Genomic DNA, 55,746 nt, shown 5'->3' with positions numbered 1-55,746 from the left:
GGCGCGCCGGGAGATCGCCCGCGCAGCCAGCGCTTGCGATAGATCGAGAACAAAGTCTCGAATATGGGGTAGATGCACAACAACAACGGAAACCACGCAGAGACTTCGGGGTGGCGCGCCAGCAGCAGAACCGACAGCTCACCTATCATGAAACCCAGGAAGTACGCCCCGCCATCGCCCAGAAAGACGTGGCCGCGCGGATAGTTCCAGATCAGGAAGCCCACGACGCCGCCCAGCATGCCCAGGGCCACGATCAGCAGCATGCGGTCGCCCACGTAGAAACAAACGTAGGCGAAGCCAGCAAAAATCATGGCCGACACCACGGCCGCCAGGCCGTTGTAGCCATCGATGATGTTCAATGCATTCGCGGCACCACTGATGGCGACCAGCGTAAAGACAAATGACACGACGCCAAACTGCAACAGCCAGTCGACCCCGATGATGTCGACACGGGTAACGGCGGCGCCGAGCAGGAAATACGCCAGCGCGCCGCTTGCCATGGCCAGCAGCAGGCGGGTGAGGACGCGGACGCTCTTGGTCAGGTCTTCGGCCAGCCCGCCGAGAAAGGCAGGCGAAGCGGCCAGCATCAAAAGAAGCAGCTCTGACAGCTCTTGCGGTTCGCGAAAGGCCGCCACCACACAGGTGACGCCCATGGCGACGACCAGCGAGACGCCGCCGATGCGGGGCACAGGCGTAGCGTGGTATTTCTGCACCCCCACCAATTGATGGTCGGTGAGCATGCCGTTGCGCCAGAAGCGGCACCGGATGATCAGGGCCGTGAATACCAGCGAAGTCAGGAACGCGGTCAACAGATATTGCATAAGGTGGCTGTGTAATGAACCGGCTCAGCCGATCCCGGGCGAATTGTATGAGTTGCCGCCGCGGCGGGTTGTTTCCGGATACTTGAATAGTCCGCAGATGTTAGTGACATGTGTCCTGTGGATTGAATACGGCCCTATTTGTCGGTAAATGACGTTAACTCGGTTATACTGCCAAGGCGAAACGCCCCAAGGAGACGTCCGCGTCTCCGCTTGGTACGTCCGGATTCAAGCCGCTTGATGTCCCGCGCCGTCCATGACATATGTCTAAAGCCGGGAATTTGACAGATTTTATTTCATTTGCATTATCTTGTAGTATTTGCTGCAGTAGATAGTGCCCCACTACGCTGCAGGCGGCCCGGACGGCCAGTGCCATGATGTACTCCACTCTACGCCACGCCACCCCGCTGGTCACCATCCTGGTGGGCCTGTTGCCCGTGCTCACGCTTTCCGCGGGCGGCGGCAGCGGTCTGTTCTACGTGTTGTCGCTGGCCTGCCTGATCGTCATCATGTCAGCGCCCGGGCCTCAGCGCGGGGCGGTCCTGCGGCCTTATGGCGGATTGATCGCCCTGTTGTGCCTGCCCCTGGGGGCCGCGCTGCTCAGCCAGTCCATCAATGGTGAGTGGGGCGGTGCCGAGATCGAACGCGGCCTGCGGATCGCCCTGGGCTTTCCCTGCCTGACGGCGGGTTTCCTGCTGCTGGATCGCGAGCGGCTGCGCCAGTTCGCGTGGGGCCCCATGGCCGCTGGCCTGCTGGCCACGGCCATCGTGGTCTACCTGACGGGGCCGACGCTCGAGCGCCCCATCACGCCTCAATTCAATGCCGTCGGCTATGGGAACCTGATGCTGCTGATGGCCGTGCTCGCGACCTACAGCGTACTCTGGCCCCTGACGCGCCATCCCCGTCTGGAACGCGCCATCAAGATCGGTGTCGCGGCGCTCACGTTTGCAGGCTTCGTGCTGACCCAGACCCGCACCGGGTGGATGGCCATCCCGGTGTTCGCCCTGATCGGCGTGGGGCTGGCCGGATGGCTGCACCGGCCGCTCCGGGCCCTGGCGGGGCTGGTCGGCATCGGGCTGGTGGCGCTTGCCGTCGGCGCAAGCAGCCCCGCCCTGCGCGATCGCGTGCTGGAGGGTGCCCACGAGGTCGAGCAATGCCTCACCGTCGACCCGGTGGCCGACACGTCCATGTGTATACGCCTGCAGCTCTGGAAGGCGTCCTGGACAATGTTCAAGGCGGCCCCCTGGTCCGGCATCGGCGGCGGCTCCCGCTTCAACGATGCGCTTCAGCAGCACGCTGCGCAAGGGGCCGTCTCGCCCTACGTGGCACGAAATTTTGGCGAGCCGCACAACGACGTGATGATGGCGCTGGTCACCTACGGGCTGCCGGGCGGGCTGGCGTTACTGGTCCTGTACATCGCGCCGGCGTGCCTGTTTGCGCGGCGGATGCGCCAGGGCGTGCCTCGGGCCGAACGTGCCGCGGCCGCCATGGGCCTGGCGGTGTGCCTGGGCTTTGCCGTGTTCGGCATCACGGAACTGATGTTCCGAGGCATGCGTTCCGTCAGTCTGTATGTCACCCTGATTGCGTTGTTCACGGCATTGTCTGCCCCAGGCGCTGGTCAAACCCGCCGATAAGGGCCAGAATAGGTTCAAAGCCGTTGACAATCAGGTCCCCGGGCCTGCAAGGAGACCGCCATGCGCATTGCCGATGCTCAATGGATTCCCTCCACCCCACACCAGACGTGGGATGCCCTGATGGACCCGGAAGTCCTGCAGAAGTGCCTGCCGGGCTGCGTCCGGATCGAGCGGCGTACCGCCACCGAATACGCCCTGTCGCTGCATACCAGCGTCGGCGGTCAAGACGCCCATTACGAATGCGACGTGCTGCTATCGGAACTGAATCCGCCGCATGGCTGCGCACTGGCGTTCGACGCCAAGAGCCAGGCCGCCAGCTTGGCCATCGGCACTGCCCAGATCACGCTGACCCCTAAAGACGAAGGCACGCGGCTGGGCTATACCGTGGCCGCCATGGCCGGCGGATCGCTGGGCAAAGTGGGCGAGCCGATGCTGATGAAAGCCGGCGGCAAGCTGGTCAACAAGTTCTTCGCCGCGTTCATCGACCACATGGCCAAGCTACCGCGTACGGCGCCGCCCCCCGAGCCGGCCGAACCCGAACGGGGGCTCACCTCATCGCGCTGGTCGTGGCTGGCCGTGGCGGCGGTGGTGCTCGTAATACTGGGATACCACGCGCTATTCAAATAGGTGAAATCCCTAAACCGACGGTGATATCCTTGGGGGCATGACGACGCCTGCCGCGCCCGCACCCACGCCTGCCCCTCCTGCGCCGCCCATCCGCTCGCGCAGCGATCTGCTCAAGGCCATGCTGGGTGTCTCGGCCACGGTGGTGCTGGCGGCGTTCGATTCCACCATCGTCAGCACCACGCTGCCGCGCGTGGCCGAAGCCTTGAACGGCATGGCCCTGTACGCCTGGGTGGGCACGGGCTACCTGCTGGCCACCGCCGCTTCCATCCTCATCTTCGGGCGCCTGGGCGACCTGTACGGGCGCAAGGCGCTGATGCTGTTGTCGGTGTCCATCATTGCGCTGGGTTCCATCGCCTGCGGGCTGGCGCAGTCCATGCAGCAGCTGATCGCATTTCGCACCCTGCAGGGCATCGGCGGCGGCATGATGATCGCGACTGCCTTCGCGGCGCCCGCCGACCTGTTCCCCGACGCCAGGGAGCGCGTACGCTGGTTGGCACTGGTGTCCGCGGCCTTTGCCATGGCCAGCGGCGTGGGGCCGCTGCTGGGCGGCGCCGTGACCCAGGCGCTGGGCTGGCGTGCGGCATTTTTTGTTGCGCCGATCGCGGCAGTGCTGGCGCTGTTCCTGCTGGCGCGCTACTTCCCGCGCATCCGTCCGGTGCATCCCGGGCCGGGCCGGCCGCGCATCGACTGGCTGGGCAGCCTGCTGCTGGTCATCGCCGTCAGCGCCCCGCTGGCGGCCATGGAACTGGCTTTCGCCTCGGGCGAGCATGCCCACCCCACAGTGGCGCTTGCACTCGCGCTGGCGGGCGTGGCCGCCGTTGCCCTGCTGCTGCCCTACGAACGGCGGGTCACGTCTCCCATCTTCCCCTTGCGCGTCATCGCGCCACGCGAGCCCCAGCTGCTCAACCTGGCGGCGCTGGCCGTGGGCGCCGTGATGTTCGTGCTGATTTTCTACAGCCCCCTGTTGCTCCAGGTCGAAATGGGCTACACGCCCAGCCAGGCCGGGCTTCTACTGACGCCGCTGGTGGCGGCCATCCCGGTGGGCAGCATTGTCAACGGCATGCTGTTTCCCAAACAGAACGAACCCCAGCGCCTGATGGTGTTCGGCGGCTGCCTGCTGTCCGTCGGCTCGCTGATGGTCCTGGGCTTCGGGCCCGGCACTTCCACCCTCTGGATCCTGGCTGCCTTCTTCGTCAACGGCTGTGCCCTGGGCTTCCTGCTGCCCAACCTGACGCTGTTCATGCAGATGCTGAGCGAGCGGCGCGATGTGGGCGTGGCTTCGGCCCTGGTGCAGACCACGCGCGCCATCGGCAGCGCCGCCGGCACTGCGCTGGTCGGCATACTGATAGGGCGCACCTCCGTGCTCGACGGGGTGCGCATCGGCCTGGTGATGTGCGCATTGCTGGCGTTGGGCAGCGCCATACTGGCCCATCGGGTCAAGATGAAGAACGTGCTTACCCGCGCCAGCCGGCGCAAGTCCTGACGGGGTGTTCCGAACTCATGCGCTACCGCGACTTGCGAGACCTCGTGCTGCTGGCGGCGGTATGGGGCGGATCGTTCCTGTTCATGCGCGTGGCGGTGCCCGAGTTCGGCCCGGGACCCCTGATGGAACTGCGCGTCGGGCTGGCGGCCCTGAGCCTTTTGCCCCTGGCCGCGTTGCGCGGCAAGCTGCCGCTGCTGGCGCGCCGCTGGAAAGCGATCCTGATGGTAGGCGTACTGAATGGGGCCATTCCATTCCTGCTGTATGCCTACGCCGCCCAGTCCTTGGGCGCCGGTTTCATGTCCGTGGCCAATGCCGTCACCCCCGTCTGGGGCGCGGTGATAGGCTGGCTGTGGCTGAACGACCGCTTGCCCCGTATCCGCATGCTGGGCCTGGCCATCGCGCTGCTGGGCATCGTGGTACTGGTTTGGGACAAGCTGGATTTCGGTACAGGCGGCCACGGGCCGGCCGTGCTTGCGGCCGTGTCCGCCCCGTTCTTCTACGGTGTCGCGGCCAATTGGGCGAAACGCTTCCTGGGTGATGTCGACGCCCTGTCGAATGCCACGGGCAGCATGATCGCGGCCTCGCTCGTGCTCGCGCCGCTGGCCATCGCTACCTGGCCCGAACATCCCGTATCGGCGCAAGCCTGGCTGTCGACGATCGCATTGGCACTGGTGTGCACGGGAGCCGCGTATATCGTCTTCTTCCGCCTGATCGCCAACGTGGGGCCGACGGCCGCCGTCAGCGTGACTTTCCTGGTGCCGGTGTTCGGGGTGTTGTGGGGCGTGTGGTTCCTGGACGAAGTCGTCACCACGCAGATCCTGGCGGGTGCCGTGGTCATTCTGGTGGGCACCGCATTGTCGCTTGGCCTGGTGCGCCGGCCCCGCCGCTCGCCCCGGCGCTGACACAGGCCCGCTCGGCCTGCCGCGCACATCACCGCGGTGGCCCCCAGAGAGTGGGCGGAATCGGCCTGCTCTCGCCGTAGGCAGCAAAGCAGCGACTAGTGTCGATATGAAACAAACGCGACAAAGCTTGATGTTTCCGTTTCGCCGCGCGCAATCGTTGTTAGGATTCCGCTGCCCCGGCGCGGTTTCGCCAGGCCCGCACCCGTGGGCAGGCCCGGGCAGCGCTGTATCGGTTTCCACCGCACAACGACATGCCCCATGGACGTCAGATCCCTTGAAAGATCCGGAGACGTCGCCGCCCTGCGAGGGGGAGGCGAACTCTTGCTCATCGGCCCCTGGACGGTGTTCGGGGGCGTCGCGCCTTCGCTGATCATCCGCGATCCGGCGCGCCTGCGCGCCCTGCTGTATCCGCACCTGCGCGACGACTCATCGCTGGCCAAGCTCACGGCGCTTTACCGCCGGCTGGTTTGCACGGGATCGGTGGGTGGACATTACACGCCTGAGCAAACCGCCGAACAGATGATGGCGCTGATGCGCGTGGGCCAGATCGTCGCGGTGTCGCTGCCCGACACTTCCGGACAGGACGGCCATGGTAACGTGCAGCCGGCCATGATCTCCCCCGCCCCGGTGGGCCCCGTGAGCCAGTGGTCGCTCGCCGACCGTTACGCCCATGTGCTGGGCGGCGCGCCGAAGTACATGCCCAGTGCGGTCGCCAGCGAACTGAGCGCTGCGCTCAGCGGCGGCAATCTGGCGATCATCGTGGGCATGCTGGTGGTGTGGGCGGGCTCGCACGCCGTGGGCGTGGGCTTCGTGGCCGACGCCGCCCTGCTGGCCATCGGATTTGCTTTGGTGGGTTGGGCCATCTTCGATGGCATTCAGCATCTGGTGCAGTTCTTTACCCTGACACAGAATGCGTCCACCGCTCGCGAACTGGACCAGGCCTCGGAACAATTCGCCAAGGGCGCCATGGCCATGGGAGTGGGCGCCCTGATCGCGTTGCTCACGCGGGGCGCGAATCGGCTGGCGCCACGTCCGGTCGGCAGGTCGACCCCCCGGCCCGCGGCCGAAACGCCGCAAACGCCTGCGCAAGCAGCCCGCTCGCCCGCTCCCGCCGCGGCCGCCCGTGCACCGGACGAACTGCGATTTGGCGAAAACGGCCGCAAGATCGACTTTCTGTTCAACCGTAATATCGATCCCAGCAATGCCTACAACGCCCAGCGCGCCGCAGGCAACGCCAGCCGTATCGGCATCGCCGATACGCCGGCCAACCGTGCGGAAGTGATCCGGCGCTTCAACCAGGCCTACAACGACCCGTCCACGATCATCGGCGCCGGCCGTATTCCGGGTAGTAACATCCGTCAATTCTTCCTGCCGGGCACGACGGGCACCGGCTCGACCATCGAGTTCGTCGAGCAGGCAGGCAACGTGATCACCATCATCGCCAAATGAGCCAGACTTCCACCGATACCGCACGCTGGGTACCCTGCGATTCGCGTTCCGACATGCAGGCACGCACTGCCGGCCTGGACGTGATCGGCATGCTGGAAACCTCGGATGCCAATACGTGGGGATATCTGCAATGGCATGACAGCCGCTGCCTGCACGTGGGCTATGCGAACATCGGCCTCGTTCCGCAAACTGCGGTCAGCAATGGCGACCTGGTGGTCGGCATCAACGAATGCGTGGCCGCCTATCGCCGGGCAGATGGCTCGCGGCGCTTTGCATACCGGATGCCTTTCGTCTTTCACGAATTCCTGCGCACAGGCAATCCGTTGATCGCGCGGGATGAACTGGGCTTCGTCGGCCTGATGCCCGATGGCGCCGAGGCATGGTCGTTCTTCACCAGTGGCCCCATCGCCCGCTGCGAGCTGACGTCCACGCACATTGTCGGCGAAACAATCGAGGGCGAAGCGTTCTCTTTCGTGCTGCCCGACGGAGCCGCATGAGGGCGCCGGCCGGCGCGCCCGTACGAGCGCCTGCACAGCAGCCCTCGCGGCCGCACCCCTTTCAGGCAATCTTCCGCACCACCGATACGTTCCGACCATGCATACATGGCAATATCCAGAGGCCGTGCAGGCGGTGGAGCAAGCCTGCCAGGCCTACCTGACGCGGCAAGCCGGCATCGAACACTTGCAGGCCGTGTTGCGCGAAGCCGAACAGGAAATCGTGGCCCTCGACGAAGCATGGTTGCGAGCTGCATTGTTTGACGCCGAGAACAAACTCGAGGCCATCCTGTTCACGGTTCCGATCGAACAACGGGCCGCCGCGGGCGATGCCGTGGCGCACCATGTATTGCAAACCATCCAGGCCCGGTCCGGGTAAATGCAGAGACCGCACGCCCCGCCACTCGCGTGAGTCTGCAGCACCCCGGCGCGGCCTTACCGAGGTTCAGTACTCCCCCGAACGCCCCGTCAGCGCCACGCCGACCCGCAGTAGGGTATAAGACGCCGCATCGATACACCGCCGCAGCCAGCCGCGCCGATGGTAGTCCAGCGGGCGCACGAAGCGGCCGCCGTTGGCAATGGCGTCTTCGAGCCGATGCTGCAGGTCCCAGGCAAACGGCTGGTCGTCGACCACGACATTGGCTTCGCGGGCCAGCAGCAGACTGAACGGGTCGAGGTTCGACGAGCCCACCATGGCCATATTGTCGATGACCGCGACCTTGGCATGCAGGTAGCCGGGCATGTACTCGTAGATCTCGATGCCGCCGCGCAGCAGCGAGTCGTACAGCGAACGCGTGGCGTAGTACTGCATGTGGTATTCGACCTTGCCCTGCAGCAGCAGGCGAACCCGCACTCCGCGAGCGGCGGCGCGCAGCAACGCCTTGCGGAACTGCCGGCCCGGGAAGAAATACGCGTTGGCGACGAGAATATCGCGGCGCGCATGCTGGATGCCATACAGATACGCGCGCTCGAAGGTCTGGCGAAACCGAAGGTTGTCGCGCAGCACCAGCGCCGCACGTTGGCTGCCGGCGCCTTCGGCGGGCGGCGTGGGTGGCCGGCGCAGCCGCAGGCGTGCCCATTCGCGCGGATGACGGCGCAGCCGCGCCCAGTTCAGGCGCACCCACAGCAGTTCTTGCGCGTGCACGGCGTGAGCCACCAAGGGCCCGCGCACGCGCACCGCGAAATCAAAGCGCGCGCCGTCTATGTTGTCGGTGGGATCCAGGTCGTCATAGTCGTCGACGATGTTGATGCCCCCGACGAAGGCCGTGTCACCATCAACGACCGCTACCTTGCGATGCAGGCGCCGCAAGCGGCTGCGCGAGGGCACCAGCCGGCGATACCACGGCGGTTCCGGCCGATAGATCCTGCAGTTTCCGCCGGCCTGCGTCAACCGCGCGGCGATGCCCACGCCCGTGTCGGCGCTGCCAAACCCGTCGAGCACCAGGCGCACCTTCACACCGCGACGCGCCGCCTGTTCCAGGCATTGCAGCACCTGCTCGCCGGTACGGTCGAGTATGAAGATATACGTTTCCAGATGCACGCTCACGCGCGCTTGATCGATGGCCCGGCAGAGCGCAGGAAAGAAATCGGCGCCATTCTGCAGAAGGTCGATGGCATTGTCGTCGGTCCATTCCAGCCTGACGATATCGCCCTTCACGGCAATTCAAGCTCCGCCAGCAGGGGCGCGTGATCGGAAAGGCGCGCCCATTCACGGCCCCGCAATACCCGGGCACTGCGCACCGCAAAGCCGCGCTGGTAGATGCGGTCGAGGCGAAACCACGGAAACACGGCAGGGAAAGTGCGCGGCGGCGGCAGTGGGCAGTAGGCCCCGCCCACGCCCAGCTGGTTGCCGCGTTCGATCACGGCCACGCTGTTGGGTACGCCACGCAGCACATTGCTCAGGCGGCGTACCGAATCGCGCAGGCGCGGCAGCTCGCCGCCGTGACTGCGGGGCGCGTTGGCGAACACTTCGTACAGGCCAAGCTGCTGCACGAACAACGGCGCCAGCCGGTCACCCCAGTCGTTGAAATCGCCCGCCACCAGGATGGGATCGCCTTCAGGCACCAGGCGGCTGATGCGGTCGGTCAGCGCCTGTATCTGCCGAGTGCGGCTGCCGGCGAACAGGCCCAGGTGCACCACGAAGCAATGAACGTCGCGTCCGTCGATCTCGATGCGGGCATGCAGCAGTCCGCGCTGTTCGAGCCGATGGTCGGAAATGTCCTGGTTCTCGTGCTCGAGTATGGAAAACCGCGACAACAGCGCGTTGCCATGCTCGGAACGATTGCGGATGGCATTGCAGCCATACGCCACGTCAAGACGCAGTGCCGCCGCCAGCGATTCGTGCTGCGCATCCAGGATGGAGGCATGCTGGTTGCGCCCCTGCACTTCCTGCAGAAACACCAGGTCTGGCCGCAGGTTGTACAGCCCCAGCCGCAAATCGTTCAGGGATTCGCGCGTACCCAGGGACGACCGCCCCTTGTGGATGTTGTAGCTGACGACGCGGATGAGCGACATGAACCGAATGGCGTCTCTTGGTGTGAGAAGGGCAGCGCGGCAGGCCGCGCGCCCCCGGAAGCAGGGTAGGCGCCGCCGGCTGGCCGCACCCTCTGTCCGCAGATTACTTCATTTCACTTCGACGTTGCGCAGGCGGATATGCAGTTCACGCAATTGCTTCTCGTCGACCTCGGACGGCGCCTGGGTGAGCAGGCACTGAGCGCGCTGGGTCTTGGGGAAAGCGATAACGTCGCGTATGGATTCAGCGCCGGTCATCATGGTGACGATGCGGTCCAGGCCGAACGCAATACCGCCATGCGGAGGCGCGCCGTATTGCAAGGCGTCGAGCAGGAAGCCGAACTTCTCGCGCGCCTCTTCCGCACCTATCTTGAGGGCACGGAACACCTTGCTCTGGACTTCTTCGCGATGGATGCGCACCGACCCGCCACCGATCTCCCAGCCATTGAGCACCATGTCGTAGGCTTTGGCGTAGGCTTTGCTGGGATCGGTTTCCAGGAAGTCTTCGTGGCCGTCTTTGGGACTGGTGAACGGATGGTGCGCGGCCGTATAGCGGCCGGCTTCTTCGTCGTACTCGAACATGGGGAAGTCGACCACCCACAGCGGCTTCCAGTCGCTCGACGCCAGGCCCGACTTCTTGCCGAATTCGCTGTGGCCGATCTTGACGCGCAGCGCGCCGATCGCATCGTTGACCACCTTGGCGCGGTCGGCGCCAAAGAAGATGATGTCGCCGCTTTGCGCACCGCTGCGCTTGACCAGCTCGGCCAGCGCGGCATCGTGCAGGTTCTTCACGATGGGCGACTGCATGCCCTCGCGGCCCTTGGCCACGTCGTTGATCTTGATGTAGGCCAGCCCCTTGGCGCCATAGATGCCCACGAACTGCGTGTAGGCGTCGATTTCGCTGCGCGACAGCTCGGCGCCGCCCGGCACGCGCAGGGCCACCACGCGGCTACCCGGCGCCGTGGCCGCGGCTGCAAACACCTTGAACTCGACATCGCGCATCACGTCGGTGACGTCGGTGAATTCCAGGTTCACGCGCAGGTCGGGTTTGTCGGAACCGTAGCGCTGCATGGCTTCGGTCCAGGTCATCTGCGGGAACGGCGCGGGCAGGTCGACGTTCTGCACGGTCTTGAAGACATGGCGGATCATGTCTTCGAAGATTTCGCGGATCTCGAATTCGTCCAGGAACGAGGACTCGCAATCGATCTGGGTGAATTCAGGCTGGCGATCGGCGCGCAGGTCTTCGTCGCGGAAGCACTTGGTGATCTGGTAGTAGCGGTCGAAGCCCGACACCATCAGCATCTGCTTGAACAACTGCGGTGATTGCGGCAGGGCGAAGAAGTGCCCCGCGTTCACCCGAGACGGTACCAGGTAGTCGCGCGCGCCTTCGGGCGTGCTCTTGGTGAGCATGGGCGTTTCGATATCGATGAACCCCAGCTGGTCGAGGAACTTGCGCACTTCGATCGACACGCGGTAGCGCAGCATGAGGTTGCGCTGCATCTGCGGACGGCGCAGGTCGAGCACTCGGTGCGTCAGGCGGGTGGTCTCGGACAGGTTGTCGTCATCGAGCTGGAACGGCGGCGTGATCGAGGCGTTGAGAATCTCGACTTCTTTGCACAGCACTTCGATTTCGCCCGAGGCCAGCTCGGGATTGGCCGTTCCTTCGGGACGCAGGCGCACCAGGCCGGTGACGCGCACGCAGAACTCATTGCGCAGGCGCTCGGCCGTGGCGAAGGCGGCGTTGTCGGGATCGAACACGATCTGCGCCAGGCCTGCGCGATCGCGCAGGTCGATGAAGATGACCCCGCCGTGGTCGCGGCGGCGGTTCACCCAGCCATACAGGGTGACAGTCTGGCCGAGATGGTCGCGGCAAACCTCGCCGGTGTAGCAGGTACGCATTGCGGGATGACTCCTAGGTGCTTGGATCAGCGTAAAAATTCACGAATCGACGGCCGGGGCCATCGGGATGGGGGCGGCGGCCGCGGCCGGTTGAGCCGGCGGCGCCACGACGCCCATGGAAACGACATACTTCAAGGCGGCGTCGACGCTCATTTGCAGTTCGACGACGTGGTCGCGCGGCATCATCAGGAAGAACCCCGATGTGGGATTCGGCGTGGTGGGAACATAGACGCTGACGTGTTCGCCCGGCAGGTGGCCGGCGACTTCGCCGCCGGGCGTGCCCGTGAGGAACGCGATCGTCCAGCTGCCGGCGCGCGGGTACTGCACCAGCACGGCCTGGCGGAACGCCTGGCCATTGGGCGCCAGCACCGTGTCGCTGACCTGCTTGACCGAATTGTAGATGGATCGCACCAGCGGAATGCGCCCGAGCAGCGCTTCCCATTGCTCGACCAGGCTACGGCCCAGCAGGTTGGCGGCGAACACGCCGGTCAGCAGCACCACGACGATCACCAGCGCGAAACGAAAGCCGGGAATATCGATGCCGATGAGCGACTGCGGCGACAAGAAGCCGGGCACGAAGCCTTCGAGGGTGGCGATGAGCAGGCCCAACACCCATAAGGTGATGGCCAGCGGCACCCAGATCAGCAGCCCCGTGACGAAATACTTCTTGAAGATGCGCATGTCGAGTGCCCGGCGGGCGGTCAGGTCGATGCCGCGGGCGTCGAGGCCGGCGCGGCAGGCGCGGGCGAGACGGCGTCGCTCTTGGCCGGCGCCTCGGACTTGGCTGGCGTATCGGCCTTGCCGGCCGAGTCCGCCCCGGCCTTGGCGCCGCCCTGGCCGCCGGAACCGTTGCGGAAGTCAGTGACGTACCAACCCGAACCCTTGAGCTGGAAGCCGGCGGCCGTTACCTGCTTGGTAAACGTGGATTGGCCGCATTCCGGGCAAACCGACAGAGGGGCGTCAGAGAATTTCTGCAGCACGTCTTTGGCGTGGCCGCAGGCGCTGCACTTGTAAGCGTAGATAGGCATGATGAAACTTCCAGGCGCACCGGCGCATCAGAAAACCGCCGTTCCACCGCCCGCGGCAAGCGGACAGCGACCAGGCGGTACCGGATCTATACGGGAAAGTGTTGAATTTTAGCGGTTTTTGCCGAAAAGGCCCTACCCGCTGGCTGGGGGCAGGCAGGCCAGCGGAACCGCGGGCGCCCGGGCACGGCACAGAGCCTGCCGCGATAAGCGGGAGCCTGCCGCTTTCGGCAAGAAACCCATGGCGGCCCGGGGGTCGCCCGGGTACCGGGCGGCGGCCTTGCCCGGGTCTATACACGGACCGGGCGGCCGGCCCGCGTTCCGGACTGAACCGCCCGTTGCGCCGTGCGGGCCGGCGCGAATGGCGGATGCTTCCGGCTCTCGAGCAAGTCGAGCTGCCCCGGGAGTCGCCATCATCGCGGACGCCTGCGGGCGGCGTGACCGCCGGTTCGCAAAGGCGCCGGCCGGGCGCGCCCGGCCCAGCCCTGCAACGACCGCTTATTCCGGCTGGATGCCGGCGTCTTTCATGACCTTGATCCAGCGTTCGCTTTCGGCCAGGTTGAATGCCTCGGCCTCCTGGTAGGTCATCTGGCTGGGCAAGGTGCCCTGCGCTTTCAGTGCCTCGACGACCTTGGGCGAGCGAGAGGCCTCAATCATGGTCTGGTTCAGCTTGGCGATGATGGGTTCGGGCGTATCCTTGGGCACCCACATTCCGTACCAGGTCACGATGTCGAAGCCGGGCAGCACCGATTCGTCGATGGTGGGCACTTCGGGAAGCTCAGCCAGGCGGGCCTTGGTCGTCACGGCAAGCGGACGCACCTTGCCGCTCTGGATCAGCGGCAGCGCCGGTGCCAGGGGGGCATACATCAGGTCGACGTGGCCGCCCGCCACGTCGGTCAGTGCCGGGCTGCTGCCTCGATAACCCACGTGCGCGATCTTGAGCTGGGCCGTCGTGTTCAGCAGCTCACCGGCCAGGTGCGGCAGCGTGGCGACGCCGGGCGAGGCAAACGACAGTTCGTTGGGGTTTTTCTTGGCATGCTCGACCAGTTCGGCAAAGGTGCTGAAACGGGAATTCGGCGGCACCACGGCCACCATGGGCACCGTGCCGAGCACGCCGACCATGCGGAAATCCTTGATGGGGTCGAATGACAGGCTCTTGAACTGCGCGGGGTAGATTCCTTGCACCGAGGGGTTCATCAGCACCGTATAGCCGTCGGGGGCCGACCGGGCCACCTGTGCGGTGCCGATGGTGCCGCTGGCGCCGGGCCGGCTCTCGATGACCAGGGGCTGGCCGAGAATCTCGCCCATCTGCACGGCTACGGTGCGGCCCACCACGTCGGTGGGACCACCAGGCGCCCATGGCATGACGACACGGATCGGCTTGCTGGGATAGTCGGCCGCTGCCACCGCTGGGGCGGAGAACACGGTTGCCAGTGCTACCGCACCTGCCGTTGCCAGGAAACTACGCTTGTTCATCTACTGCTCCCTTCCACAAAAGTTAAATTGGCAGAGGGCAGAGCGGCTTGCAGCAGCTCTTTGACCTCTTCCAGTTGCTTGCCTATGGCTTTCTCGTTTTTCAACATGCGGCTCGACGGGCCGGCCACCACGATGGCAAAAGGTTGTTCGAACGCCCGGAACCCGAGCGATATCGACATGACATCTTCGACGTTCTCGCCCACCGAGCGCTGCCAGCCGCGCTCGACACCGGCACGCATATCGGCTTCCAGCGCCGCGCGCTTGGTCAGCGTGCGGTCGGTATAGGCCGTCAGTTTTCCGTACGACTTCAACCACTTTTCGCGCTCGTCTTTTGACAGCATGCAAAGCAGTGCCTTGCCCGAACTGGTGGCGTGCACGGCCTTGAAGCCCCCCGGCTGGTGGCTGAAGCGGATCGTCTGCCGCGACTCGGCCACGATCAGGTAGACCACCTGGTCTTCGGCGAGCTTGGCCAGGATGGCCGTTTCGCGAGTGAGGTTGCGCACCTGCTCGAGCACGGGCTCGAGCAGCGCGTTCAGCGGATCGCTGCGACAGATCAGCGTGGCGACATGCATGAGCTTCTGGGTCGGGTAATACCCCAGCTTCTTGCCGATTTCATACAGGTAGCCCCTGGCCACCATGGTCTTGAGCAAGCCATGGCAGCTCGACAGCGGAATCTGCATCTGCGCAGCAATCTCACTGTAAAGCAGGGGTTTCTGCTCTTCGGCAAAGAGGTTCAGTACGTCGAGCACACGCCCGGCAGTTTTCACATCCATGATAAAATTATCCTACTCGTGATACGTTTAGTCAAATGCGCTGCGACGCCAAGGAGCCATGAACATGCGATGGAAGCAACGTCCTGAGGGATCCAACTGGGGGGATTTCGGGCCTGACGATCAGCGGGGCTGCCTGAATTACATCACCCCGGAAAACGTGCTGAAGGGCATACGCGAAGTGCGCGAGGGGCTGTCTTTCTGCCTGTCGCTGCCGCTGGACTATCCCGGCGGCAATGGCGTGAACGTGCGGCGCCACCCGCCCAAGCTGCGCCCCACCGAGCGCGACGGCGACTTCTACATGAACTTCCCGCTGGGCCGGTTGCGGCCCGGCTGCGTCGACGTGCTGTCGGACGACATCGTCGAAATGAGCCTGCAGTACTCGACACAATGGGATTCGCTGGCGCACGTGGGCGCGCTGTTCGACGCCAATGGCGACGGCCTGCCCGAGCGGGTGTACTACAACGGCTTTCGGCCGAACGACGACATCGTGGGTCCGGTCGATTACGACGTGGAACGCGAATTCGCGAAAACCGACCTGAACCGCGGCGTGACCTCTCAGGCGCGCAAGCTGGACATTACGCACCTTGCCGAATCCTGCCTGCAGACGCGCGGCGTGATGGTGGACCTGGCGCGCCATTTCGGCCGCGAGCAGAAATCCGTGGGCTACGACGACCTGATGCGCATCCTTGACCAGGACGCCGTCGAGATCGAGCCCGGCGATATCGTGCTGTTCCACACCGAGTTCGGCGACGCGCTGCTGGAAAAGAACCGCGAGCCCGACGAACATACGCTGCACGAAATCTGCGCCGGCCTGGACGGCAGCGATGAAAAGCTGCTGCAGTGGATCACCGACAGCAAGGTGGCAGCCATGGCCTCAGACAATCACGCGCTGGAGATCTACCCGGTCAAGAAGCCCAACGCCTGCTGCGCCGCCCTGCCGCTGCATCACCACTGCATCTTCAAGCTGGGCATGCCCATCGGCGAGATGTGGTACTTGGGCAAGCTCGCGCGCTGGCTCGCGCAGCACGGGCGCAACCGCTTCCTGCTTACGGCGCCCCCGCTGAATCTGCCAGGCGCCGTCGGGTCGCCTGCCACGCCGGTGGCAACGGTCTAGCAAGCCGGGGCGCATCGCGTGCGGAGCCCGGCTGGTTCCGGCCGCACGCACCGCCGCCACCGATCTAGCGTCCCAGCGGCAGCAGGAACATGCCCGCGGCCACCAGCGTGGGCGCCAGCGCCGAAAGAAACAGGTGCCCCGCCGAAATGGCTTCGTTGGGAAAGTATGGGCGCAAAATCGCATAGCCTGCCGGGTTGGGGGCATTGGCGATCACGGTCAGCCCTCCGCCAGTGACCGCACCGGCTACCAGCATGTAGCGCCACATCTCGCTCGACCCGTCCACCAGCGAACCGAGGTAGGTCAGGGCCGCATTGTCGGTAATGGCGGTCAGCGCCGTGGCGCCCCAGAACAGCACAGTCGGCTCGAGGCCGCCCAGCAGATCCTGCAGCCACCATTTCTGCAGGCCGCCCAATATGACCAGGCCAGCCAGGAAAAAGCCCACCATCAGCCCCTCGCGGATCAACAGGCGGCTCTGGTAGCGGCGATAGGCGTGCACGAAGCCGATGAACATCATCATCAGGCCCAGGAAGACGGCAGGATGATGCGCCGTCAGCACGACGCCCACCAGGAACACGAGATGGACGGCGATGACCAGCGGCGGCACCGTGTCGCGGCTGGGCTGCGCGTCGTCGGTCGCGTTGACCCCGCTGCCCGTGCCTATGGCGTGCGCAGTGAGTGCATCCCGGCAGACCCAGGTCAGCACGGCCGCGTTCACAAAGACAGCGAGAATGGCGCGCCAGCCGAAATGGGTGGCCATGAAGGCCGAGTCCCAGCCAAAGGTGGACGCCACCATCAGCACAGGCGGCGCCGCATAGGCGGTAAGCACGCCGCCGATCGAGACATTGACGAACAGTACGCCGAGGGTCAGGTACTTGAACCTCGTATGCCCGGCCACGCGGAAGTAGCCGTCACGCAACAGGATCGCCGCGAGGGTCATGGCGGCAGGCTCGGTGATGAACGAGCCGCCCAGCGGCACCACCGACATCACCACGAAGAACGTGGCCACTTCGCGCTGCATGGGCAGCGCGCGTGCGAGCGCACGCACGCCCAGCCCCACCAGTTCGAGAATCGGGCGGCTGGCCGCCACCACCATGATCGCGAAGACGAACAGCGGCTCGGTAAAGTTGCGCGTGTCCATGTACCGGATGGCCGTGCCGCTGCCACTCAGCAGGGCCATGCACACGATCAGCACGAACGCCCAGACGCCGAACACCGCTTCGACTTCGGAAAGCAGATGCCACACCCCGGCATTCGGGCCGTTGCGATGCGCCAACCGCGCGAAGAGTGGGACAGAAAACGTATGAATGACCGCCACCGCGAAAAGTACGGTGGCGACCAGCTCGATAGTGTCAGGCATCAGAGAAATCCAGGAACGGCAGCGCGCCAGGGGACGGCGGCCCCGGCCGGCGCGCGAAAACTTTCGGACTATAACGCAGGGCTTTTGCGACGCAGCAGCTCGGCGCCCTTTTCGGCAATCATCACGGTAGGGGCGTTGGTGTTGCCTGAAGTAATGGTCGGCATGACCGACGCATCAATGACGCGCAGCCCCTGCAGGCCATATACGCGCAGCTCGGGGTCGACCACGGCACGCTCGTCCACGCCCATCTTGCACGTGCCCACCGGATGGAAGATCGTGGTGCCGATGTCGCCGGCCGCGCGCGCCAGTTCTTCGTCGGTCTGGCAGCCCTCGCCGGGCCGGTATTCCTGCGGCGCGTAGCGGGCGAGCGCCTGCTGCGCCACGATGCGGCGCGTCAGCCGCAGACTGTCCGCCGCCACGCGCCTATCGGCCTCGGTGGCCAGGTAATTGCAGAAAATTTCAGGATGGTCGTCCGGCTGCGGGCTCGCGACGCGCACATGCCCGCGGCTGGTCGGCCGCAGGTTGCACACCGACGCAGTAAAGGCGGGAAACGCGTGCAGCGGGTCGCCGAATTTTTCCAGCGACAGGGGTTGCACGTGATATTGGACGTTGGCCCGTTCCTGTTCGGGGCCCGACCTTGCGAAGGCGCCCAGCTGCGACGGCGCCATGCTGAGCGGGCCGCGCCGCCACAAGGCATACTGCGCGCCCATCATGGCCTTGCCCCACAAGGTGCCGGCGATCGCGTTCAGGGTCTTGGCGCCGGTCACCCGGAAGATCATGCGCAGTTGCAGATGGTCCTGCAGGTTCTCGCCCACCCCGGGCAAGTCATGCACCACGGGCAGCGCGCGCGCCTGCAGGAGCGCGGCGGGCCCCACGCCGGACAGCTGCAGCAGCTGCGGCGAGCCGATGGCCCCGGCGGCCAGGACCACCTCGGCGCGTGCCCGGGCAATCTGCTCGCCGCCATCGTCGAGCCGGAAGGCCACGCCGTCGGCGCGACGATTCTGGAATATGACGCGCGAGACGCGCGCGCCCGTCATGACGCGCAGGTTCGGCCGCCCCGCCACGGGTTTCAGGAAGGCGCTCGCCGCGCTCCAGCGCAAGCCGCGCCGCTGGTTGACTTCGAAGTAGTCGCAGCCTTCGTTGTCACCCTGGTTGAAGTCGGATATCGAACGAATTCCTGCCTGCGCGGCCGCGGCCCGGAATGCATCGAGCAAGTCCCAGGACAGGCGCTGGCGTTCGACGCGCCATTCTCCGTCGGCTCCGTGAAAATCGCTGGCGCCCCCATGGTGGCCTTCGCTGCGCTTGAAGTACGGCAGAACGTCGTCCCATCCCCAACCGGGATTGCCCTGCGCGGCCCACCCGTCATAGTCGGCGCGCTGGCCGCGCATGTAGATCATGCCGTTGATCGACGAACTGCCCCCCAGCACCCGCCCGCGCGGATACCCCAGGCTGCGGCCGTTCAGGCCGGGCTCGGGCTGCGTGCGAAAACACCAGTCACTGCGCGGATTGCCTATGCAATACAGATAGCCAACCGGAATATGGATCCAGTGCCAGTTGTCGCGGCCCCCCGCTTCCAGCAGCAACACCCGCGTGGCGGGATCGGCCGACAGGCGGTTGGCGAGCAGGCAGCCTGCCGAGCCTGCGCCCACCACGATATAGTCGAATACCAGGTCATTACCGCCGTCGCTGGCCATGTCGCGCGTCCCTCTTGTTGGATGACTGGCGCCGGCGGGGCCGACGGCCTGGTGCAGGGTTGTAGATCACAAGCGTGGCGTTGCCTACCCGGGGCGGCCCTAATGCGCTGCTGGCCGCTCTGGAGCGGCCCAGCAGCGACGAAATGTAACAAGGGTTGAACGAAGGCACGGTAGCACCGATGATTTCGTTCAGTTTTTTGTCAGCCCCGTGCCGGACTGTCTCATGCAGGCCGGCCCTCTAACGGAGACCTGCGTGCCTTCGATTGTTCCTGCTCTGCCTGCCCGCACCCGCTCGCGACGCAATGCCCTGGCCGCCCTGGCCGCTTCGTTGTCCTTTGTCATGTTGCCGCTCAATGCCGCGCAGTTCGTCGAGCTCGATGTGCCCTATGTGCCCACGCCCGATGAAGCCGTGGCCAAGATGCTCGAAATGGCCGACGTAGGCCCGCAAGACGTTGTGTTCGACCTCGGTTCGGGGGACGGCCGCATCGCCGTGGCCGCCGTGCGCGACCGCAAGGCAGCCCGCGCCACCGGCGTCGACATCGACCCGCAACGGGTAGAGGAAGCGCGCGCCAACGCCAAGCGGGCAGGCGTCGAAGATCGCGTGGAATTCCACGTTCAAGACCTGTTCCACACCGACTTCTCTAAAGCCACCGTGTTGACGATGTACCTGCTGCCCGACGTCAACATCAAGCTGCGTCCGCGCATACTGGACGAGCTGGCGCCCGGCACGCGCGTGGTGTCGCACGCCTTCACCATGGGCGACTGGGGCAGCGACCAATATGAATCGGTCAACGGCCGCTCGCTGTATATGTGGATCGTGCCGGCGAAAATGGCGGGGACCTGGCGCATCGAGCATGCCGGCGGTCCGATCACGCTGCAGATCGCGCAGCATTACCAGAAGCTGACGGTCACCGCCCGCCGCCAGGACGCCGCCCTCGACGTCACGCGCGCAACGCTCAACGGCAACCGGCTGGAACTGGTGTTCGATGATGGCGGCACGCCGCGGCGGTTCCTGGGTCTGGTGCGCGGCGATACCATTGCCGCCATGGCGCTCGACGGCGCCGAATCGGGCTGGCAGGCCACCAGGCAGTCGCAATGAGCGGCGTCTCGGTCGAACCGGGGCGGCCGCCCGGACTTTCGGTATTCGACGCCGTCGCGGTGCTGGTGGGCGTAGTCGTCGGCATCGGCATATTCGGTTTTCCACCGCTGGTGGCCCAGCACGCCAGTTCGCCCACGATGTATATCCTGCTGTGGCTGGCGGGCGGCGTCGTGATGCTGCTGGGCGCGCTGTGCTACGCCGAGCTGGGTTCAACGTATCCCGATTCCGGCGGCGAATACCGCTACCTGAGCCTGGCGTGGGGGCCGCGCACCGGACTGATGTTTGCCTGGGCGCGTTGCACTGTCATCCAGACCGGCGCCATTGCTGCCGTGGCTTTCATCTATGGCGATTACGCGCAGCAGCTGCTCGACCTGGGCACCTACGGTCCCGCTGTGCACGCCGCCCTGGCCGTGGTGGCGCTGACCATCCTGAATGTGGCCGGTACGCAGCCGTCCAAGCGCATCCAGATCGTCTTCACGTCGCTGACCGTGGTCGCGCTCGTGGCGGTGGTCGTGGCCGGCATGCTGGTGGGCGACGCGCCTTCCCAGGCCATGGCCGCGGAAAGCCTGCCGATGCAGGAAAGCCTGCCGGGCATGCTGGGACTGGGCATGGTGTATGTGCTGCTGACCTACGGCGGCTGGAACGAATCCGCCTACCTGTCGGGCGAACTGCGCGACCCTGCGCGCAACGTCAGCCGGGTGCTGCTGATCGGCACGGCTGTCGTCACCGGCATCTATCTGCTGGCCAACCTGGCGCTGCTCGATATGTTCGGCCTGCAGGGCTTGCGCCAGGCCAGCGCCGTGGGCGCCGACGTCATGCGCATCGCCGCCGGACCGCATGCAGCCATATTACTGAGCCTGCTCGTGTGCTGCACGGCACTGAGCACCATCAACGGCACCATCCTGACCGGTGCCCGCGTCTACGTGGCGCTGGGCGCCGACGTGCCGGCTCTGCGCCGGCTCGGCGCCTGGTCCCCGCGCGGCCAGGCGCCGGTCGCGGCCTTGCTTGCGCAGGGTGCGATCACGCTGGCGCTGGTGGCCTTCGGCGCGATGACCGAGAACGGCGTGCAGGCCATGGTGGCTTATACCGCGCCGGTATTCTGGTTCTTCATGCTCCTGGTCGCGGTATCGGTGTGGCGCTTGCGGCAGCTGCATCCCGACCGCGTGCGGCCCTTCAGTGTGCCGCTGTATCCGCTGCCGCCGCTGCTGTTTGCCCTGAGCTGCGCCGGGCTGGTGTGGTCCAGCGCCCGCTATGCCGGTATGGGCGCGCTGCTGGGCATCGTGGTGCTGGCCGCCGGGCTGCCGCTGCTGCGCATGACCCGTCCCGCGGTCGCGCCGGCGCGGTAAGGCGGCGCGGCTTGTTGCCAGCCCGGGCGGCGCCAGCGGCCCGCGGCTTGCATGCGACCGGAACGGCGCCTCGGCGTCCGCCCGCGCGCGTCACAGGCCGGCATCGGCCTGCGGGAGCCGGCTTTCGGCTTCGGCTTTCATCTGCATCAGCAGGCTGTGCAACATCTCGGTAGACAAGCCGTGCAGCACCAGCCGGTAGCCGGCCCGCAGCGTCGACATCGGCACCAAGGGGTGCTTGTTGTTCACCAGGATCAGGTGTTGCGGCGCACCCAAGATCTGCGCCGCATAGATGCCCACGGTTTCGTCGAGCTGCAACGAGTTGGCGGCGCGCCAGAAATCGTTGTCGGTCAGCAGCAACTGGTACAGCGGCGTGAACAGCTCGATGGCGCTTTGCAGGTCCAGGAAGTTGCGGCGTCGGCGCGGCATGTCCGCCAGCTTCAACGGGGGCTCTCGCACCATCGAAAAATCGACGCGCGCCGGCGGGTGCATCTCTACGTCGGCCTCGCGCAGCGCACCGTTCAGCCGTATGACGAAGTTGAACAGGTTCAGGTCGTGCTTGACGAACATCTCGTCTTTGAGGTCGGCGATACCGCGCGGCTCGAGCGGCGAGGTCACGACCGGTGCCGGCGCGTTGCGTCCGATGAAAGCCAGAATCTGCGAACCCAGGTGAAAGTGCCGCAGGATGAGCCAGTTGGCCTCGGGCGACACGAAGTGCTCCAGGCCCCACGCCAGAATGCGATGCAACAGCTTCGAATGCGACCACCTGCGCGGCAGGAACGTTTTGACTGCCTGGATCAGGATGATGAACGCGCGCGCCAGCGGGCGCAGGAAAGGCAGCAGGTATTGCCGGGAGCCGCAGCTGGAATCCGCCAGCCAGGCCTCTTTGACGGGGTCGGGCAAGGGCGTGCTGCGGTCCAGGTAGAGCGCCAGCCAGGGGCTGGGATCGGCGGGATCGTGCTCGCGGCTCAGGAACTCGGGGGTGCGGGGGTTCATGCGGACTCGGCCTCCATCACATGATGGAACTGCATCAGGTAAAGCGCCGCGGTGCGGCGCGCGGTATCGACGATACGGCGTTCAGCCTGCCCGTGCTCGTCCGCGTCCAGCGCGAGCTCTACAGCCATGAGCCAGCGGGCCAGATGGTTTTCATCGTTGTGGCCGTGGTATTCGAGAAAGCGGAAGTGATCGGGCGGCAGGTCCAGGCTGACCTTCAGCAAAGGCAGCAGCGCGGGCACGATGCGCTGCCCGGTGCCTTCGATGATGTAGATGGCGCCCAGCAGGCCTATCGGATCGTGCGTGGCGGCCAGCGCGTGCAGGTAAGCGTTCAGCGCCTCGCCACCCGGGTTCCGGCGCAGCGCATTGATATCGGTCTCGGTGCCGCCGGCTTTGCGATAGTCGTCGAACAAGATCTGGAAGTCGTTCTGTTCTTCGCCCGCGTGCACGCCGATCAAGTCGGCCAGGGGCCGATACGCATCGCCCAGAGACGCTGCCCCTTCGCGCATCCATTTGCTGCCTTCGCGAACTTGCGGAATCCAGTGGGCCATCCAGTTCACGTAGTCGGCGGCGGCAAAGCGGCCTTCGCGCAGACGCCGCACCACGGGAGTGCGCCACACGCGCGAACGGTAATCGTGCCAGATCGAGGCCAGTTCGGTCAGCAGCGGGCCCAGGCCCTGGGGTGCGCGGGCCGGGTCATGCGGCGCGGCGATCGAATCGGCGTCGACGCTGTCCGGCGTGGCGGGCGCGGCAGCCGTCCGGCCTGCCGACGCAGGAACGCTTGCCCTGGCGTTCTCGACTTCGAACAGCATGTAAGCCGTCATGAAACGCCCGGATTCTGGGATATAGCAGAACACCTGCTGGCCCGGTTCCAGGGTACGGGTTTCCAGGAATTCGGCCAGCATGATCAGGATCGATGCCGCGCCCGTATTGCCGCGCCATGCCAGGTTGCTGTACCAACGTTCGCGCGGTATCGACAGCCCGGCCTTCTCCATCAGGCCCTCGACGACCGGAATGAATTTCTCGGACGAGTAATGGCACAGGAAATGATCGACGCGTTGCGGATCCACCCAGCCATCGCGCACAAGCGCCGCGTACTCATGGATGCCGATGTCGAACAGGTGCGGCAGCAAGCGGATGTTCTGGCGCAGCGACAGCGCGCCTGCGGCCTCGGCTTCGGCCCAGGACGGGTAATCCAGGTGGCCCTGCCCACCGTCGGCAGGCTGTCCCAGCTGCATGCATACGGGGTAGTCGCCCGAGAAAGCGCGCTGGTGCACCCATTTCAGCCGCAAGCGCACGCCGGAGGCCGCGCCGGGCAAGGGGCCGCCCCCGCTACCCAACAGCACCGCGCCGGCCCCATCCGACAGCATCCATCGCAGGAAGTGCGCATCGAAGTCGGCATCGTAGCCACGCGCCGCAAAGCGCGAGCGCTTGAACAGCCGCGACGGCATTTCGCTGGCCACCGCCAGCGCATGGCGGTGCGCCCCCAGTTCGATGCCCTGGGCGGCTGCCTGGATGGCCGATACGCCGGCCGCGCAAATACCGTGCACCGAGACCAGCTCCATGGGCGGCGCCGCCAGTTCGCCCTGGATCATGTTGGCAAAGCCGGGCATCAGCATGTCGCCACCCGATGATCCGCTGGCCAGCATCGACACATCGGCCAGCCCATGCGACTGCCGGCGCAGGCAGTCCTGTATGGCCCATGCCGCCTGGCTCGCATTGGTGCAACGCGAATTGCCGGCCTCGTCGATGGCGTAGTAACGCTGCCTGATGCCGTTCTCGGCCAGGATGCGCTGCTTGATCCTGCCGGACATGCGGTTGAGCGGTGCGATGTAGCGATCCATGTCCTGGTTGGAGACCGGTTCGCCCGGCATGAAATAGCCGGCACTTTCCAGATAGACGCGATTGAAGGCAACGGGCATGTAATAAGAAACTCCTATTCCTGAACCATGGAATCGGCGCGCATCAAAGATCGGCTGCGGCAGCTTGGCCACACCAGGCCCAATACGAACACGCGCAGCATGTAGGGAAGCAGCCCCGGCTCGCACAGAGCCGGGTCGACGCGATGGCGGTAGTGCCGCGCATGCAGCTGTGCCAGCTTCGACCAGTGCGCGCGCGAGTGCTCATGATGGGCGGTGTGCAGGCCTATGTTGAACAACAGCGGATTGACCAGGCCTTCGAAGTTGCGCGCATAACTCAGCCGCGCATGGCGCTGCGCCCCGCCGTCGGCATGGGCATGCTGCAGGTAGTTGGTGGCCAGCAGCCAATGCAGCCCGTGAAGCTGAGGCAGGATCACGAACAGCAAGGCTTTGGCCGGATCGATGGCCAGCAGGCCGCCCCACAGGCTCAGCCACGCCACGTACTGGGCCATGCAATATCGCCAGGGCCCGGGATGGCGGCGGCGCAAGCGGCCCAGCCATTGCCAGAACATGGGATACAGCGCCCATGCCGCCTGGAACGGATGCAGCAGATAGCCGGCCAGGTGATTCGTATCGCCGCCGAACCGGTAGGTGCGCGCCACGTCCCGGGCGCCGTGCTTGTACCGGTGGTGGTTGCCGGCATGCGCGGGAAAGAACACAAAGGTCGGGTGCCCCTGCAGTATCGTCAGCGCGAAGTCGGTAAGGCGGTTGGCGCCGCGCCTGCGCCACATGCGCAGGTGGGTATGGTTGTGATGCACCACGCCGATGCCCAGGGTCAGGAACAGCATCAGCCCGTACAGCAGCCAGTGCAGGCCGTGCACCCACTGCCATGCAGCCAGGGCGGGCAGCGCGGCCATATAGGCCAGGCTCTGGATATCGCGCCAGTGGCGCAACGCGCCGGCCCGGCGCCGCGGCGCGCTACGCTCGGCCAATCGACGTGCCCCGGGACCTGGCCGTCAACTGCGCGGCAGCCGCATCGGCCTGCAGGCGGGTGCCGAACAGGCGATCCATGAAGGTGAACTGGAAACCGTAGTTCCCGTGGTAACACGCATGGTGCAGGTGATGCCGGCGGCTGGCGGCAAACCAGTGCGCGTACGACACGCGTGGGAAGAAATCGTAATTGGCATGCCCGACACAGTTGAAGAACAGACTGAACAGCGGCACCGAAAAAAGCGACCAGAAGCTGAAGTCGTGCAGCATCATGGGCAACAGAATCACATTGCCCAGCATCAACGCTTCGACCGGATGAAAGCTGTAAGTGGAAAATGGCGTGGTGACCACCGACCGGTGATGCGGCAGATGAAAGCGCCGCAGCAGGCGCGTATGCAGCAGCCGGTGGTTGACCCAGAAATGCACGTCGTTCCAGATCAGCAGCGCCAGGATTTCCAGCACGATCTGCCCCGCTCCGGCGTCGGGATCGAGGCGGGCCCAGCCCAGCTGCAGCAGGCCCCAGGGAAAGATCATGCCCAAGCCGAAGATCAGCACCGATACGCCCGACTGCAGCAGTTCACGCCGCAACTGCCCGGGCGCGAGGGGCCGCGGATCGAGCGGGCTGCCGATGCCCAGGGCCGGCAGGACATGGTGCGTCAGCAGCCAGGTCGCCGCGCCGAACAACAGATAGATACCGCCAAAGAACAGCAGCCCCGCCAGCATGACCTGTCCGGCCGACAACGAAAGGAAAACGTGCGCCATATTGCTCCGCCACCCATGCCGGGCTGCCCAGGATGGCGGCAATGATATCAATCTGCCGCCGGACGATCACGCCGCCGCGCTTCCCATGCTGCTCGCGCCCCGTCAGAGGTGGGCGGCGCGTTCGGCCTGCCGATCGGCCTGCGCCGTGGCGGCAGGCATTCCGGCCCACAGCGGGAATGTCTGGTCCAGCACCGCCACGGCGGCATCCAGCCGCGCAGCCAGCGCCTGGCTGGCGCGTGGCATGGGGGCCCGCAGATGGTCCTCCAGCAGGCCTTGCCGAGCGAGCCAGGCCTTCAGCGGTCCCGGGTTGGGCTCGTCGAACACCAGGCGTATGACGGGCGCGAGGGCGTGGAACAGAGTGCGGGCAGCATCCAGCCGCTGCTCGTGCACGGCGCGATGCAAGGCGACAAACAGATCGGGGCGGATGTGCGCGGCAGCCGCGATCATGCCGCTGCCGCCCAGGCACAGAGTAGACAATGCCTGCAGGTCTTCGCCTGCCAGAACCTGAAGGCCGCCGTGCGCGATCAGGGCCGTCGTCTTGTCGAGCGAGCCGCCGCAATCTTTTACAGCGGCGATGTTGCCGTGCGAGGCCAATGCCAGCATCGTATCGAGGTCCAGCGAAGTGCCGGTGCGGTATGGAATGTCGTACAGCACCAGCGGCGCGCGCGAGGCGTCGGCCAGCGTACGGAAGAAGTCCAGGGCGCCTTGCTGGCCGGGCCGCACGTAGTAGGGCGCCGGGGCCAGGATGCCGGCCAGCGGCCGGGTCGAGAAGGCCGCCAGCCGGTGCAGCAGGTGGCCCTGGTGGTTGCCGGCGAGCCCCATTACCACCGGCAGCGCGCCGGCTTCTCCGAGCACGGCGTCCAGTACCGCCAGTTGTTCGGCATCGTCCAGCGCGGCGGCCTCGCCGGTGCTGCCGCACACGACCAGTCCGTCCACGCCGCTTGCGGCATAGTGGCGAACCAGCCTGCGCAATGCAGGCCCGTCGACGCCGGCCTCGGAAAATGGGGTGACCAATGGCACCCATACACCCTGGAACACCGCGGTAGCAGAAAAAATAGACATGACACACTCCGGTCGGACCGCTTGGGGGAACCGTACAGAAGTGCTGGGGATAGGGGTGAAACACAGGGGCGCATGCGCCGCCGGATTGCCGCCGTTCCGTCGCCCATCTGACGGAACAGCCTGCTCCGGTCAGATGAGCCGCTGTTTTTTGGATTTCAGGCCGATACAACGCCCTGCCGCGCAAGCGCGGGCAAAGAGAGCGAGGCAGCTGGCCAGATACATGGAATGTAGTCGCGCAGGCGCGAAAACCTGTAGAGATGAGGAAATCTACCGGCCGCCGCGCGAAGTGTCAACGCGTGGCGGCCCCGGCCAGGCTCTCGATGTATACCGCGCACAACGCTTGCATGCCCTGCCGGTCGTCTTCATCGAATCGGCCCGGTTCGGGGCTGTCGACGTCCCATACGCCGATCAGCCGGTCATCGAGCACCAGCGGCACCACCACTTCGGCGCGCGAAGCCGCATCGCAGGCGATATGACCGGGAAAGGCAAACACATCGGGCACCAGCTGGGTCTGGCGCTGGCTGGCGGCCGCGCCGCACACCCCGCGGTCGAGCGCTATGCGCACGCAGGCCGGCTTGCCCTGGAAAGGCCCCAGAACCAGTTCGCGGCCATCATAGAAGTAAAAACCCGCCCAGTTCACGCGCGGCAGCGCCTGGAAAACCAGCGCCGCGAAATTGGCCGCATTGGCGATGGGGTCGGTTTCGCCGTGAAGCAGGGCGCGCGCCTGCGCCGCCAGCTCGGCGTAAAAGCGGGGTGTGTCGTCGTCAGGCAGTTCAGTGGCGGTAAACATGAATGTAACTGTACAGGCAAATATCGAACCAACTGATTTTAGGGGCACGCCACCCATATGCGGCGCCGGCAGCGCGTTGTGGGACAATGTTCGCTCTTTTTCCCGTTCTTTCGCCAGAAGCCCTTTCCATGGATCAGCCCTTCGAACCCGTGTGCACGTTCTCCGAACGCGCCAAGCAACTCACCAGCTCTGCAATACGCGAAATCCTCAAGGTTACCGAGAGGCCCGAGGTCATTTCGTTCGCAGGCGGCCTGCCCGCCCCCGGCGGCTTTCCGGTAGAGGTAGTACGCGCCGCGTTCGACAAGGTATTGGCCGAGAACGGCCGCGCCGCGCTGCAGTACGGGCCCACCGAAGGTTACGCGCCCCTGCGACGCTGGGTCGCCGACGACCTCAATCGCGCCGGCGCGCAGGTCACGCCCGACCAGATCCTCATCGTCTCGGGTTCCCAGCAGGCGCTCGACCTGCTCGGCAAGGTGCTCATCGACGAAGGCAGCAACATTCTGGTCGAAGACCCCAGCTACCTGGGCGCCCTGCAATCGTTCAGCCTGTACCAGCCGAACTATGTACCCGTGCCCACCGATGACGGCGGCCTCATCCCCGAAGCCATCACGCCGGAACTCGCCGAAGGCGCGCGCTTCCTGTATGCGCTGCCCAATTTTCAGAACCCCACCGGCCGCACCCTGAACCTGGAACGCCGCCAGGCGCTGGTTCAGCGCGCTGCGCAATTGGGGCTGCCCATCATCGAAGACGACCCCTACGGCGAATTGCGCTACGCCGGCGAGCCGCAGCCCGGCCTGCTGGCGCTGGGCAGCGCTTGCGGTGCCAACGTCATACGCCTGGGCACCTTCTCGAAAGTGCTCGCGCCGGGCCTGCGTCTGGGCTTTATCGCGGCCCATCGCAGCATCATCGACAAGCTCGTGCAAGCCAAGCAGGCCACCGACCTGCACACGCCCACCCTCACCCAGATGGCCGTCTACGAAATCGTCAAAGACGGCTTTCTGGAACAGCACCTGCCCACGGTACGCGAAATCTACCGCGCGCAGGGCCGCTGCATGCTTGAGTCCATCGAGCGCGAATTCCCGGCCACGGTCAGCTGGACGCGCCCCGAAGGCGGAATGTTCCTGTGGGTGACGCTGCCCGATCACATCGACAGCGGACAGCTGCTGGCGCAGGCCGTCGAGCAGAATGTGGCGTTCGTGCCCGGCGGGCCGTTCTACGCCGGCAAGCCCCGCACCAACACGTTGCGGCTCAGTTTTGCCACCGTACCCGAAGAGCGCATACGCGCCGGCATTGCCGTGCTCGGCAAGCTCATCAAGCAATACGCCTGACCCCACGGGCGGCGGCTGCGGCCGCCGCCCTGTTTTTCTTCAAGCCCACGCCTACCCGAAGCAGGTCATCATGGTGAGCGCGCCGCGATCCACTTCCCCCGATCTCAACGATATCGTCTTCACCGACTGGGTCGAACGATGGCTTCCGCGCGCTTGGCGCCCCTACGCGCGGCTGTGCCGCCTCGACCGTCCCATCGGCACCTGGCTGACGCTGTTGCCCTGCATCGCGGCGCTGGTCCAGGCCGCCGGCGGCCTGCCCGATCTGCGCCGGCTCATCATATTCTCACTGGGCGCGCTGCTGATGCGGGGCATCGGCTGCACCGTCAACGACATGTGCGACCGCGACATCGACAAGCACGTTGAACGCACCCGGTTCCGGCCCCTGACCAGCGGCCAGCTGAGCATGCGCAACGCCGTCTGGTTTCTGCTGGGCCAGCTGCTGGTGTGCGGATCGCTGCTGTTCTTCATCAACGAGATGAGCCGCTGGCTGGCCGTGGCGGTACTGCCTTTCGTATTTATCTACCCCTTGTGCAAGCGGGTGACCTATTGGCCGCAGGTGGTGCTGGGCATCTGCTTCAACTGGGGCATGCTGATGGCGTGGTCCGACACGCAGAACATGGTGCCGCCGGCCGCCATTGCCATGTGGCTGGGCGCGGTGCTGTGGCAGGTCGGCTACGACAGCATCTACGCCTACGTCGATGTGCGCGACGACCGGCAACTGGGCCTGCGGTCCACCGCCATGCGGTTCGGCGCCCGCGGCAAGCAATGGATCGGCGGCTTCTACGCCGCCACCATCGCCTTGTGGGCCTGGGGCGGCCATGCCATGGGCCTGGGCTGGGGCTATCATGTGGGCATCGTCGTCGTCGCCGCGCACTTGGCCTGGCAGCTGTTTACGTTCGACCTGAAACGCCCCGATCGCAATTTCATGCTGTTCCGCGCCAACCTCTGGACCGGCTTGTTGCTCGTGATCGCAGCCTTGGCCGGCACCCTCGCCTGAACACCGCGGCCCCCGGCCGCCCTACGCAAGGAAAGCCCCATGTTCTCGCCTGCCCGGCATGTCTTCACTCTGGCCGCCGCCCTGTGTGCAGCCCTGGCCCCCGTCGGCGGCGCGCGGGCCGCCCAGGATTGCTCTGCATCGCGCGACTGCGCCGCCAAGTTCTGCCACCTCGAAAACGACATCGCGGCCGCCGGAGCGCAGGGCAATGCCCACCGCGAGGCCGGCCTGCGCCGGGCACTGAGCGAAGCGCGCGGTTCGTGCACCGATGGTTCGCTGCGCGCCGCACGCCAGGACGCATTGGCCGAGCGCCGCGTCGAGCTGACGGAACGCGAAGAAGAACTCGGCGAAGCCCGCCGCAAGGGCGATCAGGACAAGATCGACAAAGCCCTGCGCAAACTGCAAGACGCGCAAGAAAAGCTGGAAGAAGCGCAGGCCGATCTGCTGCGCTGAAGCTTGCGTGCCGTTGGCCATCGGCGGCAGACCCCTGGAAAGCGCGCCGCGGCCAGCCCTCAGTCGTCGGGCTTTTCCGACAAAGCCGATGATTCCCTGCCGATTAGTCGGGAATCTGGAAAATTATTTTCAAAAAACTAGGGTTTATCCTAGTTCATGGAAAGTCCAGAATGTCTTCACCGGGAAACATTCGCCGCTTACCCATAGCCGCGAAGTCCCAACAAGACAACTGGAGAACGACCATGAAGACTTTTGCTACCGCCATTCTGCTGTCGCTGGGCGTTGCCGCCGGCGCCCAAGCCGCCGACACCACCCAGGCCCTCAGCCGCGCTCAAGTACAGGCCGAACTGGCCCAGGCCAAGGCCACCGGCCAATACACCTTCGGCAATCTGGAATATCCGCCCGCCGCGGTGCAGACGTCCAACGTCAGCCGCGCCCAGGTCCAGGAAGAACTGGCGCAGGCGCGCGCAGCCGGCCTGGTGACCTACGGCGAAGAGCAATATCCGCCTCAGGCCGCCGCAGAACAGACCAGCCACCTCACGCGAGCCCAGGTGCGTGCGGAACTCGCGCAGGCCAAGGCCGAAGGCCACTACTCGTTCGGCAACCTGGACTACCCGCCCCAAGGTTGATTGCCCCCCACCTTCGCCGGGGCCTTCTGCACGGGGCCCGGGCGGCGCGGCCGGCGGTATCGGTCAAATCGACGTCATAGCCGTTTATTTGACCGATACCGCCGGCCGTTTCGACATTCTGTCCACTACATTTCGACTCGGTCGCGCGCTAGCATCAAGGTCTCTCGCCATCAGGAGCCTTGTATGAAACGCGAACGATTGCCCATCACCATTCTCGGCGCCGGGAAGATCGGCTTTGCCATGGCCGTGCTGCTGCACCGCACCGGCGACTATGCCGTGTGCGTCGCCGATCAGGATGCGGCTCGACTGGACCGCGTTGCCGCATTGGGATGCGAGATCGCACACGTCGGACGCGACGCCGGCTTGCGCGATGCCCTCGCGGGTCGCTACGCCGTGCTGAACGCCTTGCCGTTTCACCGCGCCGTCAGCGTGGCGCGGCTCTGCGCAGAGCTGGGCGTGCACTATTTCGACCTGACCGAAGATGTGGCCAGTACCGAGGCCGTCCGCGAGCTGGCTCGCGATGCGCCGTGCGTGCTGATGCCGCAATGTGGCCTCGCGCCAGGCTTTATCGGCGTCATCGGCCACGACCTGGCCCAACGTTTCGACAGCCTGCTCGATCTGCGCATGCGCGTGGGCGCGCTGCCCCGGTTTCCTACGAATTCCCTGCGCTACAACCTGACCTGGAGTACCGAAGGGCTGATCAACGAGTACTGCAACCCTTGCGAAGCACTCGTCGACGGGCAACTGACCCAGGTCGCGCCGCTCGAAGGCTACGAGACCTTCACGCTCGATGGTGTCGAATATGAGGCCTTCAACACCTCGGGCGGATTGGGCACGCTGCCGCAGACCTGGGCCGGCAAAGCCCGCAACATTGACTACAAGTCGGTGCGCTATCCGGGCCATTGCGCCATCATGAAACTGCTGCTCAATGATCTGCGCCTGCGAGACCGGCGTGACCTGCTGCGGGAAATTCTGGAAGAGGCCATACCTGCCACCGAGCAGGATGTGATCGTCATTCTGGCGGCCGCTTCGGGCCATCGGCATGGCCAGCTGCTGCAGCACTCATATTCCACGCGAATCTACGGTGGGGTGGTCGAGGGCCATACCCTGAGCGCCATCCAGCGCTCGACCGCCGCGGGCATCTGCGCCGCATTGGATCTGGTGGCACAAGAAGTCCTGCCCCAGCGCGGGTTCGTCGGGCAGGAAAGCATCCCGCTGGACGCCCTGCTTGCCAACCGCCACGGCAAACTCTACGCCGAGCGACAAGACGAAGCGATCGCGGCCTGACGGCCGCCGGGCCATTCGCCCGCTAAGCCCAGCCTTCCAGGCGCAGCGTGGCCCGCACCAGCCGTTGTTCTTCCTGCTCGATCTCGCGCAGGCTCTGGCGCACGCTGTTGACGTGATCGGTGGCTGCGCGCTGGGCCTGTTCGGGCAGGCGCCCGATCACGGCGCTGAACACCGCGGCGTGCTGCCGGTCGATCTGGCCTCGATGCGGGTCGCGGTGGTACAGGTTGTTCACGCAGGCAAACACCGAGCCCAGCATCAGGTCGGTGAGCGACTGAAGCGTATGCGTCAATACCGGGTTATGCGATGCCTCGCACACCGCAAGATGAAACGCGTGGTCCAGATGCGCATGCGTGGCCACGTCGGTGTCCACTTCGTGGGCGGCCATCATGGCCTCGTAGCGCCGCCGTATCATGATGAAGTCGGCTTCAGTGCCGCGAATGGCGGCCAGCCGGGCCGACTCGCCTTCGAGCAGCGCACGCACTTCGAGCAGGTCATACAGGGTGCGCGGCTGGGAATGGAACAGATGCACCAGCGGGCCGGCGTCCACCTGGGAAATCCGCGCCACGAACGAACCTTTGCCCTGTTCGGTGCGTATGATGCCGCGCGCCCTGAGCAGCTTCAGCCCTTCGCGCAGCGCCGTGCGCGAGGCCCCCAGTTTTTCGGTCAGGCGGCGCTCCGAAGGCAGGGCCTGCCCAGCCTTGAGCACGCCATCCATGATGAGCCGTTCGATCTGTTCGGCCACGACGTCGGCCACTTGGCGGCCAGCGCCCCCGCTAGGTGTAGACATGCTGTCCCACTGGTATGACCAGGCGTCGCGGCATTGCGATCGGTCTGGCCGGGTTTGTTCAAGTATCTGAAATCACACCATAAAACTCAGCCTTCGAGCAAACCGCGCGCAAATAAACTGGTATGACCAGTCGTCGCGCATATGGACATGATGCCGCGCTGCACCGATCATGTGGGTTTGCCGCGCCCGGGGCCGGCCCCGATTTCCACACCTTCGAGATCCGCATGACTGAACGTATTCATCAAGACGGCCTGCAAGTGGCGGCCGAACTTCACCGCTTCATCCAGGAAGAAGCGCTGCCCGCCAGCGGCATCGACAGCCAGCGATTCTGGTCCGGATTCGCCGCCCTGGTGCGCGATCTGGCGCCGCGCAACCTCGACCTGCTTGCCGAGCGTGATCGCCTGCAGCAGGAGCTCGACGCCTGGCACCGTGAACACCCGGGCCCGGTGCGCGACCAGGCGGCCTACCGCGCGTTTCTCGAGCAGATCGGCTATCTGCAGCCCCAGCCCGACACGGTGAAGGTGGAAACGGCCGATGTCGACGCCGAGATCGCCGAACAGGCCGGCCCGCAGCTGGTGGTACCCGTGTCGAACGCACGCTATGCCCTGAACGCGGCTAACGCCCGCTGGGGCAGCCTGTATGACGCGTTGTACGGTACGGATGCCATTCCGGCCACGCCTGGCGACACCGGGCGTGGCTACCATCCCGCCCGCGGGCAGGCCGTGATCGCGCGGGCGCGCGCCTTTCTCGACCAGGCCGTGCCGCTGGCCCAAGGCTCGCATGCGCAAGCCACCGGCTACAGCGTCGATAATGGGCAATTGGTTGTCTCGCTCGAGCAAGGCTGCACCGGCTTGGCCGACCCATCGCAACTGGCCGGCTACCAGGGCGATGCCCAGGCGCCCAGCGCCGTCCTGCTCAAGCACCACGGCCTGCACATCGAAATCCAGGTCGACCGCGCCCACCGCATTGGCGCCACTGACGCCGCAGGCATCAAAGATGTGGTGGTCGAGGCCGCACTGACCACCATCATGGACTGCGAAGACTCCGTTGCCGCGGTCGATGCCCAAGACAAGGTCCAGGTCTACCGCAACTGGCTGGGCCTCATGAAAGGCGACCTCACCGAAGAAGTATCCAAGGGCGGGCAGACTTTTACACGACGCCTGAACGCCGACCGCGAGTATCAGCGGCCCGATGGCGGCACGCTGACCCTGCATGGCCGTTCGCTGATGTTCGTACGCAATGTGGGCCACCTGATGACCAGCCCCGCTGTCCTCGACGCCGACGGGCTGGAGATTCCCGAAGGCATTCTCGATGCCGTGGTCACCACGCTGGCCGCGCTGCCCGACCGCGCCAGCCGCCGCAACTCGCGCACCGGTTCCATCTACATCGTCAAGCCCAAGATGCACGGCCCGGCCGAAGTGGCGTTCGCCAACGAACTTTTCGACCGTGTCGAAGACCTGTTCGAATTGCCGCGCCATACCGTGAAAATGGGCATCATGGACGAAGAACGGCGCACCAGCGTCAATCTCAAAGCCTGCATCCAGGCTGCGGCCGGTCGGGTGGCGTTCATCAATACCGGGTTCCTCGACCGCACGGGCGATGAAATGCATACGGCCATGGAGGCCGGCCCGATGCTGCGCAAGGGCGACATGAAGTCCAGCGCCTGGATTGCCGCGTACGAACGCAGCAACGTACTGGTTGGGCTCGACTGCGGCTTGCGGGGGCGCGCCCAGATCGGCAAGGGCATGTGGGCCATGCCCGACCTCATGGCCGCCATGATCGAGCAGAAGATCGCCCATCCGAAAGCCGGCGCCAATACCGCGTGGGTGCCCTCGCCCACCGCGGCCACGCTACACGCGCTGCACTACCACGAGGTCGACGTACAGGCGGTGCAGCAGCAACTCGAAAGCACCCCGCTGGCCAGCGTGCGTGAAGAACTGCTCGCCGGCCTGCTCACTGTGCCGGTGGGCAACCCGGCCGACTGGAGCGCCGACGACATCCGCAACGAGCTCGACAACAATGTCCAGGGCATACTGGGCTACGTCGTGCGCTGGATCGACCAGGGCGTCGGCTGCTCGAAGGTTCCCGACATCAACGACATCGGGCTCATGGAAGACCGCGCCACACTGCGCATTTCCAGCCAGCACATCGCCAACTGGATGCGCCATGGCATCGTCAAGCCGGAACAAGTACGCGAAACCTTCGAGCGCATGGCCAAGGTCGTCGACGCGCAGAACGCAGGCGACCCGCTCTACCGGCCCATGGCGGGCCACTTCAACACCTCCGAGGCCTATCTGGCCGCGTGCGCGCTGGTGTTCGAAGGCCTGGCGCAGCCCAACGGTTATACCGAGCCGCTGCTGCATCAGTACCGCCTGAAGTACAAGGCCCACCGCCAGGCCGCCGGCTGAGATGAGCGCAGGCGCATGTCACTGACCCGAGGGGTGACATGCGCGGCGTGACAGGGCTCCTGCCCGCCGGCGGCCCAGGCCTGCATCCGCGGCGGCGAAAGGCAATGCTGACGCACCGCTCGCGCAGGCGCGATGCCGGGTCTGCAAAGCGCCAAGCGTCAAGGTGCGGCGCGCCATTCGATGGCGGGCTTCAATACCCCTTGGCCGGGTCGTACAGATTCGGCAACGGCTCCCCCGCTTCGCAACGACGGATGAGTTCGGCCACGTAGCGGGCGCGTTCGCGCCGCGTGGGCGTGGCCGCACAGTGCGGGGTGATCATTGCGCCCGGGTGCCGCCAGAGCGGCGAGGCGGCGGGCAACGGCTCGGTGTCGAACACATCGAGCACTGCCTGGGAAAGCTGGCCGCCGTCCAGCGCAGTGATCACGTCCTCTTCGACCATGTGCGAACCGCGGCCCACGCTGATCAAGGCCGCGCCGCGCGGCATCCGTTCGAAGGTTTCCGTGCACAGGATGCCGCGAGTGGCTTCGGTGCCGGGCAACAAACACACCAGGATATCGGTGCGGGCCAGGAAATCCGCCAGTTGCTGCGGTCCGGCGTAGCTTTCCACGCCGGGCAATCGAACCGGCGAGCGCGACCAGCCGGCCGTCGGAAACCCCGTGCGCGCCAGCAGGGCCGCCGTGGCCGAGCCCAGGTATCCCAATCCCATGACGCCCACCCGCATGTCGCGCATCATGCGCGGCACCTCCGGCGTGTCCCACCGACAAATGGCCTGATCGTTGGCGTAACGCTTGAATTCCTTGGTGATGGCGAGTGCGGCCGCCAGCACGAATTCGCTCATTTCGTCAGCGGTTTCCTGCGTGACGAGCCGCGCGACCGGTACCTGGGCAGGGCGTTGCGGATCGGCCAGGATGTAGTCGATGCCGGCGCCCGCGCTGACGATCAGCTTCAGATTCGGAAACGAGGCCAACCAGCCCGGGTCCGGGTCCCATACCAGGGCATAGTGCACCTGCGCCGGATCGTCCAGGCGCTCGTGCGCCCCGCTGACCCGCAATTCAGGGGCGAACTCGGCAAAATGCTCGCGCCACTCGGGCAGGGCTTGCGGCCCTCCCGATTTAATGACCAGCCGCATGACTGTCGATTCCCTTGGACACTCGCCGGCGACGCCTACACCAGCTTCCATTTTTTCAGCAGGGCATCCAGTTCGCCGCTGCGCTTGAGCTCATCGAGCGCGGCCTGCAGTTTCTGCTTCAACGCGTCTTCGCCCTGCCGCAGGCCCAGGCCGATGGAACCCGGCAGCGAGGCCTTGTAGCTCTGCACCAGTCGCGTCTGCGCGAACTGACCCTGGCCCAGATAGTAGGAAAGCGTGGGGTAATCGGCAATGCCCGCCTCGATGCGGCCGGCGTTGACGTCGCGCATCATGTCGGGAATGGTGTCGTAGATCTTCACTTCCTTGAAGATGCCGGCGCTTTTCAGGGCTTCGCCGTAGACGGTGCCCACCTGCGCGCCCACCACGCGACCCTTGAAGGCCTCGTACGAGGAATAATCGGTCTTGTCGCGCGCCGGCACGATCATGCCTTCGCCATACGTGTACACAGGCTCGGTGAAGTCGATCACCTGGCGGCGCTTGTCGGTGATGTACATCGCCGAAGCGATGATGTCGATTCTGCGCGAGGTCAGCGATGAGATCAGCGCCGAAAAGTCCATCGCTTCGACGGCCGGCGTAAAGCCGGCGTGTTTGCCGACTGCCTGGATCAGGTCCACCATGAAGCCCTGCATCTGGTGCGTGGCGGGGTCCAGGAACGAGAACGGCACGCCGTTGGTTTCCGTACCGACCTTCATCACTGTCTGCGCTGCCGCCGGGGTGACGGCCGCCGCCACGGAAACCGCTGCGGCGGCAAGGACATATCGCATGCTTCGAATCATCATCGTGCTCCAGAACTGGGCTTGCGCCGTGGGTGAACGAAGAAAGACACACGCATGGGGGCTGCGCCCCATGCCCTATTTGACCACCGACCACGCCGGACGAACCGCTGCCGCACAAAAATTCCCGCCGTCTCCGCGGAAACGCATCCGCAAGCCGCGGGAACCCGCGGGCCAGCCGCTCGCCGTGCGCGTGGTCGAGCCCCTGAACGATAGCGTCGCCAGGACCGTGCGCACAGGGCTTGACACCCGCTTATGCTCAGTCGTAGCATAACTCTGCGCCTTTTTTTGGCCCACTAATGCTCTAAATGAGCATAAAACTTCCGCCTACGCAGCAGGAGCTTCATGCATGGAAACGCACGCCATCCGGCCGGTTGAATACGATCTGCCCGCGCCCGTCGACGCGCCACATTGCCCCACTTCCGTGGCCCAGGCGTGGGCGCGCGTGCCCCAGCCGCTTCCCTTGGAAAGCAAGGCCGGCACCATCGCCCGCATACGTGACCTGCTCAAACGGCAGGGCGCCGTTCTTGTCGCGCACTACTACGTGGATCCGGACGTGCAGGAACTTGCCGAGACCACCGGGGGCTGCGTCGGCGATTCCCTTGAAATGGCGCGCTTCGGACGCGACCACCCCGCCAGCACCCTGGTGGTGGCGGGCGTGCGGTTCATGGGCGAAACGGCGAAGATCCTGAGCCCTGAAAAGCGCGTACTGATGCCCGACCTGCAAGCCACCTGTTCGCTCGACCTGGGCTGCCCGGCCGAGGCGTTCAGCGCCTGGTGCGACGCGCATCCGGACCGTACCGTGGTCGTGTATGCCAACACCAGTGCCGCGGTCAAGGCGCGCGCGGATTGGGTGGTCACCTCGTCCATTGCGCTGGACGTCGTGACGGAACTGCACGCACGCGGCGAACGCATTCTCTGGGCCCCCGACCGGCACCTGGGCAGCTATGTGCAACGGCAGACCGGGGCAGACATGCTGTTATGGCAGGGCGCCTGCGTCGTGCACGACGAGTTCAAGGGCACCGAACTGGAACTGCTGCGCGCCGAGCAGCCCCAGGCGCGGGTGCTGGCGCATCCGGAATCGCCCCAGGCGGTACTGGCTCAGGCCGATGTAGTGGGCTCGACCACGCAATTGATCGATGCCGCGCGCAACCTCGATGCGCACCACTTCATCGTGGCGACCGACCAGGGCATCCTGCACAAGATGCGGGCCGCGGCGCCCGGCAAATCGTTCGTGGCGGCGCCCACGGCCGGCAACAGCGCCACCTGCAAGAGCTGCGCACACTGCCCCTGGATGGCCATGAACGAGCTGGCAGGGCTGGTCCAGGTACTGGAACATGGCCACCACGAGATCACGCTCGACCCGGAACTGGGGCGGCGCGCCAAGCGACCCATCGACCGCATGCTCGCTTTCGCCGAGCAGCGCCGGCAGCGCGTGCGCGCCAGCGGAGACATGGCACGCGACATGGCCCTGTACGATCAGGTAGGCCCGGCCTGACGAGCGCGATATGGTCGACGTACTGATTGTGGGCGGGGGCCTGGCCGGGCTGTCCGCCGCGCTGGAACTGGCGCCGCACCGCCGCGTGGCCATCCTGGCCAAGGGCGGCGTGGAACAAAGCGCGAGTCATCGCGCGCAGGGCGGCATCGCGGCGGCACTGGATGCGCAGGACAGCATCGAAGAACACGTACAGGACACCCTGGCGGCGGGCGGCGGCCTGTGCGACGCCGACGCAACGCGCCGCATCGCCGCCGATGCCAGCCACGCCATTGCATGGCTGCAACGGCAGGGCGTGGCCTTCACGGCCGAAAGCCATGCGCCCGACGTGCTGCACCTGACTCGCGAGGGCGGGCATGGCCGCCGCCGCATCGTGCATGCCGCGGATGCCACGGGCCGGGCCGTGGTCATGGCGCTGGCCGAACGGGCGCTGCACCATCCCAACATCACCTTTCTGGCGCAGCACTATGCCATTGACCTGCTGTGCCATGACGCCACCGGCGCGCCCGCGCAACGCTGCGGCGGCGCACAGGTACTGGACGCGGCTCGCGGCCGAATCCTGGCGCTGCACGCCCGCCACGTGGTGCTCGCCACGGGCGGCGCGGGCCAGGTCTATGCCCATGCCACCGCACCGTCGGCGGCCACTGGAGACGGCATCGCCATGGCCTGGCGGGCCGGCTGCGCGGTGGCCAACCTGGAATTCACGCAATTCCATCCCACTGCCCTGCATCACCCGGAAGGCGACACCTTTCTGATTTCCGAAGCCGTGCGCGGTGAAGGCGGCCTGCTGCGCCTGCCCGACGGCAGCCGCTTCATGCCCGCCTACGACGAACGTGCCGAACTGGCGCCACGCGACGTCGTCGCACGCGCCATCGACAGTGAAATGAAGCGGCATGGACTGCCGTGCGTGTACCTGGACATCAGCCACCGGCCACGCGCCTTCCTGCAGGAACACTTTCCCACGATCTACGCGCGCTGTCAGGCCTTGGGCATCGACATGGCCAGCCAGCCCATACCCGTCGCGCCCGCCGCCCACTACACCTGCGGCGGCGTGGTGGCGGACACTGCCGGCCGCACCGAGTTGCCCGGCCTGTACGCCATCGGCGAAACGGCTTGCACCGGGTTGCACGGCGCCAATCGGCTGGCCAGCAACTCATTGCTCGAATGCGTCGTCATGGGTCGTGCGGCGGCGCGCGCCATTGTGGCGGAAAGCTGCGCGCAGGCCGGAGGCGCACAAGTATCGGCGCCCACGTTCAGCGTGGCGGGCTCGGCCCGCCCCGGCAGCGCTCCCCGTGGCCTCGCCGCCCGTCGCCAGGCCTTGCGCGAACTCATGCGTGACGACGCCGGCATCGTCCGCAGCAACGCCGGCCTGAATCACGCGGCCGGGCGCATTGCGCAATGGCAGCGCGAAGTCGAACAGCAATGGCGTCACGAAGGGTTGAGCGCCGAGTTGCTCGAACTGCGCAACCTCCTGCAAGTGGCTTCGTTGGTCGTTCGCGCCGCCCGCTCCCGCCGGGAAAGCCGTGGTGCACACTTCAACCAGGACTGTCCGGGCCCGCTGCCGCAGGCGCGTGCCAGCGTATTGCGCCAGCCGCTGACCGCCCAGGCGCTGACAGAGGCGACGCCCGCAAGCGCCGCGTCCGAGGCGGCCGTAGAGACGCCCTGAGTGGCCGCTGGCGCGACGCCCATGATCACCGCGCGCCCGGCCGGCGCTGCGCGACGGCCAGAACGTCGGGCCCCTTAAGCGGACCCGCCACGATCACGGGCGCGCCATGTCGGCGCGTGGCCGCGGGTATGATCTGGACATTCCCGCAGCCCGACCCACCACAACCATGACCGGTTTCGAACACAATCCGTTTCTGCATTCGCTGGGCGCCGTCATCCAGAGCTGGGGCGATGGCCAGATCGTGCTCAGCATGGACCTGCGCCCGCAGCACCTGAACCGCCAGGGGGCGTTGCAGGGCGGCGTCGTATGCTCGCTGCTCGACGCCGCATGCGGTTACTCCGGCCTGGTACCCCAGGCCGACGACAACCAGGGCAATGCGGTCACCATCTCGCTGGCCATCAATTTCATCGGGTCAGTCACGTCGGGCCGCGTCATCGCAACGGGCAACGTCATCGGCCGAGGCCGCAAGATCTATTTCGCGCGGGCCGAAGTGTGCACCGCCGATGGACGCGTACTGGCTTCGGCGCAAGGATCCTTCAAATACGGCGCCCCCCAGGTGCTGGCCGTACCATCCACGGAGACCTCCGCATGAGCGACACGCTGCACGCCGTCGAAGAAGCCATTGTCTCGCGCCAGAGCGTGCGCGGGTTCCTGCCGACGCCGGTACCCCGCGATCTGATTCGCCGCATTCTGCAAGCCGCGGCCCGTGCACCCAGCGGCAGCAATATCCAGCCCTGGAAAGTACACGTGGTTACCGGGGCCAAGCGCGATGCGCTGGCGCGCGCGCTGCTGCAGGCCCATGCCAGCGGAGAGCCCGAGCGTCGCGAATACCAGTATTACCCGGTGAACTGGCGCAGCCCCTATCTGGATCGGCGCCGCGACACTGGATGGGGCCTGTACAGCCTGCTGGGCATCCAGAAGGGCGATCGCGAGGCTTCGTCGCGCCAGCACGCGCGCAACTTCGAATTCTTCGGCGCCCCGTGCGTACTGCTGTTCACCATCGACAACGACCTCGACAAGGGCAGCTGGCTCGACTACGGCATGTTCCTGCAGAACATCATGGTGATGGCGCGCGGGTGCGGGCTGGACACCTGCCCCCAGGCCGCGCTGGCCAACTATCCGGACATCGTCAAGCAGCACCTGGGCATACCCGACGACCAGATCGTGGCCTGCGGCATCTCGATCGGCTATCAGGACCCGGACGAGCCGGCGAATCAATACCGCACCAGCCGCGTGGCCGTCGACGAATTCACCGTCTTTCATGATGCCTGACTGACGCCGACCCGCCCGCCACGCGCGGGCGAGGTGCAAGCGGTACGTCCTGCCAGCGCCAAAGTGGTACTTTGGACCTTGCCCATTCTGCTTGACAATGGGTCGGCGCCCGCATCGCGGCGGGCGATTCTCGCGCCACCCACACGGACCGCCATGAAAGCCTACTACCACCCCGACCAGGCACTGCACCACCCGCAAACCTATTTCTCGCGCGGCAAAATGCGCACGCCACAAGAAGTGCCCGACCGCGCCAGCGCCCTGGTCGGTGCGGTGAAGCAGCTGGGGTTCGACCTGCGCGAGCCGCCCGACGCCGGCATGGGCCCGCTGACGGCAGTACATGCGCTCGATTACCTGCAGTTTCTCAAGGTGGCGCACCAGGAATGGAAGCAGCTGCCCGAAGATTGGGGTGACGAGGTCGTCTCCAACGTGTTCGTGCGCGAGCCCAACGCCTTGCGGGGCGTGCTGGCCAAGGCGGCGCGCTACCTGGCCGATGGCAGTTGCCCGGTAGGGCCTTCCACCTGGCATTCCGCCTACTGGTCGGCCCAGTCGGCCGTGGCCGGCGCCGACGCGCTGCTGGCCGGCGACCGCCGCGCGTATGCACTGTGCCGGCCGCCGGGCCATCATGCACGGCGCGACGCCGCCGGCGGCTTCTGCTATCTCAACAACAGCGCCATCGCCGCGCAGCGGCTGCGAGGCAAGTATCAGCGGGTGGTGGTGCTCGACACCGACATGCATCATGGCCAGGGCGTGCAGGAAATTTTCTACGACCGCGACGATGTGTATTACGTGTCGATCCATGGCGACCCGGAAAATTTCTATCCGGTCGTCACAGGTTTCGACAACGAGAAAGGCGCGGGTCCGGGCTTCGGCTACAACCTCAATCTGCCCATGCCCCACGGTTCGCCCGAATCCGTGTTCTTCGACAAGCTCGCCATCGCGGTCGACGCCATCCAGGTGTTCCAGCCTGACGTCGTGGTGCTCGCATTGGGGTTCGACATTTTCGAGCGCGACCCGCAAGCCAAGGTGGCCGTCAGCAGCGCAGGCTTCCAGCGCATCGGCCAGGCTGTCGCGGGCTTCGGCGTGCCGGTGCTGGTAGTGCAGGAAGGGGGCTATTACATCGAGGGCCTGCAGGAAAACGCCGAAGCTTTCTTCGCCGGGCTGCGCGCCTGATCCGGCCACACGGGCCGAGGCACGGCCTCGGCCTCGCGAACGAGTGCGCCTCCGTTCGCTGCACGCCCATCCGCAGCGGCGGCATGCTCTGGCCTAAGTCCCCGCGAACCGCCGCGCCGACTGCAGTTATCATGTACCGGCCCACGCGCGCACGGTGAAGCGCCGCCACCTTGGTCCGGCGTTCTTTATGCCCCATACATGGTCGACCCCGCCAACCTGCTGGCCATATTGCTGATGGCCAGTGTCACCTACCTGGCCCGCATCGGAGGGTACCTGCTGTTGCGCAAGCGCAGCCTGGGCCCTCGCGCCATGGCCGTGCTGGAAGCCGCCCCGGGCTGCGTACTGATCTCGGTTATTGCGCCGGCTTTCGTGTCGAGCCGGCCCGCCGACCTGATCGCCCTGGCTTGCACCGTACTTGCCGCCACGCGCCTTCCCTTGCTGCCCACCGTGCTGATAGGCGTGGCGAGCGCCGCGCTACTGCGCCAATGGCTGGCATGACATGGCATCCAGACCATCAGGCGGCGACGGCATGAACGCGCGATCTGCGCGAAGCACTCGCACATCGGCGGCGGGCCATGCCGGCGCGTGGGCCCGCTGCTGCGCCGGCGCGGCGGCCAGCCTGCCGGTGCTGTTCGGCATTATTCCGTTTGGCCTGGTGCTGGGCGCGCAGGCCGCGCAAAAAGGCCTGACGCCCGTCGAGGTACCGCTCATGACAGGCCTGAATTTCGCGGGCGGTTCCGAGTTCGCCGCGCTGGGCCTGTGGTCGTCACCGCCGCACTTCCTGCTGATCATGGCGGTGACGTTCCTGGTGAACAGCCGCATGCTGGTCATGAGCGCGGCGCTCACGCCCCATCTTCATCATCTGCCCAAGCGCAAGGTGCTGCCCGCTCTGTTCTTCATGACGGATGCTGGCTGGGCGCTATCGATGGCGGACACGCGGCAGCGTGCCCGTCTGGGCATCGATCCGGCCTTCAGCCTGGCGTTCTACATGGGATCGTCGATGGTGTTCTATGTTGCCTGGATAGGCTGCACGACACTGGGCGCCATCCTGGGTCCCATGCTGGGCAACCCCGAACTGTATGGCCTGGACATGGCGTTTCCGGCCGTTTTCCTGGTGATGCTGCGCGGCATGTGGCGCGGCTGGTCGCGCGCCCGGCCCTGGCTGGCAAGTCTGGTGGTGGCGGCCCTGGCCAGCAGCCTGTTGCCCGGCGCCTGGTATGTCGCGGCTGGCGCCGTGGCGGGCATCGCCGTTGCCATCGCCTGGCCGACGGCGACGCCCGCCGGCAGATCCTGATGCCGGTGCCCCGGGCTTGCCCGGCGGGGCGCCCGGTGGCTCGTCTTGACGTCACCCGGGGTTTGACGACACACGCCTGCGGATACGAGCTTCAAAGTTCCGCCCGGCCTGCCCCACTTCGCTATGATGGGAGTCTCGCTCAGCCTCCGGCCCGGGGCCGGACTGGCATTCTCTGTTGAGCTGCATGACATTCCCGACTGCTTCCGCCCCCCGGACCACGCCGCTGGCCGGCATCGCTTGCGTACTGGCCGGCGTACTGTTCCTGACCTTCAGCGACGCATTGGCCAAATGGCTGGGGGAGTTCTACAGCCCCATCCAGATGCTGTTCCTGCGCGCGGCCATCGCATTTCCGTTCGTGCTCGCGCTGGTCTTGGCGCTGGGCGGCCGTCTGGCGCTGCGCACTCAGCATCTCAAGCTGCACCTGCTGCGCGGCGCGCTCAATGTGATTTCCGCATGTTTTTTCTATATGGGCCTGCAAGCGCTGCCCATGGCCGAGAACACCGCCATCGCCTTTGCGGCGCCGCTGTTCGTCACCGCGCTGTCGGTGCTGGTGCTGAAAGAAAAGGTGGATGGCCTGCGCTGGCTGGCCGTGGGCGTGGGCTTTGCAGGCGTCATGGTCATCGTGCGGCCAGGCGCGTCCAGCTTCCAGCCGGGGGCGCTGTACCCGCTGGCGACCGCCGTGCTGTATGCCTTCATGATGCTGTCCGCCCGCGCCATCGGCAAGGGGGAACGAATGCTCACCATGATGTTCTACATCGTGGCCGGGCAGCTCATCTGCAGCGCTGTCGCCGCCCCCGCGTTCTGGACGCCGGTGCAGGCCGACCACCTGCCACACTTCGCCGGCATTGCGCTGTTCAGCACCCTGGGTCTGACCTTCCTGACTCAGGGGTTCCGCATCGGGCCGGCATCGGTCGTGGCGCCGTTCGACTACAGCGCGCTGCTCTGGGCATCGCTGCTGGGATGGCTGGTGTGGCGCGAGGCGCCCGATCTGTTAGACGGCCTGGGTGCGCTGTTGATCGCAGGCAGCGGGGTGTATATCGCCTGGCGCGCCGCACGGCCCGGCGAAAGCCAGGCGCAACACTGATCTCGCGGCAGTCGCGTGCGCCGTGCCACAGAGGCGTCGCGGGCCGGGAAGGCCTGTGCCCGGCGCCCCCGCCATGGGCAATCCGCGCCTGGAGCTCGGCAGGCGCACCGTCATCCGCCGACGTGGCGTCCGATGCCCTATAAAAAGCCCGCCCGCTCGAAAGCAGGACGGGCTGGGTCCCGATGGGCGAGCCGGCCAGGAAACGATCAGAACGGAATATCGTCGTCCATGTCGGCCAGGTTGGCGGCGCCGCCCGCTGCCGGCGCGGCGGACGGGGCCGGGCGTTGCGCGGGCGGGCGTTGGGCCGGAGCGCGCTGCTGGCGAGGAGCGTCGTCGTAGCCGCCGCCACCGCCGTAGCTGCTGTCGCCGCCGCCCTCGCGGCCGCCCAGCATCTGCATCTGGTCGGCCACGATCTCGGTGCTGTAGCGATCGGCGCCGGTGTCCTTGTCTTGCCACTTGCGGGTCTTCAGGCGGCCCTCGATATACACCGAACGGCCCTTCTTCAGGTATTCGCCGGCGATCTCGGCCAGGCGGTTATACATGACCACGCGGTGCCATTCGGTTTCTTCGCGGCGCTCGCCGCTGGCCTTGTCTTTCCATTGCGACGTGGTGGCGATGGAAACATTGCAGATCGCCGCACCGTCGGGGCTGTAGCGCACTTCGGGGTCGCGCCCCAGATTGCCGACGAGTATGACTTTGTTGACGGATGCCATGGCGAGTGTCCTCTTGCCCGGCGGCTGACGCTTGCACCGGGTAAATAAAAATGTTCAAACCGGCCAGTGCGGAACGCCCGCGGCCTGGCGGCCTGGTGGTTGAAAAGGTGCGCGCCGCCGGATTGGCCACGCGGCGCGTGCTGGCTGGCGGTGCCATGCGAGATACCACCCAATAGGACCTAATTCTACCGGGTTGGCAGCGAGGCATCACCTCCAGCGTAGATTGAATCGTCCGCCGCCGCCCGGCAAGTGCTGCCGTGACCGGAACGTCCCGGGTGGCGCCCGGCGCCCGGGCTGCACGACACGCGGCCAGCCGGCCCGGCGCCGCCCCCCGGCCGCGGCGCCGGCTGGCGAACGAATCTTCCGATGCCGGACTTCAGCGCTTGGGCATCGACCGCATCTGTTCGCACATCTGGGCACGCTGCTCCGGCGTGCCGGCGGCGATTTTCTTGCGGGTTTGTTCACGGCCGGCGTCGAACGCGGCGTCGAAATCCGATGCCGACATGCCCGTCAAGGCCGCCTGCTGCTGTGCTTTCATCTCATTGAGCTGGGCCGAGGTGTAGTCCCCGCAATGCTCGGCGACTGCGTGCATCGATCCGCCAAACTGAGCCATGTTGCTCTGTGATCCCGCGCCTTGAGCCATTGCCGCGCCAGCGAAGGCAGCGGCGAATGCGCCGATCAGAAATATTGCCGGGCGCCTTTCTTGCATGGTTTTCTCCATCGTATGTAAGCGTGTATCAAGCTGGCGTGCGAGCCAGCGGTTTCAGTGCCCACGTAACCGCCAGCCAAACCGCCGCCAGGGCGGCCGCGCCCATGAACACCGCGATGGCGCCCGCGTACGCCGCCAGCCACCCGCCCAGCGCGCCGCCACAGAACAGTCCGGCGGCCTGGGCCGTGTTGTAGAAGCCCAGCGCCAGGCCCTTGTACTGGGCCGGCGCCACGCGCGACACCAGTGAAGGCTGCAGCGCTTCAAGAATGTTGAACACGACGAAGAACGCCGTCATTGCGATGGCCAGCGTGTAGAAGCCATGACTGGCCGCGGGCAGCAGCGCGCACACCAGCACCAGGCCCGCCACCGAGGCTCTCAAGGCGCCACGATGCGCCCTGTGCCGTTCGGCCACGAAAATGGCGGGCACCATCAGGACGAACGACACCAGGATGATGGGCAGGTACACCTTCCAGAGTTCGCGCGTGTCCCAGCCGCCAGTCTGCGCCAGCAGGGTGGGTACGACCACGAACAGGGCCACCTGGGTGAAGTGCAGGGCAAACACGCCGAAGTTCAGGCGCAGCAGGTCGCGATGGGCCAACACCTGGCCGGGCCGCACGTTCATGCTGCGCGCCTCGCTACGGGGCGCCAAAGGCACCACCCAGCGGGCTACGGCCAGGCTGGCCAGGCCCAGGCAGGCGATGGTCCAGAACAGGCCGGGCAGCCCCCACCAGCCCACCAGCACCGGGGCCAGCACCAGCGAAAGCGCGAACGACAGCCCGATGGACGCGCCAACCATGGCCATGGCGCGGGTGCGCACCTCTTCGCGGGTGGCGTCGGCCAGCCATGCGGTGACGGCCGCCGATATCGCGCCGGCCCCCTGGATGGCGCGGCCAATGGTGATCCAGAACACATCCTGGGCCAGCGCGCACACCACACTGCCCGCTATGAACAGCAGCAGGCCGGCCACCACCACCGGACGGCGCCCCCAGCGATCGGAAGCCAGGCCGAACGGAATCTGCAGGAGGGCCTGGGTCAGGCCGTACATGCCCAGCGCGAGCCCGACCCGCACCGGATCGTCGCCCCCGGGCAGGCCGTGCGCAGCCACGGCGAACACCGGCAACAGCAGGAACAGACCCAGCATCCGGCAGGCAAACAGGCCGGCCAGCGCGACGCTGGCACGCCGTTCGGACGGGGTCAATTTGAGTTTTGTATCAGCCGGCATGCAAAGAACTTGAGGACGGTGCCTCGTACGGGATGTGACTCGGCGCGCTATAGTACCAAGTTGGCCTTTAAATACGCATAGATGCCCGATGGACGCGATACGCATTCGGGGTGCACGCACCCACAATCTCAAGAACGTCTCGCTCGACCTGCCTCGCCACAAGCTCGTGGTGGTTACCGGCCTGTCCGGCTCGGGGAAATCGTCGCTGGCATTCGACACGCTGTACGCGGAAGGCCAGCGGCGCTACGTAGAAAGCCTTTCGGCCTATGCGCGGCAGTTCCTGCAGTTGATGGACAAGCCCGATGTCGACCTCATCGAAGGCCTGTCGCCCGCCATCTCGATCGAGCAGAAGGCGGCGGGGCACAACCCGCGTTCCACGGTCGGCACGATCACCGAAATCCACGATTACCTGCGGCTGCTGTACGCCCGCGTCGGCACGCCTTATTGCCCCGAGCATGGCCTTCCCCTGCAGGCCCAGAGCGTCAGCCAGATGGTCGACGCCGTGCTCGGCTGGCCGGCCGAGACGCGCCTGGCGGTGCTGGCGCCGCTGGCGCGCGCGCGCAAAGGCAGTTTCGAGGACGAATGCGCGTCATTGCAGGCCCAGGGCTACGTGCGCCTGCGGGTGGACGGGCACATGCACGAAATCAGCGAGCTGCCGCCGCTGAAGAAGAACGAAAAGCACGACATCGATGTCGTGATCGACCGCCTGCGCATCCGGCCCGAAAGCAAGCAGCGCCTGGCCGAGAGTTTCGAAACCGCCATGCAGCTGGCCGACGGCCGGTCCGTGGCGCTCGACATGGACAGCGGGCGCGAGCAGGTGTTTTCCAGCCGCTACGCCTGCCCGGTATGCAGCCACAGCCTGCCCGAACTCGAACCGAGGCTGTTCAGTTTCAACAACCCCATGGGGGCCTGCCCGACCTGCGACGGTATCGGCCAGGTCGGCTTTTTCGACCCGAAACGGGTGGTGGCGTTTCCCGAACTCAGCCTGGCGTCCGGCGCCATCCGCGGCTGGGACCGCCGCAATGCCTTCACGCATTCGCTGCTGACCAGCCTCGCCGCGCACTACGAATTCGATATCGAGACCCCATTCGAAGAGCTTTCCGACGAACTGCGCCAGAAGGTGCTGTACGGATCGGGCGATGAAGAAATCGCCTTCCTGTACCTGAACGAAAAAGGCCGCAGCACCGTCAAGCGGCATGCTTTCGAGGGCGTCATCCCCAACCTTGAACGCCGCTGGCGCGAAACCGATTCTTCGACCGTACGCGAAGAACTCGGCAAGTATCGCAACATCAAGACCTGCCCCGACTGCGCCGGATCGCGCCTGCGCGCCGAGGCGCGCCACGTGCTGATCGGCGATGAAGTCCGGGCCGGCGAACGGCGTGGCCAGGCCATCTACGAAGTCGAGGCCATGCCGCTGTCCGACTGCCTGGCGTGGTTCCAGGCGCTGACCCTGACCGGCGCCAAGCAGGAAATCGCCCAGCGCATCGTCCGCGAAATCGAGGCGCGCCTGAGCTTCCTGAACAATGTGGGGCTGAACTACCTGTCGCTGGACCGCAGCGCCGACACGATCTCGGGCGGCGAGGCGCAGCGCATCCGGCTGGCCAGCCAGATCGGCTCAGGCCTTACCGGCGTCATGTACGTGCTCGACGAACCCTCCATCGGCTTGCACCAGCGCGACAACGACCGGCTGATCGGCACGCTGCAGCACCTGCGCGACCTCGGCAACAGCGTCATCGTGGTCGAACACGACGAAGACATGATCCGGCTCGCCGACTGGGTCGTGGACATGGGCCCCGGGGCGGGCGAACACGGCGGCCAGGTCGTGGCGCAAGGCACGCCCGACACCGTCCAGGACGACCCCGCTTCGCTGACTGGCCAGTATCTCAGCGGCCGGCGCGCCATACCGGTGCCCGAGCGCCGCCCGGTCACCGACGAGCAGCCCTGGCTGGTGCTGGAAGGCGCCAGCGGCAACAACCTGAAAACCGTCGACTTGCGCATCCCCGCCGGGCGGCTGGTGTGCGTCACGGGTGTGTCCGGCTCGGGCAAGTCCACGTTGGTCAACGATACGCTGGCCATTGCGGTGTCGCGCCAGCTGCACCATGCCCAGAGCGAGCCCGCACCGTATGCGTCAATCAGCGGACTCGAGCACTTCGACAAGATCATCAGCGTCGACCAGAGCCCCATCGGCCGCACGCCGCGCAGCAATCCGGCCACCTACACCGGACTGTTCACGCCCATCCGCGAACTGTTCGCCGGCGTTCCCGAGGCCCGCACGCGCGGCTATGATCCCGGACGCTTCAGTTTCAATGTGAAGGGTGGCCGGTGCGAGGCCTGCCAGGGCGACGGCGTGGTAAAGGTCGAGATGCACTTCCTGCCCGACATGTACGTGCCTTGCGATGTCTGCCACGGCAAGCGCTACAACCGCGAGACGCTCGAGATCCGCTATCGCGGCCGGAATATCAGCGAAGTGCTTGAACTCACCGTCGAACAGGCGCTGGAGTATTTCGAATCGGTGCCGGCCATCGCGCGCAAGCTGCACACGCTTATCGACGTAGGCCTGTCGTACATCCGGCTCGGCCAGAGCGCCACCACCCTGTCGGGCGGCGAAGCGCAGCGCGTGAAGCTCTCGCTCGAGCTCTCGCGGCGCGCCACCGGGCGCACGCTGTACATTCTCGACGAACCCACCACCGGCCTGCATTTCCGCGACATCGAAATGCTGCTGCAGGTCCTGAACCAGCTGGTGGACAGCGGCAATACCGTGCTGGTCATCGAGCACAACCTCGATGTCATCAAGACGGCGGACTGGGTGGTGGACATGGGCCCTGAAGGCGGGGACGGCGGCGGCCGCGTCGTGGCCATGGGCACGCCGGAAGATGTCGCGGCTAACCCACAAAGCCATACCGGGCACTACCTGGGGCGGGTTTTGCAGCGGCACGCTTAGCGGTAGACTGCACCAGGGCCGCGCGGCCCTGACTGCGCGGCCCTGACTGCGCGGCGCGGCCTGCGCGGCGCGGCTCACCCAGCCGGGCCTGTGCCGTGGTATCCCAGCGGTGTGGCTCTCACAAGGGGCCAGACCTCCTATACACCCACGTTCGCCCCTACCGCCATGTACACCCTCATCATCGGCAACAAGAACTATTCGTCCTGGTCGATGCGCCCCTGGCTGGCGCTGCGCACCACCGGCATCGACTTCCAGGAACAGAAGCTCGGACTGTTCACCCCTGAATTCGCGAAGCGACTGGCCACGCTGACGCCCGCCGGCCTGGTGCCGGTGCTGCTCGATGGCGATCTCGCCGTCTGGGATTCGCTGGCCATCTGCGAATACGCCGCCGAACGGCATCCCGCCGCCGGCCTGTGGCCCGCCGACGCGCGCGCGCGGGCGCGCGCACGCTCGCTGGCTGCGCAGATGCACAGCGGCTTCGGCCAACTGCGCCAGCTCATGCCCATGAACATTGAGGCCCATCTGCCGGGGCTCGACCTCTCGGCCGCGCAAGACGACATTGCCCGCGTGCAAGCGCTCTGGCAGGACACGCGCGCCGAGTTCGGCCAGGGCGGCCCTTTCCTGTTCGGCAAATTCTCGATTGCGGACGCGTTCTATGCGCCGGTCGTGTCGCGCTTCACCACCTACGATGTCAGGGCCGATGGCCCGGCGCGAGAATACATGGACGCCATATTGGCGCTGCCCGCCATGCAGGACTGGATACGCGAGGCACGGGAAGAAGGCGTATTCGTGCCCGCCGACGAACCCTACCGCACACATCGCTGACGCCGGCGGCGGCTCTTCCCGGCGGTTACCGCCGGGCCGCTGACCGGCTCGCGCCGCCAACCGCCCGCATCAGGCGGCCTGGGATCACCCCATTTCGAACAGGCGCTTGTGCTCGCGGATGGCGTAGCGGTCCGTCATGCCGGCGATGTAATCGGCAATGGCGCGCGCCTGTTCGGGCGCCTCGCGACGGTAGTCGGGAGGCAGCAGGCGCGGATCGGCGAGAAAAGCCTCGAACAATTCCCGAACGATGCGGCGTGCCTTGTTGGTCATGCGCATCACCCGGTAGTGCCGGTACAGGTTGTCGAACAAAAAACGTTTCAGCTCGTCGGCCTCGCGGCGCAGGCCATCGGAAAAGCCCGCCAGCGGCGGCGCGCGGCGCACCGCGTCGGGATCGGCCGGAGCCGCATCGGCAATGCGCGCCAGCGACGTCGTCGTCAGGTCGACGATCAGAGTATTGATCATGCGGCGCACCGTCTCGGCTACCGCGCGGCGCGGCGCGAGGCCGGGATAACGCTCTGCCACTTCGGCGAAATGACGGGCAAAGAGGGTTACGTCCCGCATCTGCTCCAGTGTCACCAGGCCCGAACGCAAGCCGTCGTCGACATCATGGTTGTTGTAGGCGATCTCGTCGGCGAGGTTGGCCACCTGCGCCTCGAGCGACGGCTGCGTACGGTTGAGGAAACGTTCCCCCACTTCGCCCAACTGGCGCGCATGCGCTGCAGAGCAATGCTTCAGAATGCCCTCGCGGGTTTCGAAGCACAGGTTCAGGCCGCTGAATTCCGCGTACCGTTCTTCCAGCTCGTCGACCACGCGCAGGCTCTGCAGGTTGTGTTCGAAGCCCCCAGCCTGTGGCGCCAGCTCGCGCATGCAGGCATTCAATTCGTCCTGCCCCGCGTGGCCGAAGGGCGTGTGGCCCAGGTCATGCGCCAGCGAGATCGCTTCGGTCAGGTCTTCCGACAGGCGCAGGCTGCGGGCCAGCGTACGGGCGATCTGCGCGACTTCCAGGCTGTGGGTCAGGCGGGTGCGAAACAGGTCGCCCTCATGGTTGACGAATACCTGCGTCTTGTACTCGAGCCGGCGAAACGCCGTGCAATGGATGATGCGGTCGCGGTCGCGCTGGAATTCGCTGCGATTCTGCGGCGCCGGTTCGGCATGCCGGCGGCCGCGGGTCGTCCGGGGGTTGGATGCGTAGCAGGCCAGGTCGTTCATGGTCGGCGTCATCCCGGGGCGTTCACCGTACGGTGCGCGACAGCACCGCGTGCACGGCATCCAGCGGCGCCGGCCGCATCAACGCCTCGCCGATGCGAGGCATGAGCACAAAGCGGATCTCGCCGCCTTCGGTTTTCTTGTCGACCTGCATCAGTTCAAGCCAGCGGTCGGCGCCCAGGTCGGGAGCCACGGTGGGGCAGCCGATGGCGCGCACCAGCTCGCGCACCCGCTCCACGTCGGACGGCGGAAAGCCCGCCACCTCGGCCGACAGCTCGGCGGCCTGCACCATGCCGCAACCCACGGCTTCTCCATGCAGCCATTCGCCGTAGCCCAGACCGGACTCGATGGCATGGCCGAAGGTGTGGCCCAGGTTCAGGATGGCGCGCAAGCCCGATTCGCGCTCGTCTTTGCCCACGACCTGCGCCTTCAGTTCGCAGGACCGGCGTATGGCGTGAGCCAGCGCCGCGGGATCCAGCGCGCGCAGCGCGCCCGCGTTGGTTTCGCACCAGGCCCAGAAGTCGGCGTCGAGGATCAGCCCGTACTTGATCACCTCGGCCAGGCCGGCGGACACTTCCCGCGCCGGCAAGGTGCTCAGCACGTTGGTGTCGATCTCGACGGCCACCGGCTGATAGAAAGCGCCCACCATATTCTTGCCCAGGGGGTGATTGACCGCCGTCTTGCCGCCGACGGAAGAATCCACCTGCGCCAGCAAGGTCGTGGGCACCTGCACGAAGCGTATGCCGCGCATGTAAACCGCCGCGGCGAAACCGGTCATGTCGCCGATCACGCCGCCGCCCAATGCCACCAGCACGGCGCGGCGGTCCAGCCGGTGGGTGAGCAGGGCATCGAAAATCAGGTTCAGCGTCTGCCAATCCTTGTGGGCCTCGCCGTCGGGCAGTTCAATGCGCACCACGCGGCGTCCGGTGCGGGCCAGCGCGGCCTCGGCACGCTCGCCGTACAGCGCGGCCACGGTGGGATTGGTAACCACCGCGATGGCGGTGGCATCAGCAGGAATGGATTCATCCAGGGCGTCCAGCCGGCCCGGGCCGATATGGATGGGATAACGCCCGCCGGGGGTGTCGACGTCGACGACATTCATGGGGTTTTCTTCTCGTAGGCTTGCAGCAGGGGCAGCAGTGATTTCACCAGGTGCGACACCGGCGTAGCGCCCGTGTCGACGACCAGGTCGGCCACCTCTTCGTATAGCGGCTCGCGATAGGCCATCAGGTCGCGCAGGGTGCCGCGAGGATCGGCGTTGGCCAGCAGCGGCCGGTTGCGATCGCGGCTGGTGCGCCGGAACAGTTCGTCGACACTGGCGCGCAAATACACCACGACGCCGCGTTCGCGCAGCAATTGCCGATTCTCGGGGGCCAGAACCGCGCCGCCGCCCGTGGCCAGCACGATGCCGCGCCGGCGCGTGCAGTGGTCCAGAGCCACGGCCTCGCGTTTGCGAAAGCCGCCTTCGCCCTCGATCTCGAAGATCACCGGCACCCGCACGCCGCAGCGCGCCTCGAGTTCATGGTCCAGGTCGATGAACTCGCGCCCGAGCATGCGCGCCAGCCCGCGGCCAATCGTGGTCTTGCCCGCGCCCATCATGCCTACCAGGAAGATGGGCAGGTCGTGCGGCAGCGCTGCACGCGGCCCCCCGTCGACGGCCCCGCAGGGCCCCTCGGCGGGCGCGTCGCCGGGCGCGGAATCGGTATGCTCCAGTTCGTTCATGCCCGCATTATCCCATCGCCGGCGAGTTGCCCGCTTACCACACTGAACGAATTTGTTACAGAAACCCGCTACCCGGGGGCAAGTGGGGGGACAGTTGCCCGTAAAATCGCCGCGATGAGCAAGTCGCAGAATTCTTCTAAAAAAGCCCCACCTCCCAAGAGCGGATCGCCTTTTTTGCGGTTTTTCGTGAAGCTGGGCATCTTGATGGGTGGCCTGGCGCTGTGTGGCGTCTTGCTGGGCGGTATGGCGTTGGCGCTGGCATGGCCCAATCTGCCAGACCTGCATGCCATGACCGATTACCGTCCACGCGTGCCGCTGCGCGTGTACACGAGCGACCACGTCCTGATCGGCGAATTCGGCGAAGAACGCCGCAACGTGCTGCGCTTTAACGAATTCCCCGACGTAATGAAATCGGCGGTACTTGCCGCCGAAGACGACCGCTTCTACCAGCACGGCGGCATCGACTG

The 55,746-nt window shown here is 66.1% G+C and carries 52 protein-coding genes (2 of these 52 only partly in view); 27 read left to right on the top strand and 25 right to left on the bottom strand.

Translation table 11 applies throughout. From position 1 onward, the window contains the following. Nucleotides 1-821, bottom strand: the 5' portion of a protein-coding gene (locus ACV17W_RS14335; RefSeq protein WP_462592998.1) for an MraY family glycosyltransferase. 286 nt of this gene lie to the left of the window's left edge; only the first 821 of its 1,107 coding nucleotides appear in the window; it begins with the start codon at nt 819-821; its stop codon lies beyond the left edge, outside the window. Nucleotides 822-1,192: 371 nt separating this feature from the next. Between ACV17W_RS14335 and ACV17W_RS14330 the strand changes: the two genes are divergently transcribed. From ACV17W_RS14330 to ACV17W_RS14300, 7 genes are all read left to right on the top strand, one after another. Next, nucleotides 1,193-2,452: an O-antigen ligase family protein gene (locus ACV17W_RS14330; RefSeq protein WP_462592997.1), complete on the top strand. Its 1,260-nt coding sequence runs from the start codon at nt 1,193-1,195 to the stop codon at nt 2,450-2,452. Between the two features lie 60 nt (nt 2,453-2,512). Beyond that, nucleotides 2,513-3,079, top strand: a complete 567-nt coding sequence (locus ACV17W_RS14325) for an SRPBCC family protein (protein ID WP_462592996.1) — start codon at nt 2,513-2,515, stop codon at nt 3,077-3,079. A gap of 118 nt (nt 3,080-3,197) precedes the next feature. Continuing rightward, complete coding sequence (locus ACV17W_RS14320) at nt 3,198-4,562, top strand: MFS transporter (RefSeq protein ID WP_462596558.1); 1,365 nt, start codon at nt 3,198-3,200, stop codon at nt 4,560-4,562. Between the two features lie 17 nt (nt 4,563-4,579). Continuing rightward, the gene (locus ACV17W_RS14315; protein ID WP_462592995.1) at nt 4,580-5,464 is read left to right on the top strand and encodes a DMT family transporter; all 885 of its coding nucleotides are present in this window, start codon (nt 4,580-4,582) and stop codon (nt 5,462-5,464) included. A 258-nt stretch (nt 5,465-5,722) separates the two neighbouring features. Further along, nucleotides 5,723-6,913, top strand: a complete 1,191-nt coding sequence (locus ACV17W_RS14310; RefSeq protein WP_462592994.1) for a hypothetical protein — start codon at nt 5,723-5,725, stop codon at nt 6,911-6,913. Beyond that, nucleotides 6,910-7,410 carry a hypothetical protein gene (locus tag ACV17W_RS14305; protein WP_462592993.1) on the top strand — a complete coding sequence of 167 codons (501 nt, stop codon included), beginning with the start codon at nt 6,910-6,912 and terminating at the stop codon, nt 7,408-7,410. Before ACV17W_RS14310 ends, ACV17W_RS14305 begins: the two co-directional genes overlap by 4 nt. A gap of 97 nt (nt 7,411-7,507) precedes the next feature. Then, nucleotides 7,508-7,786, top strand: coding sequence for a hypothetical protein (locus tag ACV17W_RS14300; protein ID WP_462592992.1), 279 nt, complete (start codon nt 7,508-7,510; stop codon nt 7,784-7,786). A gap of 66 nt (nt 7,787-7,852) precedes the next feature. On the opposite strand, the gene clsB is transcribed toward ACV17W_RS14300, so the two are convergent. The 7 genes from clsB to ACV17W_RS14265 all read right to left on the bottom strand — a co-directional run bounded on the left by clsB (nt 7,853) and on the right by ACV17W_RS14265 (nt 15,091). Continuing rightward, nucleotides 7,853-9,064, bottom strand: a complete 1,212-nt coding sequence (gene clsB / locus ACV17W_RS14295) for a cardiolipin synthase ClsB (RefSeq protein WP_462592991.1) — start codon at nt 9,062-9,064, stop codon at nt 7,853-7,855. Next, a complete protein-coding gene (locus tag ACV17W_RS14290) occupies nt 9,061-9,921 on the bottom strand; it encodes an endonuclease/exonuclease/phosphatase family protein (protein WP_462592990.1) in 861 nt (286 codons plus the stop codon). The genes clsB and ACV17W_RS14290 overlap by 4 nt, the downstream gene beginning before the upstream one ends. Before the next feature lie 108 nt (nt 9,922-10,029). Continuing rightward, a complete protein-coding gene (gene aspS, locus ACV17W_RS14285) occupies nt 10,030-11,817 on the bottom strand; it encodes an aspartate--tRNA ligase (RefSeq protein ID WP_462592989.1) in 1,788 nt (595 codons plus the stop codon). A 39-nt stretch (nt 11,818-11,856) separates the two neighbouring features. Further along, nucleotides 11,857-12,498 carry a DUF502 domain-containing protein gene (locus tag ACV17W_RS14280; protein WP_462592988.1) on the bottom strand — a complete coding sequence of 214 codons (642 nt, stop codon included), beginning with the start codon at nt 12,496-12,498 and terminating at the stop codon, nt 11,857-11,859. A gap of 20 nt (nt 12,499-12,518) precedes the next feature. After that, a complete protein-coding gene (locus ACV17W_RS14275; protein ID WP_462592987.1) occupies nt 12,519-12,845 on the bottom strand; it encodes an FmdB family zinc ribbon protein in 327 nt (108 codons plus the stop codon). A 495-nt stretch (nt 12,846-13,340) separates the two neighbouring features. Next, nucleotides 13,341-14,318 carry a Bug family tripartite tricarboxylate transporter substrate binding protein gene (locus tag ACV17W_RS14270; protein WP_462592986.1) on the bottom strand — a complete coding sequence of 326 codons (978 nt, stop codon included), beginning with the start codon at nt 14,316-14,318 and terminating at the stop codon, nt 13,341-13,343. After that, nucleotides 14,315-15,091 carry an IclR family transcriptional regulator gene (locus ACV17W_RS14265; protein WP_462592985.1) on the bottom strand — a complete coding sequence of 259 codons (777 nt, stop codon included), beginning with the start codon at nt 15,089-15,091 and terminating at the stop codon, nt 14,315-14,317. Before ACV17W_RS14265 ends, ACV17W_RS14270 begins: the two co-directional genes overlap by 4 nt. A gap of 64 nt (nt 15,092-15,155) precedes the next feature. On the opposite strand from ACV17W_RS14265, the gene ACV17W_RS14260 reads away from it, so the two are divergent. Further along, entirely contained in the window at nt 15,156-16,205 is a 1,050-nt protein-coding gene (locus ACV17W_RS14260) for a cyclase family protein (protein WP_462592984.1), read from the top strand. Nucleotides 16,206-16,269: 64 nt separating this feature from the next. Here ACV17W_RS14260 and ACV17W_RS14255 read toward each other — a convergent pair whose 3' ends face one another. Both ACV17W_RS14255 and ACV17W_RS14250 read right to left on the bottom strand, forming a co-directional pair. After that, nucleotides 16,270-17,562 (bottom strand): putative Na+/H+ antiporter, encoded by a 1,293-nt coding sequence (locus ACV17W_RS14255; protein ID WP_462592983.1) that lies wholly within the window; start codon nt 17,560-17,562, stop codon nt 16,270-16,272. 68 nt (nt 17,563-17,630) lie between these two features. Then, nucleotides 17,631-19,256, bottom strand: a complete 1,626-nt coding sequence (locus ACV17W_RS14250; protein WP_462592982.1) for a GMC family oxidoreductase — start codon at nt 19,254-19,256, stop codon at nt 17,631-17,633. Between the two features lie 253 nt (nt 19,257-19,509). Here ACV17W_RS14250 and ACV17W_RS14245 point away from each other — a divergent pair, with 253 nt between their 5' ends. Together ACV17W_RS14245 and ACV17W_RS14240 are read left to right on the top strand one after the other, a co-directional pair. Then, the gene (locus tag ACV17W_RS14245) at nt 19,510-20,355 is read left to right on the top strand and encodes an SAM-dependent methyltransferase (protein WP_462592981.1); all 846 of its coding nucleotides are present in this window, start codon (nt 19,510-19,512) and stop codon (nt 20,353-20,355) included. Continuing rightward, entirely contained in the window at nt 20,352-21,701 is a 1,350-nt protein-coding gene (locus ACV17W_RS14240; RefSeq protein ID WP_462592980.1) for an APC family permease, read from the top strand. Before ACV17W_RS14245 ends, ACV17W_RS14240 begins: the two co-directional genes overlap by 4 nt. A 90-nt stretch (nt 21,702-21,791) precedes the next feature. Here ACV17W_RS14240 and ACV17W_RS14235 read toward each other — a convergent pair whose 3' ends face one another. The 6 genes from ACV17W_RS14235 to ACV17W_RS14210 form a co-directional block, all read right to left on the bottom strand. After that, complete coding sequence (locus tag ACV17W_RS14235) at nt 21,792-22,694, bottom strand: DUF6999 family protein (RefSeq protein WP_462592979.1); 903 nt, start codon at nt 22,692-22,694, stop codon at nt 21,792-21,794. Continuing rightward, nucleotides 22,691-24,613 carry an iron-containing redox enzyme family protein gene (locus tag ACV17W_RS14230; protein WP_462592978.1) on the bottom strand — a complete coding sequence of 641 codons (1,923 nt, stop codon included), beginning with the start codon at nt 24,611-24,613 and terminating at the stop codon, nt 22,691-22,693. The genes ACV17W_RS14235 and ACV17W_RS14230 overlap by 4 nt, the downstream gene beginning before the upstream one ends. A gap of 14 nt (nt 24,614-24,627) precedes the next feature. Further along, entirely contained in the window at nt 24,628-25,467 is an 840-nt protein-coding gene (locus ACV17W_RS14225; RefSeq protein WP_462596557.1) for a fatty acid desaturase, read from the bottom strand. Between the two features lie 61 nt (nt 25,468-25,528). Then, nucleotides 25,529-26,302: a sterol desaturase family protein gene (locus tag ACV17W_RS14220; protein WP_462592977.1), complete on the bottom strand. Its 774-nt coding sequence runs from the start codon at nt 26,300-26,302 to the stop codon at nt 25,529-25,531. Between the two features lie 102 nt (nt 26,303-26,404). Next, nucleotides 26,405-27,364 (bottom strand): 4-hydroxy-tetrahydrodipicolinate synthase, encoded by a 960-nt coding sequence (dapA, locus tag ACV17W_RS14215; protein ID WP_462592976.1) that lies wholly within the window; start codon nt 27,362-27,364, stop codon nt 26,405-26,407. Between the two features lie 289 nt (nt 27,365-27,653). Beyond that, nucleotides 27,654-28,154 (bottom strand): GAF domain-containing protein, encoded by a 501-nt coding sequence (locus ACV17W_RS14210; RefSeq protein WP_462592975.1) that lies wholly within the window; start codon nt 28,152-28,154, stop codon nt 27,654-27,656. 128 nt (nt 28,155-28,282) lie between these two features. Here ACV17W_RS14210 and ACV17W_RS14205 point away from each other — a divergent pair, with 128 nt between their 5' ends. From ACV17W_RS14205 to ACV17W_RS14185, 5 genes are all read left to right on the top strand, one after another. Continuing rightward, nucleotides 28,283-29,482, top strand: a complete 1,200-nt coding sequence (locus ACV17W_RS14205; protein WP_462592974.1) for an aminotransferase-like domain-containing protein — start codon at nt 28,283-28,285, stop codon at nt 29,480-29,482. Between the two features lie 70 nt (nt 29,483-29,552). Further along, the gene (gene ubiA, locus ACV17W_RS14200) at nt 29,553-30,479 is read left to right on the top strand and encodes a 4-hydroxybenzoate octaprenyltransferase (RefSeq protein WP_462592973.1); all 927 of its coding nucleotides are present in this window, start codon (nt 29,553-29,555) and stop codon (nt 30,477-30,479) included. Nucleotides 30,480-30,518: 39 nt separating this feature from the next. Further along, on the top strand, nt 30,519-30,929 hold the full coding sequence (locus tag ACV17W_RS14195; RefSeq protein WP_462592972.1) for a DUF1090 domain-containing protein: 411 nt from the start codon (nt 30,519-30,521) through the stop codon (nt 30,927-30,929). A 242-nt stretch (nt 30,930-31,171) separates the two neighbouring features. After that, nucleotides 31,172-31,558, top strand: a complete 387-nt coding sequence (locus ACV17W_RS14190) for a DUF4148 domain-containing protein (RefSeq protein WP_462592971.1) — start codon at nt 31,172-31,174, stop codon at nt 31,556-31,558. A 183-nt stretch (nt 31,559-31,741) separates the two neighbouring features. Continuing rightward, on the top strand, nt 31,742-32,845 hold the full coding sequence (locus ACV17W_RS14185; protein ID WP_462592970.1) for a saccharopine dehydrogenase family protein: 1,104 nt from the start codon (nt 31,742-31,744) through the stop codon (nt 32,843-32,845). 22 nt (nt 32,846-32,867) lie between these two features. Here the strand turns inward: ACV17W_RS14185 and glcC are convergent, their stop codons facing one another. After that, nucleotides 32,868-33,632, bottom strand: coding sequence for a transcriptional regulator GlcC (gene glcC / locus ACV17W_RS14180; protein WP_462592969.1), 765 nt, complete (start codon nt 33,630-33,632; stop codon nt 32,868-32,870). Nucleotides 33,633-33,856: 224 nt separating this feature from the next. Between glcC and ACV17W_RS14175 the strand changes: the two genes are divergently transcribed. Further along, nucleotides 33,857-36,040, top strand: coding sequence for a malate synthase G (locus ACV17W_RS14175; RefSeq protein WP_462592968.1), 2,184 nt, complete (start codon nt 33,857-33,859; stop codon nt 36,038-36,040). A gap of 190 nt (nt 36,041-36,230) precedes the next feature. Here ACV17W_RS14175 and ACV17W_RS14170 read toward each other — a convergent pair whose 3' ends face one another. Next, nucleotides 36,231-37,169 carry a 2-hydroxyacid dehydrogenase gene (locus ACV17W_RS14170; RefSeq protein WP_462592967.1) on the bottom strand — a complete coding sequence of 313 codons (939 nt, stop codon included), beginning with the start codon at nt 37,167-37,169 and terminating at the stop codon, nt 36,231-36,233. A 35-nt stretch (nt 37,170-37,204) separates the two neighbouring features. Then, nucleotides 37,205-37,951, bottom strand: coding sequence for an ABC transporter substrate-binding protein (locus ACV17W_RS14165; protein WP_462592966.1), 747 nt, complete (start codon nt 37,949-37,951; stop codon nt 37,205-37,207). A 358-nt stretch (nt 37,952-38,309) separates the two neighbouring features. Here ACV17W_RS14165 and nadA point away from each other — a divergent pair, with 358 nt between their 5' ends. The 8 genes from nadA (at nt 38,310) to ACV17W_RS14125 (ending at nt 45,941) form a co-directional block, all read left to right on the top strand. Beyond that, nucleotides 38,310-39,458, top strand: a complete 1,149-nt coding sequence (nadA, locus tag ACV17W_RS14160) for a quinolinate synthase NadA (RefSeq protein ID WP_462592965.1) — start codon at nt 38,310-38,312, stop codon at nt 39,456-39,458. 10 nt (nt 39,459-39,468) lie between these two features. After that, complete coding sequence (gene nadB, locus ACV17W_RS14155) at nt 39,469-41,121, top strand: L-aspartate oxidase (protein WP_462592964.1); 1,653 nt, start codon at nt 39,469-39,471, stop codon at nt 41,119-41,121. Between the two features lie 166 nt (nt 41,122-41,287). After that, nucleotides 41,288-41,713 carry a PaaI family thioesterase gene (locus ACV17W_RS14150; protein WP_462592963.1) on the top strand — a complete coding sequence of 142 codons (426 nt, stop codon included), beginning with the start codon at nt 41,288-41,290 and terminating at the stop codon, nt 41,711-41,713. Then, nucleotides 41,710-42,393 carry a nitroreductase gene (locus ACV17W_RS14145; RefSeq protein ID WP_462592962.1) on the top strand — a complete coding sequence of 228 codons (684 nt, stop codon included), beginning with the start codon at nt 41,710-41,712 and terminating at the stop codon, nt 42,391-42,393. Before ACV17W_RS14150 ends, ACV17W_RS14145 begins: the two co-directional genes overlap by 4 nt. Before the next feature lie 153 nt (nt 42,394-42,546). Beyond that, nucleotides 42,547-43,563 (top strand): histone deacetylase family protein, encoded by a 1,017-nt coding sequence (locus ACV17W_RS14140; protein ID WP_462592961.1) that lies wholly within the window; start codon nt 42,547-42,549, stop codon nt 43,561-43,563. Nucleotides 43,564-43,761: 198 nt separating this feature from the next. Continuing rightward, on the top strand, nt 43,762-44,061 hold the full coding sequence (locus tag ACV17W_RS14135) for an AzlD family protein (protein WP_462592960.1): 300 nt from the start codon (nt 43,762-43,764) through the stop codon (nt 44,059-44,061). 31 nt (nt 44,062-44,092) lie between these two features. Next, on the top strand, nt 44,093-44,857 hold the full coding sequence (locus ACV17W_RS14130) for an AzlC family ABC transporter permease (protein WP_462592959.1): 765 nt from the start codon (nt 44,093-44,095) through the stop codon (nt 44,855-44,857). Nucleotides 44,858-45,041: 184 nt separating this feature from the next. Beyond that, complete coding sequence (locus ACV17W_RS14125) at nt 45,042-45,941, top strand: DMT family transporter (protein ID WP_462592958.1); 900 nt, start codon at nt 45,042-45,044, stop codon at nt 45,939-45,941. Nucleotides 45,942-46,147: 206 nt separating this feature from the next. Here the strand turns inward: ACV17W_RS14125 and ssb are convergent, their stop codons facing one another. From ssb to ACV17W_RS14110, 3 genes are all read right to left on the bottom strand, one after another. Continuing rightward, a complete protein-coding gene (gene ssb / locus ACV17W_RS14120) occupies nt 46,148-46,654 on the bottom strand; it encodes a single-stranded DNA-binding protein (RefSeq protein ID WP_462592957.1) in 507 nt (168 codons plus the stop codon). Between the two features lie 376 nt (nt 46,655-47,030). Then, a complete protein-coding gene (locus tag ACV17W_RS14115) occupies nt 47,031-47,363 on the bottom strand; it encodes a hypothetical protein (protein ID WP_462592956.1) in 333 nt (110 codons plus the stop codon). A gap of 28 nt (nt 47,364-47,391) precedes the next feature. Beyond that, nucleotides 47,392-48,585 (bottom strand): MFS transporter, encoded by a 1,194-nt coding sequence (locus tag ACV17W_RS14110; RefSeq protein ID WP_462592955.1) that lies wholly within the window; start codon nt 48,583-48,585, stop codon nt 47,392-47,394. 88 nt (nt 48,586-48,673) lie between these two features. On the opposite strand from ACV17W_RS14110, the gene uvrA reads away from it, so the two are divergent. Both uvrA and ACV17W_RS14100 read left to right on the top strand, forming a co-directional pair. Then, nucleotides 48,674-51,526 (top strand): excinuclease ABC subunit UvrA, encoded by a 2,853-nt coding sequence (gene uvrA / locus ACV17W_RS14105; RefSeq protein ID WP_462592954.1) that lies wholly within the window; start codon nt 48,674-48,676, stop codon nt 51,524-51,526. A gap of 165 nt (nt 51,527-51,691) precedes the next feature. Next, nucleotides 51,692-52,351 (top strand): glutathione S-transferase family protein, encoded by a 660-nt coding sequence (locus ACV17W_RS14100; RefSeq protein WP_462596556.1) that lies wholly within the window; start codon nt 51,692-51,694, stop codon nt 52,349-52,351. An 84-nt stretch (nt 52,352-52,435) separates the two neighbouring features. Here the strand turns inward: ACV17W_RS14100 and ACV17W_RS14095 are convergent, their stop codons facing one another. The 3 genes from ACV17W_RS14095 to ACV17W_RS14085 are packed head-to-tail and all read right to left on the bottom strand — an operon-like array spanning nt 52,436 to nt 55,279. After that, nucleotides 52,436-53,560 carry a deoxyguanosinetriphosphate triphosphohydrolase gene (locus tag ACV17W_RS14095; protein WP_462592953.1) on the bottom strand — a complete coding sequence of 375 codons (1,125 nt, stop codon included), beginning with the start codon at nt 53,558-53,560 and terminating at the stop codon, nt 52,436-52,438. A 22-nt stretch (nt 53,561-53,582) separates the two neighbouring features. Beyond that, nucleotides 53,583-54,659 carry a 3-dehydroquinate synthase gene (gene aroB, locus ACV17W_RS14090; protein WP_462592952.1) on the bottom strand — a complete coding sequence of 359 codons (1,077 nt, stop codon included), beginning with the start codon at nt 54,657-54,659 and terminating at the stop codon, nt 53,583-53,585. Beyond that, nucleotides 54,656-55,279, bottom strand: coding sequence for a shikimate kinase (locus ACV17W_RS14085; RefSeq protein ID WP_462592951.1), 624 nt, complete (start codon nt 55,277-55,279; stop codon nt 54,656-54,658). The genes aroB and ACV17W_RS14085 overlap by 4 nt, the downstream gene beginning before the upstream one ends. Nucleotides 55,280-55,393: 114 nt before the next feature. Between ACV17W_RS14085 and ACV17W_RS14080 the strand changes: the two genes are divergently transcribed. Next, nucleotides 55,394-55,746 carry the 5' end (the start) of a penicillin-binding protein 1A gene (locus ACV17W_RS14080; protein WP_462592950.1) on the top strand. It continues 2,104 nt past the right edge of the window, so 353 of the gene's 2,457 nt are visible here — the first part of the coding sequence; the start codon lies at nt 55,394-55,396; the stop codon falls past the right edge of the window.

This window comes from Bordetella sp. MIP270_01_BMS (assembly GCF_054958705.1).
Note: the sequence above shows the minus strand (reverse complement) of the source record. Positions and strands in the feature narration are given on the sequence as shown.

Excerpts from the sequence above, each read along its gene's own strand:
- ACV17W_RS14135 (WP_462592960.1), top strand. The coding sequence starts at position 43,762 with ATGGTCGACCCCGCCAACCTGCTGGCCATATTGCTGATGGCCAGTGTC.
- ACV17W_RS14185 (WP_462592970.1), top strand. The coding sequence starts at position 31,742 with ATGAAACGCGAACGATTGCCCATCACCATTCTCGGCGCCGGGAAGATC.
- ACV17W_RS14100 (WP_462596556.1), top strand. The coding sequence starts at position 51,692 with ATGTACACCCTCATCATCGGCAACAAGAACTATTCGTCCTGGTCGATG.
- ACV17W_RS14095 (WP_462592953.1), bottom strand. The coding sequence starts at position 53,560 with ATGAACGACCTGGCCTGCTACGCATCCAACCCCCGGACGACCCGCGGC.
- glcC (WP_462592969.1), bottom strand. The coding sequence starts at position 33,632 with ATGTCTACACCTAGCGGGGGCGCTGGCCGCCAAGTGGCCGACGTCGTG.
- ssb (WP_462592957.1), bottom strand. The coding sequence starts at position 46,654 with ATGGCATCCGTCAACAAAGTCATACTCGTCGGCAATCTGGGGCGCGAC.
- ACV17W_RS14230 (WP_462592978.1), bottom strand. The coding sequence starts at position 24,613 with ATGCCCGTTGCCTTCAATCGCGTCTATCTGGAAAGTGCCGGCTATTTC.
- ACV17W_RS14175 (WP_462592968.1), top strand. The coding sequence starts at position 33,857 with ATGACTGAACGTATTCATCAAGACGGCCTGCAAGTGGCGGCCGAACTT.
- ACV17W_RS14265 (WP_462592985.1), bottom strand. The coding sequence starts at position 15,091 with ATGGATGTGAAAACTGCCGGGCGTGTGCTCGACGTACTGAACCTCTTT.
- ACV17W_RS14205 (WP_462592974.1), top strand. The coding sequence starts at position 28,283 with ATGGATCAGCCCTTCGAACCCGTGTGCACGTTCTCCGAACGCGCCAAG.
- uvrA (WP_462592954.1), top strand. The coding sequence starts at position 48,674 with ATGGACGCGATACGCATTCGGGGTGCACGCACCCACAATCTCAAGAAC.
- ACV17W_RS14130 (WP_462592959.1), top strand. The coding sequence starts at position 44,093 with ATGAACGCGCGATCTGCGCGAAGCACTCGCACATCGGCGGCGGGCCAT.
- ACV17W_RS14170 (WP_462592967.1), bottom strand. The coding sequence starts at position 37,169 with ATGCGGCTGGTCATTAAATCGGGAGGGCCGCAAGCCCTGCCCGAGTGG.
- aroB (WP_462592952.1), bottom strand. The coding sequence starts at position 54,659 with ATGAATGTCGTCGACGTCGACACCCCCGGCGGGCGTTATCCCATCCAT.
- ACV17W_RS14225 (WP_462596557.1), bottom strand. The coding sequence starts at position 25,467 with ATGGCCGCGCTGCCCGCCCTGGCTGCATGGCAGTGGGTGCACGGCCTG.
- ACV17W_RS14255 (WP_462592983.1), bottom strand. The coding sequence starts at position 17,562 with ATGCCTGACACTATCGAGCTGGTCGCCACCGTACTTTTCGCGGTGGCG.
- ACV17W_RS14085 (WP_462592951.1), bottom strand. The coding sequence starts at position 55,279 with ATGAACGAACTGGAGCATACCGATTCCGCGCCCGGCGACGCGCCCGCC.
- ACV17W_RS14310 (WP_462592994.1), top strand. The coding sequence starts at position 5,723 with ATGGACGTCAGATCCCTTGAAAGATCCGGAGACGTCGCCGCCCTGCGA.
- ACV17W_RS14150 (WP_462592963.1), top strand. The coding sequence starts at position 41,288 with ATGACCGGTTTCGAACACAATCCGTTTCTGCATTCGCTGGGCGCCGTC.
- ACV17W_RS14315 (WP_462592995.1), top strand. The coding sequence starts at position 4,580 with ATGCGCTACCGCGACTTGCGAGACCTCGTGCTGCTGGCGGCGGTATGG.
- ACV17W_RS14145 (WP_462592962.1), top strand. The coding sequence starts at position 41,710 with ATGAGCGACACGCTGCACGCCGTCGAAGAAGCCATTGTCTCGCGCCAG.
- ACV17W_RS14140 (WP_462592961.1), top strand. The coding sequence starts at position 42,547 with ATGAAAGCCTACTACCACCCCGACCAGGCACTGCACCACCCGCAAACC.
- ACV17W_RS14210 (WP_462592975.1), bottom strand. The coding sequence starts at position 28,154 with ATGTTTACCGCCACTGAACTGCCTGACGACGACACACCCCGCTTTTAC.
- ACV17W_RS14305 (WP_462592993.1), top strand. The coding sequence starts at position 6,910 with ATGAGCCAGACTTCCACCGATACCGCACGCTGGGTACCCTGCGATTCG.
- ACV17W_RS14290 (WP_462592990.1), bottom strand. The coding sequence starts at position 9,921 with ATGTCGCTCATCCGCGTCGTCAGCTACAACATCCACAAGGGGCGGTCG.
- ACV17W_RS14270 (WP_462592986.1), bottom strand. The coding sequence starts at position 14,318 with ATGAACAAGCGTAGTTTCCTGGCAACGGCAGGTGCGGTAGCACTGGCA.
- ACV17W_RS14190 (WP_462592971.1), top strand. The coding sequence starts at position 31,172 with ATGAAGACTTTTGCTACCGCCATTCTGCTGTCGCTGGGCGTTGCCGCC.
- ACV17W_RS14235 (WP_462592979.1), bottom strand. The coding sequence starts at position 22,694 with ATGAACCCCCGCACCCCCGAGTTCCTGAGCCGCGAGCACGATCCCGCC.
- ACV17W_RS14195 (WP_462592972.1), top strand. The coding sequence starts at position 30,519 with ATGTTCTCGCCTGCCCGGCATGTCTTCACTCTGGCCGCCGCCCTGTGT.
- dapA (WP_462592976.1), bottom strand. The coding sequence starts at position 27,364 with ATGTCTATTTTTTCTGCTACCGCGGTGTTCCAGGGTGTATGGGTGCCA.
- ubiA (WP_462592973.1), top strand. The coding sequence starts at position 29,553 with ATGGTGAGCGCGCCGCGATCCACTTCCCCCGATCTCAACGATATCGTC.
- aspS (WP_462592989.1), bottom strand. The coding sequence starts at position 11,817 with ATGCGTACCTGCTACACCGGCGAGGTTTGCCGCGACCATCTCGGCCAG.
- ACV17W_RS14125 (WP_462592958.1), top strand. The coding sequence starts at position 45,042 with ATGACATTCCCGACTGCTTCCGCCCCCCGGACCACGCCGCTGGCCGGC.
- ACV17W_RS14260 (WP_462592984.1), top strand. The coding sequence starts at position 15,156 with ATGCGATGGAAGCAACGTCCTGAGGGATCCAACTGGGGGGATTTCGGG.
- ACV17W_RS14320 (WP_462596558.1), top strand. The coding sequence starts at position 3,198 with ATGCTGGGTGTCTCGGCCACGGTGGTGCTGGCGGCGTTCGATTCCACC.
- ACV17W_RS14250 (WP_462592982.1), bottom strand. The coding sequence starts at position 19,256 with ATGGCCAGCGACGGCGGTAATGACCTGGTATTCGACTATATCGTGGTG.
- ACV17W_RS14280 (WP_462592988.1), bottom strand. The coding sequence starts at position 12,498 with ATGCGCATCTTCAAGAAGTATTTCGTCACGGGGCTGCTGATCTGGGTG.
- ACV17W_RS14300 (WP_462592992.1), top strand. The coding sequence starts at position 7,508 with ATGCATACATGGCAATATCCAGAGGCCGTGCAGGCGGTGGAGCAAGCC.
- ACV17W_RS14220 (WP_462592977.1), bottom strand. The coding sequence starts at position 26,302 with ATGGCGCACGTTTTCCTTTCGTTGTCGGCCGGACAGGTCATGCTGGCG.
- ACV17W_RS14240 (WP_462592980.1), top strand. The coding sequence starts at position 20,352 with ATGAGCGGCGTCTCGGTCGAACCGGGGCGGCCGCCCGGACTTTCGGTA.
- ACV17W_RS14275 (WP_462592987.1), bottom strand. The coding sequence starts at position 12,845 with ATGCCTATCTACGCTTACAAGTGCAGCGCCTGCGGCCACGCCAAAGAC.
- nadA (WP_462592965.1), top strand. The coding sequence starts at position 38,310 with ATGGAAACGCACGCCATCCGGCCGGTTGAATACGATCTGCCCGCGCCC.
- ACV17W_RS14325 (WP_462592996.1), top strand. The coding sequence starts at position 2,513 with ATGCGCATTGCCGATGCTCAATGGATTCCCTCCACCCCACACCAGACG.
- ACV17W_RS14115 (WP_462592956.1), bottom strand. The coding sequence starts at position 47,363 with ATGCAAGAAAGGCGCCCGGCAATATTTCTGATCGGCGCATTCGCCGCT.
- ACV17W_RS14330 (WP_462592997.1), top strand. The coding sequence starts at position 1,193 with ATGATGTACTCCACTCTACGCCACGCCACCCCGCTGGTCACCATCCTG.
- nadB (WP_462592964.1), top strand. The coding sequence starts at position 39,469 with ATGGTCGACGTACTGATTGTGGGCGGGGGCCTGGCCGGGCTGTCCGCC.
- ACV17W_RS14165 (WP_462592966.1), bottom strand. The coding sequence starts at position 37,951 with ATGCGATATGTCCTTGCCGCCGCAGCGGTTTCCGTGGCGGCGGCCGTC.
- ACV17W_RS14110 (WP_462592955.1), bottom strand. The coding sequence starts at position 48,585 with ATGCCGGCTGATACAAAACTCAAATTGACCCCGTCCGAACGGCGTGCC.